The sequence below is a fragment of the Herbiconiux sp. J20-20 genome (assembly GCF_057365085.1).
In genome coordinates this window covers 2,192,040-2,247,541 of sequence record NZ_CP195122.1, presented here as the reverse complement: position 1 = coordinate 2,247,541, position 55,502 = coordinate 2,192,040, and the positions used below count along the sequence as shown (strand labels likewise).

Annotated in this window: 56 protein-coding genes and 1 tRNA gene (1 of these 57 only partly in view); 18 read left to right on the top strand and 39 right to left on the bottom strand. The window is 70.0% G+C overall.

All coding sequences use genetic code 11. From position 1 onward, the window contains the following. The 3 genes from ACR3ZA_RS10900 to fbaA form a co-directional block, all read left to right on the top strand. A protein-coding gene (locus ACR3ZA_RS10900) for a D-apionate lactonase family protein (RefSeq protein WP_473661976.1) crosses the window boundary here: on the top strand, positions 1–697 show its final stretch. It extends 1,076 nt beyond the left edge of the window; 697 of the gene's 1,773 nt are visible here — the last part of the coding sequence; the start codon falls outside the window, past its left edge; it ends in the stop codon at positions 695–697. After that, complete coding sequence (locus ACR3ZA_RS10895) at positions 697–1,131, top strand: RbsD/FucU domain-containing protein (protein ID WP_473661975.1); 435 nt, start codon at positions 697–699, stop codon at positions 1,129–1,131. The genes ACR3ZA_RS10900 and ACR3ZA_RS10895 overlap by 1 nt, the downstream gene beginning before the upstream one ends. A 121-nt stretch (positions 1,132–1,252) precedes the next feature. Further along, entirely contained in the window at positions 1,253–2,284 is a 1,032-nt protein-coding gene (fbaA, locus tag ACR3ZA_RS10890) for a class II fructose-bisphosphate aldolase (RefSeq protein ID WP_473661974.1), read from the top strand. Positions 2,285–2,333: 49 nt separating this feature from the next. Here the strand turns inward: fbaA and ACR3ZA_RS10885 are convergent, their stop codons facing one another. Further along, positions 2,334–2,912: a DUF6264 family protein gene (locus ACR3ZA_RS10885; protein WP_473661973.1), complete on the bottom strand. Its 579-nt coding sequence runs from the start codon at positions 2,910–2,912 to the stop codon at positions 2,334–2,336. Continuing rightward, positions 2,912–3,991, bottom strand: a complete 1,080-nt coding sequence (locus tag ACR3ZA_RS10880; RefSeq protein WP_473661972.1) for a 4-hydroxy-3-methylbut-2-enyl diphosphate reductase — start codon at positions 3,989–3,991, stop codon at positions 2,912–2,914. The genes ACR3ZA_RS10885 and ACR3ZA_RS10880 overlap by 1 nt, the downstream gene beginning before the upstream one ends. A gap of 81 nt (positions 3,992–4,072) precedes the next feature. Between ACR3ZA_RS10880 and xseA the strand changes: the two genes are divergently transcribed. The 5 genes from xseA (at position 4,073) to ACR3ZA_RS10855 (ending at position 8,258) form a co-directional block, all read left to right on the top strand. Beyond that, positions 4,073–5,311, top strand: a complete 1,239-nt coding sequence (gene xseA, locus ACR3ZA_RS10875) for an exodeoxyribonuclease VII large subunit (RefSeq protein ID WP_473661971.1) — start codon at positions 4,073–4,075, stop codon at positions 5,309–5,311. Continuing rightward, positions 5,277–5,549 (top strand): exodeoxyribonuclease VII small subunit, encoded by a 273-nt coding sequence (locus tag ACR3ZA_RS10870; RefSeq protein ID WP_473661970.1) that lies wholly within the window; start codon positions 5,277–5,279, stop codon positions 5,547–5,549. The genes xseA and ACR3ZA_RS10870 overlap by 35 nt, the downstream gene beginning before the upstream one ends. Next, positions 5,546–6,199: a DUF4245 family protein gene (locus tag ACR3ZA_RS10865; RefSeq protein WP_473661969.1), complete on the top strand. Its 654-nt coding sequence runs from the start codon at positions 5,546–5,548 to the stop codon at positions 6,197–6,199. Before ACR3ZA_RS10870 ends, ACR3ZA_RS10865 begins: the two co-directional genes overlap by 4 nt. Positions 6,200–6,237: 38 nt before the next feature. Next, on the top strand, positions 6,238–6,816 hold the full coding sequence (locus ACR3ZA_RS10860; RefSeq protein ID WP_473662317.1) for a carbonic anhydrase: 579 nt from the start codon (positions 6,238–6,240) through the stop codon (positions 6,814–6,816). Positions 6,817–6,899: 83 nt separating this feature from the next. Continuing rightward, a complete protein-coding gene (locus tag ACR3ZA_RS10855; RefSeq protein WP_473662316.1) occupies positions 6,900–8,258 on the top strand; it encodes a lyase family protein in 1,359 nt (452 codons plus the stop codon). Positions 8,259–8,281: 23 nt separating this feature from the next. Here ACR3ZA_RS10855 and ACR3ZA_RS10850 read toward each other — a convergent pair whose 3' ends face one another. Together ACR3ZA_RS10850 and ACR3ZA_RS10845 are read right to left on the bottom strand one after the other, a co-directional pair. Further along, positions 8,282–9,367, bottom strand: coding sequence for a hypothetical protein (locus tag ACR3ZA_RS10850; RefSeq protein ID WP_473661968.1), 1,086 nt, complete (start codon positions 9,365–9,367; stop codon positions 8,282–8,284). Next, positions 9,364–9,675 (bottom strand): helix-turn-helix transcriptional regulator, encoded by a 312-nt coding sequence (locus ACR3ZA_RS10845; protein ID WP_473661967.1) that lies wholly within the window; start codon positions 9,673–9,675, stop codon positions 9,364–9,366. The genes ACR3ZA_RS10850 and ACR3ZA_RS10845 overlap by 4 nt, the downstream gene beginning before the upstream one ends. Before the next feature lie 105 nt (positions 9,676–9,780). Here ACR3ZA_RS10845 and ACR3ZA_RS10840 point away from each other — a divergent pair, with 105 nt between their 5' ends. Further along, the gene (locus ACR3ZA_RS10840; RefSeq protein ID WP_473661966.1) at positions 9,781–10,530 is read left to right on the top strand and encodes an endonuclease/exonuclease/phosphatase family protein; all 750 of its coding nucleotides are present in this window, start codon (positions 9,781–9,783) and stop codon (positions 10,528–10,530) included. A gap of 13 nt (positions 10,531–10,543) precedes the next feature. On the opposite strand, the gene phoH2 is transcribed toward ACR3ZA_RS10840, so the two are convergent. The 3 genes from phoH2 to ACR3ZA_RS10825 form a co-directional block, all read right to left on the bottom strand. Continuing rightward, positions 10,544–11,893 carry an RNA 5'-3' helicase PhoH2 gene (gene phoH2 / locus ACR3ZA_RS10835; RefSeq protein WP_473661965.1) on the bottom strand — a complete coding sequence of 450 codons (1,350 nt, stop codon included), beginning with the start codon at positions 11,891–11,893 and terminating at the stop codon, positions 10,544–10,546. A 218-nt stretch (positions 11,894–12,111) separates the two neighbouring features. Next, complete coding sequence (locus ACR3ZA_RS10830) at positions 12,112–13,233, bottom strand: aminotransferase class V-fold PLP-dependent enzyme (RefSeq protein ID WP_473661964.1); 1,122 nt, start codon at positions 13,231–13,233, stop codon at positions 12,112–12,114. 24 nt (positions 13,234–13,257) lie between these two features. Next, positions 13,258–13,992 carry an isoprenyl transferase gene (locus ACR3ZA_RS10825; RefSeq protein ID WP_473662315.1) on the bottom strand — a complete coding sequence of 245 codons (735 nt, stop codon included), beginning with the start codon at positions 13,990–13,992 and terminating at the stop codon, positions 13,258–13,260. A 123-nt stretch (positions 13,993–14,115) separates the two neighbouring features. Between ACR3ZA_RS10825 and trhA the strand changes: the two genes are divergently transcribed. Continuing rightward, a complete protein-coding gene (trhA, locus tag ACR3ZA_RS10820; protein WP_473661963.1) occupies positions 14,116–14,883 on the top strand; it encodes a PAQR family membrane homeostasis protein TrhA in 768 nt (255 codons plus the stop codon). On the opposite strand, the gene ACR3ZA_RS10815 is transcribed toward trhA, so the two are convergent. Beyond that, entirely contained in the window at positions 14,855–15,067 is a 213-nt protein-coding gene (locus tag ACR3ZA_RS10815) for a hypothetical protein (protein ID WP_473661962.1), read from the bottom strand. The genes trhA and ACR3ZA_RS10815 overlap by 29 nt on opposite strands. Before the next feature lie 69 nt (positions 15,068–15,136). Here ACR3ZA_RS10815 and ACR3ZA_RS10810 point away from each other — a divergent pair, with 69 nt between their 5' ends. The 3 genes from ACR3ZA_RS10810 (at position 15,137) to ACR3ZA_RS10800 (ending at position 16,555) form a co-directional block, all read left to right on the top strand. Then, positions 15,137–15,532, top strand: coding sequence for a DUF4307 domain-containing protein (locus tag ACR3ZA_RS10810; RefSeq protein WP_473661961.1), 396 nt, complete (start codon positions 15,137–15,139; stop codon positions 15,530–15,532). Between the two features lie 96 nt (positions 15,533–15,628). Continuing rightward, positions 15,629–16,120 carry a transcription elongation factor GreA gene (gene greA, locus ACR3ZA_RS10805; RefSeq protein WP_473661960.1) on the top strand — a complete coding sequence of 164 codons (492 nt, stop codon included), beginning with the start codon at positions 15,629–15,631 and terminating at the stop codon, positions 16,118–16,120. A gap of 42 nt (positions 16,121–16,162) precedes the next feature. After that, positions 16,163–16,555: a VOC family protein gene (locus tag ACR3ZA_RS10800; RefSeq protein ID WP_473661959.1), complete on the top strand. Its 393-nt coding sequence runs from the start codon at positions 16,163–16,165 to the stop codon at positions 16,553–16,555. Between the two features lie 6 nt (positions 16,556–16,561). Here the strand turns inward: ACR3ZA_RS10800 and ilvA are convergent, their stop codons facing one another. Both ilvA and ACR3ZA_RS10790 read right to left on the bottom strand, forming a co-directional pair. Further along, positions 16,562–17,824 (bottom strand): threonine ammonia-lyase, encoded by a 1,263-nt coding sequence (gene ilvA / locus ACR3ZA_RS10795; RefSeq protein ID WP_473661958.1) that lies wholly within the window; start codon positions 17,822–17,824, stop codon positions 16,562–16,564. After that, positions 17,821–19,050: an AI-2E family transporter gene (locus ACR3ZA_RS10790; protein ID WP_473661957.1), complete on the bottom strand. Its 1,230-nt coding sequence runs from the start codon at positions 19,048–19,050 to the stop codon at positions 17,821–17,823. Before ACR3ZA_RS10790 ends, ilvA begins: the two co-directional genes overlap by 4 nt. An 83-nt stretch (positions 19,051–19,133) precedes the next feature. Between ACR3ZA_RS10790 and ACR3ZA_RS10785 the strand changes: the two genes are divergently transcribed. Together ACR3ZA_RS10785 and ACR3ZA_RS10780 are read left to right on the top strand one after the other, a co-directional pair. Next, positions 19,134–20,333, top strand: a complete 1,200-nt coding sequence (locus ACR3ZA_RS10785) for a DNA glycosylase AlkZ-like family protein (RefSeq protein WP_473661956.1) — start codon at positions 19,134–19,136, stop codon at positions 20,331–20,333. A gap of 49 nt (positions 20,334–20,382) precedes the next feature. Next, a complete protein-coding gene (locus tag ACR3ZA_RS10780; RefSeq protein ID WP_473661955.1) occupies positions 20,383–21,489 on the top strand; it encodes a hypothetical protein in 1,107 nt (368 codons plus the stop codon). A 12-nt stretch (positions 21,490–21,501) separates the two neighbouring features. Here the strand turns inward: ACR3ZA_RS10780 and ACR3ZA_RS10775 are convergent, their stop codons facing one another. From ACR3ZA_RS10775 to ACR3ZA_RS10710, 14 genes are all read right to left on the bottom strand, one after another. Beyond that, positions 21,502–22,386, bottom strand: a complete 885-nt coding sequence (locus ACR3ZA_RS10775) for a M48 family metalloprotease (RefSeq protein ID WP_473661954.1) — start codon at positions 22,384–22,386, stop codon at positions 21,502–21,504. Between the two features lie 36 nt (positions 22,387–22,422). After that, positions 22,423–22,989 (bottom strand): LemA family protein, encoded by a 567-nt coding sequence (locus ACR3ZA_RS10770; RefSeq protein WP_294180989.1) that lies wholly within the window; start codon positions 22,987–22,989, stop codon positions 22,423–22,425. 60 nt (positions 22,990–23,049) lie between these two features. After that, positions 23,050–23,123, bottom strand: a tRNA-Leu gene (locus ACR3ZA_RS10765). A gap of 313 nt (positions 23,124–23,436) precedes the next feature. Then, the gene (locus tag ACR3ZA_RS10760) at positions 23,437–24,765 is read right to left on the bottom strand and encodes an FAD-dependent oxidoreductase (protein ID WP_473661953.1); all 1,329 of its coding nucleotides are present in this window, start codon (positions 24,763–24,765) and stop codon (positions 23,437–23,439) included. Positions 24,766–24,800: 35 nt separating this feature from the next. Then, positions 24,801–26,048, bottom strand: a complete 1,248-nt coding sequence (locus ACR3ZA_RS10755) for a S8 family serine peptidase (RefSeq protein WP_473661952.1) — start codon at positions 26,046–26,048, stop codon at positions 24,801–24,803. 4 nt (positions 26,049–26,052) lie between these two features. Continuing rightward, positions 26,053–26,580, bottom strand: coding sequence for a DUF501 domain-containing protein (locus tag ACR3ZA_RS10750; RefSeq protein ID WP_473661951.1), 528 nt, complete (start codon positions 26,578–26,580; stop codon positions 26,053–26,055). Continuing rightward, the gene (locus tag ACR3ZA_RS10745) at positions 26,577–27,107 is read right to left on the bottom strand and encodes a septum formation initiator family protein (RefSeq protein ID WP_473661950.1); all 531 of its coding nucleotides are present in this window, start codon (positions 27,105–27,107) and stop codon (positions 26,577–26,579) included. Before ACR3ZA_RS10745 ends, ACR3ZA_RS10750 begins: the two co-directional genes overlap by 4 nt. A gap of 18 nt (positions 27,108–27,125) precedes the next feature. Then, positions 27,126–28,406: a phosphopyruvate hydratase gene (eno, locus tag ACR3ZA_RS10740; protein ID WP_473554468.1), complete on the bottom strand. Its 1,281-nt coding sequence runs from the start codon at positions 28,404–28,406 to the stop codon at positions 27,126–27,128. An 88-nt stretch (positions 28,407–28,494) separates the two neighbouring features. After that, on the bottom strand, positions 28,495–28,953 hold the full coding sequence (locus ACR3ZA_RS10735; protein ID WP_473661949.1) for a MarR family transcriptional regulator: 459 nt from the start codon (positions 28,951–28,953) through the stop codon (positions 28,495–28,497). A gap of 26 nt (positions 28,954–28,979) precedes the next feature. Next, positions 28,980–30,686, bottom strand: a complete 1,707-nt coding sequence (locus ACR3ZA_RS10730; protein ID WP_473661948.1) for an MFS transporter — start codon at positions 30,684–30,686, stop codon at positions 28,980–28,982. Positions 30,687–30,745: 59 nt separating this feature from the next. After that, positions 30,746–31,996, bottom strand: coding sequence for an ATP phosphoribosyltransferase regulatory subunit (locus tag ACR3ZA_RS10725; protein ID WP_473662314.1), 1,251 nt, complete (start codon positions 31,994–31,996; stop codon positions 30,746–30,748). Between the two features lie 34 nt (positions 31,997–32,030). After that, positions 32,031–32,687, bottom strand: coding sequence for a nucleoside triphosphate pyrophosphohydrolase (mazG, locus tag ACR3ZA_RS10720; protein ID WP_473554459.1), 657 nt, complete (start codon positions 32,685–32,687; stop codon positions 32,031–32,033). Beyond that, entirely contained in the window at positions 32,684–33,286 is a 603-nt protein-coding gene (locus ACR3ZA_RS10715; RefSeq protein WP_473661947.1) for a DapH/DapD/GlmU-related protein, read from the bottom strand. The genes mazG and ACR3ZA_RS10715 overlap by 4 nt, the downstream gene beginning before the upstream one ends. A gap of 41 nt (positions 33,287–33,327) precedes the next feature. Then, the gene (locus tag ACR3ZA_RS10710) at positions 33,328–34,779 is read right to left on the bottom strand and encodes an MFS transporter (RefSeq protein ID WP_473661946.1); all 1,452 of its coding nucleotides are present in this window, start codon (positions 34,777–34,779) and stop codon (positions 33,328–33,330) included. Between the two features lie 63 nt (positions 34,780–34,842). Between ACR3ZA_RS10710 and ACR3ZA_RS10705 the strand changes: the two genes are divergently transcribed. After that, positions 34,843–35,652 (top strand): CPBP family glutamic-type intramembrane protease, encoded by an 810-nt coding sequence (locus ACR3ZA_RS10705; protein WP_473661945.1) that lies wholly within the window; start codon positions 34,843–34,845, stop codon positions 35,650–35,652. Here the strand turns inward: ACR3ZA_RS10705 and mfd are convergent. From mfd to ACR3ZA_RS10665, 8 genes are all read right to left on the bottom strand, one after another. Next, the gene (mfd, locus tag ACR3ZA_RS10700; RefSeq protein WP_473661944.1) at positions 35,603–39,184 is read right to left on the bottom strand and encodes a transcription-repair coupling factor; all 3,582 of its coding nucleotides are present in this window, start codon (positions 39,182–39,184) and stop codon (positions 35,603–35,605) included. The two genes, ACR3ZA_RS10705 and mfd, sit on opposite strands and share 50 nt — an antisense overlap. Positions 39,185–39,194: 10 nt before the next feature. Further along, complete coding sequence (gene pth / locus ACR3ZA_RS10695; protein ID WP_473661943.1) at positions 39,195–39,767, bottom strand: aminoacyl-tRNA hydrolase; 573 nt, start codon at positions 39,765–39,767, stop codon at positions 39,195–39,197. 24 nt (positions 39,768–39,791) lie between these two features. Then, complete coding sequence (locus ACR3ZA_RS10690; protein WP_473661942.1) at positions 39,792–40,427, bottom strand: 50S ribosomal protein L25/general stress protein Ctc; 636 nt, start codon at positions 40,425–40,427, stop codon at positions 39,792–39,794. A 193-nt stretch (positions 40,428–40,620) separates the two neighbouring features. Further along, a complete protein-coding gene (locus ACR3ZA_RS10685; protein WP_473661941.1) occupies positions 40,621–41,664 on the bottom strand; it encodes an NAD(P)-dependent oxidoreductase in 1,044 nt (347 codons plus the stop codon). A 30-nt stretch (positions 41,665–41,694) separates the two neighbouring features. Continuing rightward, positions 41,695–43,242: an FGGY family carbohydrate kinase gene (locus ACR3ZA_RS10680; protein WP_473661940.1), complete on the bottom strand. Its 1,548-nt coding sequence runs from the start codon at positions 43,240–43,242 to the stop codon at positions 41,695–41,697. 12 nt (positions 43,243–43,254) lie between these two features. Then, positions 43,255–44,280, bottom strand: coding sequence for a zinc-binding dehydrogenase (locus ACR3ZA_RS10675; RefSeq protein ID WP_473661939.1), 1,026 nt, complete (start codon positions 44,278–44,280; stop codon positions 43,255–43,257). 54 nt (positions 44,281–44,334) lie between these two features. Next, a complete protein-coding gene (locus tag ACR3ZA_RS10670; RefSeq protein ID WP_473661938.1) occupies positions 44,335–45,102 on the bottom strand; it encodes an SDR family oxidoreductase in 768 nt (255 codons plus the stop codon). 87 nt (positions 45,103–45,189) lie between these two features. Continuing rightward, positions 45,190–46,581, bottom strand: a complete 1,392-nt coding sequence (locus tag ACR3ZA_RS10665; protein WP_473661937.1) for a GntT/GntP/DsdX family permease — start codon at positions 46,579–46,581, stop codon at positions 45,190–45,192. Positions 46,582–46,773: 192 nt separating this feature from the next. On the opposite strand from ACR3ZA_RS10665, the gene ACR3ZA_RS10660 reads away from it, so the two are divergent. Together ACR3ZA_RS10660 and gndA are read left to right on the top strand one after the other, a co-directional pair. Continuing rightward, positions 46,774–47,511 carry an FCD domain-containing protein gene (locus tag ACR3ZA_RS10660; protein ID WP_473661936.1) on the top strand — a complete coding sequence of 246 codons (738 nt, stop codon included), beginning with the start codon at positions 46,774–46,776 and terminating at the stop codon, positions 47,509–47,511. A 116-nt stretch (positions 47,512–47,627) separates the two neighbouring features. Then, positions 47,628–49,031: an NADP-dependent phosphogluconate dehydrogenase gene (gene gndA, locus ACR3ZA_RS10655; RefSeq protein WP_473662313.1), complete on the top strand. Its 1,404-nt coding sequence runs from the start codon at positions 47,628–47,630 to the stop codon at positions 49,029–49,031. A gap of 77 nt (positions 49,032–49,108) precedes the next feature. Here the strand turns inward: gndA and ACR3ZA_RS10650 are convergent, their stop codons facing one another. The 7 genes from ACR3ZA_RS10650 to ACR3ZA_RS10620 all read right to left on the bottom strand — a co-directional run bounded on the left by ACR3ZA_RS10650 (position 49,109) and on the right by ACR3ZA_RS10620 (position 55,450). After that, positions 49,109–49,432, bottom strand: a complete 324-nt coding sequence (locus ACR3ZA_RS10650) for an L-rhamnose mutarotase (RefSeq protein WP_473661935.1) — start codon at positions 49,430–49,432, stop codon at positions 49,109–49,111. Further along, a complete protein-coding gene (locus tag ACR3ZA_RS10645) occupies positions 49,429–50,187 on the bottom strand; it encodes an SDR family oxidoreductase (protein ID WP_473661934.1) in 759 nt (252 codons plus the stop codon). Before ACR3ZA_RS10645 ends, ACR3ZA_RS10650 begins: the two co-directional genes overlap by 4 nt. Next, positions 50,184–51,032: a fumarylacetoacetate hydrolase family protein gene (locus tag ACR3ZA_RS10640; protein ID WP_473661933.1), complete on the bottom strand. Its 849-nt coding sequence runs from the start codon at positions 51,030–51,032 to the stop codon at positions 50,184–50,186. Before ACR3ZA_RS10640 ends, ACR3ZA_RS10645 begins: the two co-directional genes overlap by 4 nt. Positions 51,033–51,051: 19 nt before the next feature. Then, positions 51,052–52,155 carry a Gfo/Idh/MocA family oxidoreductase gene (locus tag ACR3ZA_RS10635; RefSeq protein ID WP_473661932.1) on the bottom strand — a complete coding sequence of 368 codons (1,104 nt, stop codon included), beginning with the start codon at positions 52,153–52,155 and terminating at the stop codon, positions 51,052–51,054. 2 nt (positions 52,156–52,157) lie between these two features. Further along, a complete protein-coding gene (locus ACR3ZA_RS10630) occupies positions 52,158–53,096 on the bottom strand; it encodes an ABC transporter permease subunit (protein WP_473661931.1) in 939 nt (312 codons plus the stop codon). Then, the gene (locus tag ACR3ZA_RS10625; RefSeq protein WP_473661930.1) at positions 53,093–54,043 is read right to left on the bottom strand and encodes an ABC transporter permease subunit; all 951 of its coding nucleotides are present in this window, start codon (positions 54,041–54,043) and stop codon (positions 53,093–53,095) included. Before ACR3ZA_RS10625 ends, ACR3ZA_RS10630 begins: the two co-directional genes overlap by 4 nt. A gap of 87 nt (positions 54,044–54,130) precedes the next feature. Then, the gene (locus ACR3ZA_RS10620; RefSeq protein WP_473661929.1) at positions 54,131–55,450 is read right to left on the bottom strand and encodes an extracellular solute-binding protein; all 1,320 of its coding nucleotides are present in this window, start codon (positions 55,448–55,450) and stop codon (positions 54,131–54,133) included. Between the last annotated feature and the right edge of the window lie 52 nt (positions 55,451–55,502).

Below are 55,502 nucleotides of genomic sequence, written 5' to 3'. Positions count from 1 at the left end.
AGCCCGCACCCACTACACCGAGCTCAATCGCACTCGCGATCGACTGGCGCGCGATCTCCCGCTCGTGTTCAGCGTCACCCCGCAGATGCACGCGACGGGTCGGCACCAGCTGGTCGAATCGGTGGCCATGATGCAGCTGATCGCGCGCGATGCGGTCGAGCATGCGGGGGGCGCAGGCGGTCCCGGAGTCCACGTCGGGCCGATCACGCTCGCCCCGCGAGTCAACGCCGTGGCGAGCACTCCGCCCCCGGAGGAGCCGAGCGACGTCACGAGTGGCTACGGTCCCGAGCGCGTCGTCGGCGCCACGGATCCCCGGCAGGCGTCCCCCGCCATGGCGACCTGGCTGATCGCCGTGTTCGCCAGCATCGCACGCGTCGACGGCGTGCGCAGCATCTGCCTCGGCGAACGGGTCGGAGCGCGCGGTCTGGTCAGCTCGCGCGGGGTTCCGACGCCAGCCGCCGAGGCTGTCAGCGCACTTACCGAGCTCGCCGGACACCCCGCTCTCGAGGTCGTCTCCGCGCCGGCCGACTGCTTCCTCGTCGCCGCGCGAACGCCCACCGGCCTCGTCGCGCTCGCGGCGAACCTCTCCCCCCGGTCGCGACGCGTCTCGATCACCGTCGACTCGACGACGACGACTCTCGAACTGGAATCATGGGGCTGGGCCCGAACCCGACTCAGCTCAGGAGAGGAGCACTGATGCTCAAAGGAATCGATCCGCTGCTCGATGGAGAGCTGCTGCGCACGCTCGACCAGATGGGCCACGGCGACCAGCTTGTCGTCGTGGACTCCAACTACCCGGCGGCGGCGACCGGACGCCCAGTGCATCGACTCGGCAAGGTCGGGGTGGACGAGGCGATCGCCACGATTCTTCAGGTGTTCCCGCTGGACAGCTTCCTGACGCATCCGCTCGAACGCATGGAGGTCGACGGGAACCCCGCCACCACCACGCCCGCCCATGACCAGGTGCTCGCCACGGCTCGCTCCTCGCACCCGAACGACCTCGAGTGGGGCGTCATTCCGCGCCTCGACTTCTACCGTCGGGCACGCGACGCCTACGCCGTCGTGCACACCCTCGACCCGCGCCCCTGGGGCTGCATGATCCTGCACAAGGGCGTCATCTTCCCCGACTGAGTCGCCCCGCCCCGCCCGACGCCCGCGAGCGGAGCCCGGGTTCGCGCGCGCCCAGCCACGGTCAATAGACTCAGGGCGAGCCGGAACCCACCAACGCCGGCCCGCACGAGGAGAATCCACCATGCCCGTCGCAACGCCGGAACAGTACGCCGAGATGCTCGACACCGCCAAGGCGAAGGGCTTCGCCTTCCCCGCGATCAACGTGTCGTCGTCCTCGACCATCAACTCCGTCCTCCAGGGACTCACCGAAGCCGGATCCGACGGCATCATCCAGGTCACCACCGGTGGCGCCGACTACTTCGCCGGCCAGAGCGTGAAGGCCCGCGCCTCGGGCGCGCTCGCGTTCGCCGCGTTCGCGACCGAGGTCGCCAAGAACTACCCGATCACGGTCGCCCTGCACACCGACCACTGCCCGAAGGACGCGCTCGGCGGATTCGTCGAGCCGCTCATCGCGGCCTCCGAGGAGCAGGTGAAGGCGGGCGGCAACCCGATCTTCCAGAGCCACATGTGGGACGGATCCGCGGTGCCGCTCGACGAGAACCTCAAGATCGCGCAGGACCTCCTCCCCCGCATGAAGGCCATCAACTCGATCCTCGAGGTCGAGATCGGCGTCGTCGGCGGCGAAGAGGACGGCGTGCAGCACGAGGGCAGCAACGAGGCCCTCTACACGACGCTCGGCGACGTGACCGCCGCGGTCGAGGCGCTCGGCCTCGGCGAGCAGGGCCGCTACATCGCCGCTCTCACCTTCGGCAACGTGCACGGCGTGTACAAGCCGGGCGGCGTGAAGCTGCGCCCCGAGCTGCTCGGCGAGATCCAGGCCGGCATCGCCGCCAAGTACGGCACCGGCCCGAAGCCGCTCGACCTGGTCTTCCACGGCGGATCCGGCTCGACGGATGCGGAGATCGCCGAGGCGGTCGCCAACGGCGTCATCAAGATGAACATCGACACCGACACGCAGTACGCGTTCACCCGGTCGATCGCCGACACCATGTTCAAGAACTACGACGGCGTGCTCAAGGTCGACGGCGAGGTCGGCAACAAGAAGGTCTACGACCCGCGCGCCTGGGGCAAGCTCGCTGAGTCGGCCATGGCCGCGCGCGTCGTCGAGGCGACCCGCCAGCTCGGCTCGGTCGGCAACGCGATCACGCGCTAGACCTCAGCACGAACACCACAACGGGCGGCCTTCGGGTCGCCCGTTGTCGTTAAGCCCCGGCGGTCGTGAGCAGCGGGGCCAGACCCGGATCGATCAGCATGATTGCCGTGATCGCGACGACCACGGCCAGGATCGCGACGACTCCCGCGACGAGCGGAACCCAGAACGCTCGGCGGCGAGCGCGCAGCCGGGTGACCGAGACCCCCAGCGCGACGAGGAACAGCACGATCCAGACGCCGAGCAGAATGCGACCGCCGATCAGGGTCGGCTCACCCAGCTGCACGTCGCTGAGATCGACGCCGAGGTCGGAAGGCATCGCGGCGAAGGATGCGGCGAGCTCGCGGTCCAGGTTCCAGAACGCGGGAATCGCCGAGATGACATTCCAGAGTCCGACCATCAGCAGGGCGATCGTCACCGGCGGATCCCAGCGCAGCGGGGGGCGCGCGGGCTGCTCGTCGCTCGGCCAGCCGCTCGAGCGCTCGGCGGGCGAGGCAGGAGGGACGGGCGGCGGCGCGGGCTCGCTGCCCGGCACCGGACGCCCGGTGATCCGCGCGACCTCTTCCGGCGTCGCGTACTCGCCGTATTGCGGCGCGGGCCGCGAGTCGGGCGTGTCGGAAGTGTCGCTCATCAGGTGGTGCGCGCGCGACCGCCGAGGCCCCGCGCGTCCTTCTCGCCGCTCGGCGCGGTGCGCAGCTCCTTCGGCAGCGAGAACATGAGGTCCTCCTCGGCGGTGCGCACCTCCTCGACCGTGTCGAAGCCGGCTTCGGCGAGGTCTTCGAGCACCTCGGCCACGAGCACCTCGGGCACGCTGGCGCCGCTCGAGACGCCGACCGAGGCGACGCCCTCGAACCACTCGGGGCGCATCTCGTCGGCGTAGTCGATGCGGTAGGCGGCCTTCGCGCCGTGCTCGAGGGCGACCTCGACGAGTCGCACCGAGTTGGAGCTGTTGGCGCTGCCGACGATGATCACGAGGTCGGCGCCGGGCGCGACCTTCTTGATCGCGACCTGACGGTTCTGGGTGGCGTAGCAGATGTCGTCGCTCGGCGGATCCTGCAGATTCGGGAAGCGCACGCGGAGGCGGCGCACCGTCTCCATGGTCTCGTCGACACTCAGCGTGGTCTGCGAGATCCAGACCAGGTTGTCGGGGTCATCCACCTGGATGGTGTCCGCATCCTCGGGGGTGCCGACCAGGATCGTGCGCTCGGGGGCGTGACCCATCGTGCCCTCGACCTCTTCGTGACCGGCGTGGCCGATCAGCAGGATCTGCTTGTTCTGGCCGGCGAAGCGCGTCGCCTCGCGGTGCACCTTCGTGACGAGCGGGCAGGTGGCATCGATCGCCTGCAGTTCGCGATCGGCGGCCGCCTGAACGACCATCGGCGAGACGCCGTGGGCGCTGAAGACGAGGTGCGAGCCGGGCGGGACCTCGTCGACCTCGTCGACGAAGATCGCGCCGCGCTGCTCGAGCTCGCTCACCACATGCACGTTGTGCACGATCTGCTTGCGCACGTAGACGGGGGCGCCGTAGTGGTCCAGGGCCTTCTCCACCGCGATCACGGCGCGGTCGACCCCGGCGCAGTAGCCGCGGGGAGCTGCGAGCAGAACGCGCTTGGTGCCCTCGACGCTCAGGTTGGGCAGCGGTTCGCGGCGAACGCGTTCGCGGGGAGGCTCGAGGGTGACGCCGAGCGCGCCGTTCGTGATGGAGGACACGCCCCGATTCTACGGGGGCGAGTTGCCCCGCGCCTGGGGAGACCCCGGCCACGGTCCGCCGCGAGCGGTACCCTGACGGCAATGACCGATCCGACCGCTCCCGCCACCGCCGAAGCGCCCTGGCCCGTCGCGCGACTCTCGCACGAGCTCAAGGGCTACATCGACCGCCTCGGCACCGTGTGGGTCGAGGGCGAGATCACACAGTGGGGCGTCTCCGGCGGCAACGTCTATGGCAAGCTCAAAGACCTCGGCATGGACGCCACCGTCAGCTTCACGGTGTGGTCGTCGACGCGGGCCAAGCTCACCTCCGACTTCGCCCAGGGCGACCGCGTCATCGCGCTCGTCAAGCCGAACTTCTGGGTCAAGGGCGGCACCTTGACCATGCAGGTCTACGAGCTGCGCCACGTCGGGCTCGGCGATCTGCTGGAGCGCCTCGAGAAGCTGCGGCGCAAGCTCGCGGAGGAGGGCCTGTTCGCCGCGGACCGCAAGGTGCGCCTGCCGTTCCTGCCGCAGTGCATCGGCCTGGTCACCGGCAAGGATTCCGACGCCGAGAAGGACGTGCTGCGCAATGCCCAGCTGCGCTGGCCGGAGGTGCGCTTCCGGGTCGTGCACGCGGCCGTGCAGGGCGATCGGGCCGCCGGCGAGGTGTCGGCCGCGATCCGCACGCTGGATGCCGATCCCGACGTCGACGTGATCATCGTCGCGCGCGGCGGCGGCGACTTCCAGAACCTGCTGGTGTTCAGCGACGAGCAGCTGGTGCGCACCGCCGCGGAGTGCGTGACGCCGCTCGTGAGCGCGATCGGCCACGAGGCCGACCGCCCCCTGCTCGACGAGGTCGCCGACCTGCGCGCCTCGACGCCGACCGATGCCGCGAAGCGCGTCGTGCCCGATGTCGCCGAAGAGCTCGCGCGGGTGCAGCAGGCCCGCGCGCGCATCGCGATGCGGGTGACCGGGCTGATCACGCACGAGATCGATCGCATCGGCCAGCTGCGCTCCCGCCCGGTGCTCGCCGACCCGCGCACCCTCGTCGACTCGCGCGCCGAGGAGCTGACGCGCTGGGTCGCGCGCGGGGCGGAGCTGATGGACTACCGGATCGAGCGCGCCCAGCTGCGCACCGCCGAACTGGTCGGGCAGCTGCGCGCCCTGTCGCCGAAGCGAACGCTCGAGCGCGGCTACGCGATCGCGCAGCGCGCGGATGGTGCGATCCTGCGCACCGCCGAGCAGGCAACCGCGGGCGATCGTCTCGTGCTGACCCTGGCCGACGGCCGCGTCTCCACGACGGTCGATGAGGCGGCGGACGAGGGCGCCAGCCGCGATTAGAGTGGGAGTCGTGGCCGACACTTCTCTCCCGGACGTCGCCGCGCTGAGCTACGAGCAGGCGCGCGACGAACTCGTCCGTGTCGTGACCGAGTTGGAGCAGGGCTCCGCGACGCTCGAAGAGTCGCTCGCCCTGTGGGAACGCGGCGAAGCGCTCGCGCGCCGCTGCGAGGAGTGGCTGCTCGGCGCGAAGGCACGGCTCGACCAGGCCCGTGCCGCGGCCGAGGACACCGCCTCGTGAGCAAGTACCCCACCCACGACGAGCAGGGCCGGCCCATCGTCGCCGAGCTCGGTCGCGCCGAGACGCCGGAAGAGACGGCGGCGCGCAAGGCCGCCGCGACCGCGCGGCACCGCGGCAACCGCTCCGTCTTCAGCCTGATCTTCGCGCTGCTCGCCTCGTTCGGCATCGTCGCGTTCCTCGTGCTCGTGGTCGTGCGACCGGATGCCGGGCCGACCCAGCAGCCCGTCGACTACCTCGCGGCGGCCGCCGACGCGCAGCCCGCCGTGGAGGAGACGCTGGTCGCGCCCGTCATCCCCGCCGAGTGGTACGCCAACCGCGCCCGGCTCGCGACCGAGACCGCCGACGACGTCGTGCGCTGGGAGCTCGGATTCGTGACCGCGAAGACCCAGTACCTCGCGATCACGCAGGGCATCGACGCGAACCCGTCCTGGGTGGCGGAGCAGGTTCTCGATGCCGCCGCTGGCCCGACCGTGCGCCTCGGCGGCCTCGACTGGGTGAGCTACGACCGTCGCGACGTCGACGATCCGGGCAACGTGGAGTTCGCACTTGTGACCGAGATCGACGGCTCGACCGTGGTGATCAGCGGCACCGCCGACGACACCGAATTCGCAATGCTGGCGGAAGCCATCGGCAAGGAGGTCCTCTCGTGACGAATGAACGACGCACCCCGGCCCAGGTCTGGCGCGAGATGGCGCGCGGTAACGAGCGCTTCGTCGCCGGCACGCCCCTGCATCCGCGTCAGGATGCCGAGCACCGCAACGAGCTGGCCGGAGGCCAGGCACCGAACGCCGCGCTGTTCGGCTGCAGCGACTCGCGTCTCGCCGCCGAGATCATCTTCGACAAGGGCCTCGGCGACCTCTTCGTGGTGCGCAACGCGGGGCAGGTCGTCTCCGCCTCGGCGATCGCCTCGCTCGAATACGCCGTCGCCGTGCTCGGGGTGTCTCTCATCGTCGTGCTCGCGCACGACGCGTGCGGCGCCGTGCAGGCGGCGATCGACCTCGACAACCCCGAGATGGGTCCGATTCCGCCGCACATCGCCGGCCACATCGCGCCAATCCGGCGTGCGGTCCGCGCGATCGAGTCGCGCGACGCGGAGTCGGTCGGGCGCGAGCACCTCAACAACACGGTCGCCGGACTGGTGGCCGAGTCCGAGCTGATCTCCGACGCGATCGCCGCGGGTACGCTGGCCGTGGTCGGAGCGAACTACCGACTCGATGAGGGCCGCGTCGACGCGGCCTTCGTCGTGGGATCCATCGATCCCGCCTAGACGCCACCGCAGACCGAATCCGCGAGCCCGAAAGGCAGCACACCGCCGTGACCCACGAAGAGTTCCGCATCGAGCACGACACGATGGGCGAGGTGCGGGTTCCCGCGTCGGCCCTCTACCGCGCGCAGACGCAGCGCGCCGTCGAGAACTTCCCCATCTCGGGCTCGGGCCTGGAGCCCGCACAGATCGTCGCACTCGCGCGCATCAAGCGTGCCGCCGCGATCGTGAACCACCAGCTCGGCAACCTCGACGAGGGCATCTCGGGCGCGATCGTCGCGGCCGCCGACGAGATCATCGCCGGCCAGCACCACGAGCACTTCCCGGTCGACACCTACCAGACCGGCTCCGGCACCAGCTCGAACATGAACATGAACGAGGTGCTCGCCACGCTCGCGACCGCCAAGCTCGGCTCGCCCGTGCACCCCAACGACCACGTCAACATGTCGCAGTCCTCCAACGACGTGTTCCCCACCTCGGTGCACCTCGCCGTCACGGGCGCGCTGCTCGGTGAGCTCATCCCCGCGCTCGAGCACCTGGCGGTGGCACTGGAGGCGAAGGCGGAGCTGTGGAAGACGGCCGTGAAGCCGGGCCGCACCCACCTGATGGATGCCACCCCGGTCACCCTCGGCCAGGAGTTCGGCGGCTACGCCCGCCAGATCCGGCTCGGCATCGAGCGCGTGCAGTCGGCACTTCCGCGCGTCGCCGAGGTTCCGCTCGGCGGCACCGCCACGGGAACGGGCATCAACTCCCCCGCGGGCTTCTCGCAGAAGGTCATCGCCGAGCTCGCGAGCTCGAGCGGCCTGCCGATCACCGAAGCCCTCGACCACTTCGAGGCGCAGGGCGCCCGCGACGGTCTGGTGGAGGCCTCCGGCGCGCTGCGCGTCATCGCGGTCAGCCTCACCAAGATCTGCAACGACCTGCGCTGGATGGGCTCGGGCCCCAACACCGGTCTCGGTGAGCTGGCGATCCCCGACCTGCAGCCCGGCTCGTCGATCATGCCCGGCAAGGTCAACCCGGTCATCCCGGAGGCGGTGCTCATGGTCGCGGCGCGCGTCATCGGCAACGACGCGACGATCGCCTGGGCGGGAGCCTCCGGCAGCTTCGAGCTCAACGTCGCCATCCCCGTCATGGGCACGGCGCTGCTCGAGTCGAACCGCCTGCTCGCCAACTCGATGCGCGCCCTCGCCGACAAGACCATCGACGGACTCGAGGCGAACCTCGACCGCGCGGCCGCGCTGGCCGGCATGTCGCCGTCGATCGTGACCCCGCTCAACAAGTTCATCGGCTACGAGAACGCGGCCAAGATCGCCAAGCACGCGGTCAAGCAGGGCATCACGGTGCGCGAGGCGACGCTCGACCTCGGCTTCGTCGAGCGCGGCGAGCTCACCCTCGAGCAGCTCGACGCGGCGCTCGATGTGCTGAGCATGACCCAGCCCGGGTAATCACCCCCGCCTGCCCTTCGGCCTCACGTCGTCAACGCGGCGTTCGCTCCCGCCTGCCGCGGTGCCGTCGGAGCTGCCAGGAGCACGGCGCCCATGCCGACCAGAACGCCCAGAAGCATCAGCAGCCTCCCCGCGACCCCGGCATCGCCACCGTCGGTGGCGAACGTGTCGGCGATGCCCATCCCCATGGCGAATCCGGCGACCCACACCGAGAACGACGTCACCGAGATCGTGACCAGCGCCAGCAGCACGAGGCGACGCCTCGAGCGCCCGCGCCGCAGTGCGGGTGCGGGCACGACCGCGAACGCCACCACGGCGAGCGCCGCGAGCGCGGCCGACGCGCCCCACGCGATGAGAATCACGGGGCTCGGGGTCTCGTTCGCCGCGGCGAGCCCGGCGTAGATCTCGTCGAGCGTCAAACCCGGCAGTTTGGCGAGCGGGTTCCACACCAGCACGTGCAGCACCCCCAGGGCGACGATGAGCGCAACCGCGAGGACGGTTCCCGCTCCCACCCCCCAACGCGCCACCGCGGTGACCGCTGTGCCCCTCGCCGGCACCAGCGCGAACGCGAGAACGAGGGTGCCGACGAGAAGGATCGGAAACCCGAGCACCAGCAGGGCAAAGGCGGCGAACGCGGCAAGCCCCACCCCGACGGCCACCACCATGACCGCCACCGCCACCGCGAACGCGAGTATCGGGGGAAGCGGGAGCGCTGTCGCCGCGGCCACCACCAAGGTCAGCAGACCGACGGCGACCAGAGCAGCAACGATCGCCGTTGCGAGCAGGACGGCGGGCGAGGTGTCGCCACGAGTGTCGAAGGCACCGACGACGAACAGTCCGAGCGCGGGAATCGTCCCCAGCCCGAGGACGACGAGTCCCCAGTGCGCACGCCGCGCCGCGAGCGCGGGCCGCGTCATTCCGCTCACGGCGGGGTCGCTGCGTGACACGGTGAGGGCGAACGCCACGGCACCCCACACCACGTCGCTGCGCGCGATTCCCGCTTCGCTCGCACCAACGAGGTCCGCGAGCCACTCCTCGCGGTACCGTTCGCGGATCGCGGCGGGCAGCGTGGCGGCGACACCCCGCACGAGGCGCTCGGCCGCGCTCATGCGAGCGCTCCACGAACGCTCGGTCCCGTCGCGCGGCGCCGGTGTGACGCTACGGCGCTCTGCGCCGCCGCGGCGCCGTCCGCCGTGAAGGAATACAGGCGTCGTCGCGGGCCCGATCGTTCCGTCTCGGCCTCCCACTCCGAAGCGACCCAGCCCAGGCGCTCCAGACGTTCCAGAATTGGGTAGACCGTGCCGGCCGGCCGGCCGCTCTCGGCGACGATCCTGAGGCCCCAGGTCGCGGTCGACTCCCCCAGAAGCGCTGAAAGAACATCGATGGTGGCGGTCGTGACTCTGCTGAGGGGCTCCATCCCGTAACTCTACCTATATAGATTTAGCGGTCAATCTGGGGAATGGGATCTGAAAGACGGCTTCATGTTGCCGCGAGAAAGCGCGCGGGCGATTACCGTTAGCGAGTGAGGACTCTCAGTTACAACCTCGAAAAGCACAAGGCGAGCGGTGAGCTCGTCGAGCTTGCCGAGAAACTCGACCTCGACTTCCTGTGCCTGCAGGAGGCCGACACCCTCGCGCTGCCCGATGAGCTGGGACCGATGCATCTGGCGGATGCCACCCAGCGCAATCGGCTGGGGCTCGCGATCTACCACCGCAAGGATCGGTTCGAGGCCCAGACCTCCCAGGCCTTCGCGCTGAAGAAGTCGCTGCACGACCGTGTCGCCCGCCCCGCTGCCGAACGGCTGCTGGCCAGCCGCATGCTCGACACCGACTCCGGTCGTGAGTTCATTGTCGCGTCGTTCCATGCGGCCCCGCTCACCGCGCTCAACTCGCTGCGGCGCGCGCAGATCGCCGCCGCGCACGCGCAAATCGAGGAGCTCGGTCCGGAGCTGCCGCACCTGATGGTGGGCGACTACAACTACCCGCTGTTCAAGAACTCGCTGAGCAACCGCATCGCCAAGTCCGGCTACGACCTGTCGCTGAGCGACTCGCTCACCTACACCCGCTACAAGTTCTTCCGCGGGCACTTCGACTTCGCCACCTCCGCGCGGCTCTCGATCGACAGCGTCACGACTCTGCCGCAGGGCGCCTCGGACCACATGGCGATCCTGGTGACCGCGAAGCTGCCCGAAAGCAACGAGCAGCACGTCATCCGGGCAGCCCGGCCCCAGCCTCGGGGCCGAGGGAACAGCTGGTTCCGCTCGGCCCGCTGAGGCCGAAGACCGATCAGGCGACCGGGCTGCCCTCCAGCAGCTCGGTGACGAGCGCGGCGATCGCGCTGCGCTCACTGCGGGTGAGTGTGATGTGCGCGAACAGCGGGTGCCCCTTGAGCGTCTCGATCACGCTCGCGACGCCGTCGTGCCGCCCGACGCGGAGGTTGTCGCGCTGCGCAACATCGTGGGTGAGCACCACGCGCGAGTTCTGCCCGATCCGGCTGAGCACCGTGAGCAGCACGTTGCGCTCCAGCGACTGCGCCTCGTCGACGATCACGAAGGCGTCGTGCAGGGAGCGACCGCGGATGTGGGTGAGCGGCAGCACCTCGAGAATCCCGCGCTCGACCACCTCCTCGAGCACATTCTCCGACACCAGCGCGCCCAGGGTGTCGAACACCGCCTGACCCCACGGGTTCATCTTCTCGTCCTTGTCGCCGGGCAGGTAGCCGAGCTCCTGGCCGCCGACCGCGTACAGCGGACGGAACACCATGATCTTGCGGTGCTGCTGCTTCTCGAGCACCGCCTCGAGGCCCGCGCACAGGGCGAGGGCGCTCTTGCCGGTTCCGGCGCTGCCGCCGAGCGAGATGATGCCGACCTCCGGGTCGAGCAGCAGATCGATCGCGAGACGCTGCTCCGCGCTGCGGCCGTGCAGGCCGAACACGTCCTGGTCGCCCCGCACGACCTTGAGCTCGCGCTCGCCGGTGACGCGGCCGAGTGCCGAGCCGCGCTCCGAGGTGATCACGAGGCTGGTGTTGATCGGCATGTCGGCCACGAGCTTCGTGGTGAGCGTGTCGGCGTCGTACAGGTCGGCCATCTGCTCTCCCGAGACGGCGATCTCGGCCAGGCCCGTCCAGCCGGAGTCGACGGCGAGCTCGGCGCGGTACTCCTCGGCGGCGAGACCGATCGAGGCCGCCTTGACGCGCAGCGGCAGGTCTTTGGAGACCACCACCACGTGCAGCCCCTCCGCCGCCAGGTTCGAGGCGACGGCCAGGATGCGGGAGTCGTTGTCGTTCAACTGCAGCCCCGAGGGCAGCACGGACATGTTCGAGTGGTTGAGCTCGACGCGCACCGAGCCGCCGTTGTCGCCGACGGCGATCGGGAAGTCGAGGCGCTCGTGTTCGATGCGCAGTTCATCCAGCAGCCGCAGGGCCTGCCTCGCGAAGTAGCCGATCTCCGGATCGTGGCGTTTCGCCTCGAGTTCGGTGACGACGACGACCGGCAAGACGACGGCGTGCTCCGCGAAGCGGTAGATCGCCTTCGGGTCACTCAGCAGCACGGAGGTGTCGAGCACGTACGTGCGCTCCCCCTGCTTCTGCGACGCTGCGGTGAACTGCTGGTGCTGGGGGTTGTCGAGCGCTGGCACATCCACTCCATCCCCAAGCGCCCGTGGGCACCTGGATCCTGTGAGCGAAACGGCCACAAAACTCGCGGAACGAACTTATAGGTGGCCGTTCCGATCAGACGCCGTGTCTGATGCTCTGACGCTATGCCTGTTCGTGAGACGGTCGTGTTTCGACACGCGTGGGGAGTGTTACGAACGGGTGAACGCTCCGCCCACCCGTGGCGTCTCGAACGGGCGACTCAGCCCGGGATGGCGGTCGAGAACGACAGAAATGCCGAGCGCACCATCGCGAGCGTCTCGTCGTTCGTCGTCGCGTGCGCGCTCAGGCGCACCCGGCCGCCGCCGACCGCCGCGCTGACGCCGTGGTTGTGCAGCGCGGCCGCCAGCACCGTGAGGTGCTCGGGTTCGGGCTCCACCACGACGATGCCCGCGCGCTCGTGCTCGGCGCGCGGCGACACCACCGGGAGGGCGAACTCGTCGGCGAGGTCGATCAGCCGCGACACCTTCTCAGCGACCTTCGCGCCGATCGCCGCGACGCCGACCCGGTCGATCTCCTCCAGGGCGGCCGACAGACGCGCCTGGGCGAGCGGGTCGGGATCGCTCACCCCGAAGGCACGCGCGCCGCGCACCGGCGGTGTCACCTCGTTCGGCTCCTCCAGGGTGTTGCCGTTCGGGACATAGCCCGTCCAGACGGGGGTCAGCTGGTCCAGGGCCCGTTCGCTGAGCGTCATGAAGCCGGTGCCCCATCCCGCCCGCACCCAGGTGCGTCCGCTGCCGACCACGACATCGGCCACCTCGTAGGGCGCGTCCACGATCCCGAACCCCTGCATCGCGTCCACGATCAGCAGCCGGTCGCCGATGACCTGGCGGATGCCCTCCAGATCGACGAGGTAGCCGGTGCGGAAATCGACCAGGCTCAGCGCCACCGCGGTGATCGAGTCGTCGAGCTGCTCCCGCAGATTCCCCGGGGTGATGCGGCCATGATCCGTCTCGATCCAGCGCGGGGTGAGCACCCCGAGCGCATCGGCCGCACGCTGCGCGGCGAAGGTGAGGCCCGGGTAGTCGGCACGTGACAGCGCCACGCCCCCGGTGACGCCGAACATCGCATGCATGAGGCCCTGGCTGGTGTTCGGCTGATCGGAGACCTGCTCCGCCGGGACGCCGACGAGCGCAGCGACTGCGGCCCGCATGCGCCCATCGAGGGCGCGCAGCGCCTCGAAGGCGCCGAAGCGCGCATGCGAGAGCAGACCGAGATGCGCGGCGAGCTCCTCCTGCACGGCGGCGCCGATCGGGCCGAGGTTCGCGAAATCGAGGTAGCCCGGCTCGGTATCAAAGCGGGCGACGTAGTCGTCGATATTCATGGGGCCTCCTCGGGGAACCCTCCATCATTGCCCAAAACGCCGCTCGCGGGTGGCGAAGTTGCGGAGAGCGCGCAGGAAGTCGACCTCGCGCATGTCCGGCCCGAGGGCCTCGACGAAGTAGAACTCGCTGTGCGCGCTCTGCCACAGCAGGAAGTCCGAAAGGCGCTGCTCACCCGAGGTGCGGATGATCAGATCGGGGTCGGGCTGGCCCTGCGTGTAGAGGTGGTCGCCGATCAGCTCCGGCGTGAGCAGCTCGGCGAGGTCGTCGATGCTGCCGCCGTTCTTGCCGTGGGCGCGCACGATGCTGCGCATCGCGTCCGCGATCTCACGTCGGCCGCCGTAGCCGACCGCGAGATTCACATGGAGTCCGCCGTTGCCCGCCGTGCGGTCCTCGGCGGCGCGCAGCGTCGCGACGAGCGGCTCCGGCAGGCCCTCACTGGTGCCGACGTGCTGGATGCGCCAGTCGGCGGCGCGGGAGAGATCGTTGGCGAGATCGCCGATGATCTCGAAGAGCTGGTGCAGCTCGTCGTCCGGGCGCCCCGACAGGTTGTCGGTCGACAGCAGATAGATCGTCACCACGCGAATGCCGGCCTCGTCGCACCAGCTGAGGAACTCGCGCATCTTCTCGGCGCCGGCGCGGTGCCCGTGCGCCGCCGTCTCGAGCGCCCGCTCGCGCGCCCAACGACGGTTCCCGTCGATGATCATGCCGACGTGGTGCGGCGGCGCGGCGTCGTCGAGCTGGCGGCGCAGTCGCCGCATGTACAGGCCGTAGAGGAACCCCCGGCCGGTCTTGCTCTGCCGCACAGTCACGACACCACGTTAGTCCGCCCGGAGCGGCCCGGCATCCAGCTTCACCTTCGTGCGACGTCCTAGGATCGCGGCATGAGCCGCGCACCCCGAACCCCGAAACTCCCCGAGAACGCGCTCTCGGCCGCGACGAAGCCGCTCGGCGACGGCACCGATCTGCCGAACATTCCCCTGCTCGACGACGCCACCGACCTGCACCAGTCGGAGGCGAAGCCCACCTGGCGCGGCTGGATCCACGCGGGCACCTTCCCCCTCGCGATCGCGGCCGGCATCGTGCTGATCGTGCTCGCCGACGGCGCCGCGGCCAAGTGGAGCTCCGCCGTGTTCATGGCGAGCTCGCTGCTGCTGTTCGGCATCTCGGCGGTCTACCACCGGTTCAACTGGAGCCCCAAGGTCAAGGCCGTGTTCCGGCGACTCGACCACTCCAACATCTTCCTGCTGATCGCCGGCACCTATACGCCGCTCGCCATCAACGCTCTGCCCTACCCGAAGAGCGTCATCCTGCTCGCAATCATCTGGACGGGCGCGCTGCTCGGGATCGCCTTCCGCATCTTCTGGCTGAAGGCGCCGCGCATCCTCTACGTGGCGCTGTACATCGCGCTCGGCTGGGCGGCGATGCTCTACATCGTCGATCTGTTCAACGCGAATATCGCCATGATGGTGCTCGTCGTGGTGGGCGGGCTGTCCTACACGGTGGGTGCGGTGTTCTACGCGCTCAAGCGCCCCAACCCGGTGCCGGGCGTCTTCGGCTTCCACGAGATCTTCCACTCGTGCACGGTGATCGCGTTCCTGTGCCACTGGACCGCGATCCTGCTCATCGTGCTGAATCCGGTGACGAGCTAGCTTCCGCCGCGGCCTCCGCCTCGAGCCGCTCGCGGATCTCGGTGCGGTAGCGCAGGCGACGCATGCGACGAACCATGTCCAGCAGCAGCAGCACCACCGCGATGATGAAGAGGAACGTCACGACGAAGCCGATGACGCCGGGGGTGACCGCGTTCTCGTCCACCTCGGAGAGGGAAGCGGGCACGCTCGTCGCTGCAGAAAAAGTCCAGAACACGTCGTGCCTTTCCAAAACCGAATAGCCTGAGACCAGCTTATGACGACCGACCTGAATGCCCGATACGGCAGAACTCCGGCGCGTGCCCGCCAGCGCCGCATCATCGCGATCGGCGCCGCGATCGGCGCCGCCGTCGTGGTGGGCGCGTGGGTGATCTGGGCCGGACTGTTCTCGCCCGAGGCGACGCTCGAAAGCCGCGACATCGGCTTCGAACTGGTGGGCGATGACGAGGTCGTGCTGCGCTTCGAGGTCTCCGTCGCGCCCGGCTCCACGGTGCGCTGCGCGGTCGAGGCGCAGAACGAGCAGCACGCGATCGTCGGCTGGAAGGTGATCGACCTGGCCGTCTCAGACACCTACACGCGCGTCTTCGAAGAGCGCGTCATCACTTCGGAGCCGGCCGTGCTCGGCTTGATCTCCGAGTGCCGCCTGACCTAGTCTGAATCAACTCTCACGCAGCACCCGGACCGGCCTCTGGCCGGTCTCGTTTGTTGAGGGAGCGTCTTCGTCCATTCGCGCACCAGGAGAACCCGCATGAGCGACACCGCAGCAACCACGTGGCTGACGCAGGAGTCATTCGACCGACTCTCCGCCGAGCTCGAGCACCTCAGCGGCCCGGCCCGCGTCGAGATCGCCAAGAAGATCGAAGCGGCGCGCGAGGAGGGCGACCTCAAGGAGAACGGCGGCTACCACGCCGCCAAGGACGAGCAGGGCAAGATCGAGGCGCGCATCCGCCAGCTGACCCTGCTGCTGCGCACCGCGACGGTCGGCGAGCCGCCGGAGTCGACGGGCGTGGTCGAGACGGGAACCGTCGTCACCGCGAAGATCTTCGGCGAGGAGTCGAAGTTCCTGCTCGGCAACCGTGAGATCGCCGCCGACCAGGAGGACCTCGAGGTCTACCCGTCGTCGAGCCCGCTCGGTGCCGCGATCATGGGGCTGAAGGTCGGCGAGTCGACGAGCTACACCGCGCCGAACGGCAAGCAGATCAGCGTCGAGGTCGTCGCGGTCGAGACGTACCGCGGCTGAAAAACCCTCGCGGTCGCGCGAGAATCGTGCTTGGCTCAGCCCATGGCACGAATGTTCTTTCCGAACCTCGCGGTCAGCGACCTGAGCGCCGCGATCGCGTTCTACTCGGCGCTCGGCTTCGAGAACCACGCCGGGTTCACTGACGAGAGCGCGGCGGCGATGGTCGTGAGCGACGAGGTCGTCATCATGCTGCTCTCCCCCGCGTTCGCGGCCGAGAACGGCATGGCGGTGCCGTCCGGCACGCCGTCGACCTCCCACGCGCTGCAGCTGGAGTCGCGCGCGGAGGTGGATGCCTTCATCACCCGCGCCCTTTCCGCAGGCGCTGCGCCCCTCGGCGAGCCGCAGGAGCTCGGCTTTATGTACGCCCGCGGCATGACCGACCCCGACGGCCACATCTGGCACGTGCACTGGATGGACCCGGCGCAGCTGCCGTAGTCGGCCCTACGCGTCGACGCGGGGTTCGTAGCCGGCGGCGCGCAGATGATCGAGCACCAGATCGGCGTGCTCGGCACCGCGCGTCTCCATGTGGATCTCGATCTCGACCTCGCTGATCTGCAGCCCGTAGCCGTGGCGCGTGTGCAGCACCTCGACCACGTTCGCGTTCGCGTCGGCGATGATCTCGGCGATGCGCGCCAGCTGACCGGGACGATCCGGCAGCGGGATGTTGACCTTCAGGTATCGCGCCGAGGCGGCAAGACCGCGGCTGATGACGCGCTCCATCACCATCGGGTCGATGTTCGCCCCGCTCAGCACGATCACGGTCGGGCCCTCGACCTGGATCTTGCCGGAGAGCACCGCGGCGACCCCGACGGCACCCGCAGGCTCGACGACGAGCTTCGCCCGCTCCAGCAGCATGACGAGCGCCTTCGCGGTCTCGTCATCTTCGACCGTCACGACGCCGTCGACGGCGCGGCGGATGATCTCGAAGTTCAGCGCACCGGGCCGCGCGACGGCGATGCCGTCGGCGATCGTCGGCGCGGTCGCCACGGTGACGATCTCGCCCGCCGCCAGTGAGACCGGATAGGACGCCGCGTTGGCCGCCTGAACCCCCACGACGCGCACCCGGCGCCCGAGGCTCGGAGCGAGCTGAGCGAACGCGGAGGCGATCCCGGAGGCGAGTCCCCCGCCGCCGATCGGAACGATGACGTTGGCGACGTCGGGCAGCTGGTCGAGGATCTCGAGGGCGATCGTGCCCTGACCGGCGACCACATCCGGGTGATCGAACGGCGGAATCAGCACGGCACCGGTGCGCTCGGCGAACTCGGCCGCCGCATGCAGGGTCTCGTCGACGACGTGACCGTGCAGCACGACATCGGCGCCGTAGCCGCGGGTCGCCTGCAGCTTCGGCAGGGCGACGCCGATGGGCATGAAGATCGTGGCCTTGATGCCCAGCTCACGTGCGGCGAGCGCAACGCCCTGGGCGTGGTTGCCGGCCGAGGCCGCCACGACACCGCGCGCGCGCTCATCGTCGCTGAGGCGCGCGAGCCGGTTGTAGGCTCCGCGGATCTTGTACGAGCCCGTCTTCTGCAGGCTCTCCGCCTTGAACCAGGTGGGACTGCCGAGCAGACCCGAGAGATAGCTGGAGTGCTCGAGCGGCGTGACGCTCACCACGTGCGCGACGCGCTCGCGAGCCGCGCGGATGTCATCGAGGGTCGGTCCCGGCAGCGGCTGGGTGGTCAGGTCGGGCGCCAGTTGGTCGGTCATGAATCGGACTCCGTCGTCGGGCTCGGCGTCGTGACTGTCGCCGCTTTGGTGCGTCGCGCACGGGGCGGCGTCTCGGAAGGCGGGAACAGATCGCTCGCGCTGGGGTTCGGGTTGGTTCGCCATTCGCCGCGGGCGAGGTAGCCGATCATCACGTTCGCCACCGCGACCACCGGCACCGCGAACAGCGCGCCCGCGATCCCCGCGACGAAGCCGCCAGTCGACACGGCGAGCACCACCGGAAGCGGGTGCACCTTGACCGCGGTGCCGATCAGGAACGGCTGCAGCACATTGCCTTCGAGCTGCTGAACGCCGATCACGATGCCGAGCATGATGACGGCGGGGATCGGGCCCAGGTAGATGAGCGCGATGAACACCGCGAGCGCGCCCGAGAGCACCGCTCCGACGATCGGGATGAACGAGCCGAGGAAGACGGCGATCGCGATCGGGATGACCAGCGGGAAGCCGCCGAGGAACAGCCCGAGGATCCAGGCGCCGAGCCCGATGCCGACGGCGTCGATGGCGGCGACCAGGATCTGCACCTTGACGAAGGAGGTGAGCGTGATCCACCCGGCGCCGCCCGCACCCGAGACGGCGACGCGCGCCGGCCGGGGGAACAGCCGAACGATCCAGGCCCAGATCGCGCGACCGTCGATCAGGATGAAGAGCGTCGCGAACAGCGCGATGAGCGCCCCGGCGAGGATCTCGCCCAGATCGCCGCCGAGCCCCAGAGCGACGCTGACGATCGTGCCGATGTCGTCTTGAATCGTGGCGATGGCGTCGTCGACGAATCCGGTGATGTCCGCTTCCGACAGGCCGAGCGGAAGCTCGACGAGGAACTGCTCGAACTCGATGAACTTCGCGATCGTCTGCTCCTGCAGCGAGGGGAAGCCCGCGCGAACCTGCCAGACCACGATCGTGATCAGTCCCGCCACGACGGCGATGATCCCGACCTCGTTGACCGCCACCGCGAGCCACTTCGGCCAGCCGTGCTTCTGGAGGAAGTTCGAGAACGGCACCAGCAGCGCCGCCAGCAGCAGCGCCACCATGAGCGGAATGACGATCAGCCGGAGCTGGATGACGAGGAAGATGACGAGGGCGGCGAGCGCCGCCACGACGAGAATGCGCCACGACCAGGCGGCCGCGGTGCGCATGCCGGGACTCACCGCGTCATCTCCGACGCGGGGCGTGGCCGCGGGTTCGGGGCTGTTCGACGCTTTCGTGGGCACCGGCCCAGTCTAGGACGCGCGCTCGGCGCGAACGGAGCCGAAAGCACACCGACGGTGTCGGCCGCGCTCACTAGGGTCGAGGTGTGCCGGACTCCCTCTCCCTCGCCGCGGCTCGCCGCGTGGCCCTGGCCGCGCAGGGATTCGGAGCCCCGAAGCCGGCGACGGTCGGCACCCGCCAGCTGAACCTGCTGCTGGATCGCCTCGGCATCCTGCAGATCGACTCCGTCAACGTGCTCGAGCGCAGCCACTACCTGCCCGTCTTCGCGCGGCTCGGCGGCTACGACAAGGAGCTGCTCGACCGGCTGACGCTTCGGCCGAAGGCACGGTATCTCGAGTACTGGGCTCATGTGGCGACGTTCGTGCCGCGCGCCGACTGGTCACTGTGGCGCTGGCGGATGGACGACTGGCGCGCCCGGGCCGCCCGCAATCCGGACGGCTGGGCGAGCACCCACGGCGACATGCTGGCGTGGGTGCGGGCCGAGCTCGCCGCGAACGGCCCGATGGCCGCGAGCGAGATGGAGCACGACGCGAACGTTCGCCGGGGCCCGTGGTGGGGCTGGAGCGATGTGAAGGAGGCGCTCGAGCACCTGTTTCTCTTCGGGGACGTCGCCACGGCGGGTCGCCGCGGCTTCGAGCGCGTCTACGCGCTGCCCGAGCAGGTGCTGCCCGCCGACGTGCTCGAGACCGAGGTCTCCCGCGAGGACGCGCAGCGCGAGCTCGTCGCGCGCGCCGCACGCGCCCACGGCATCGGCACCGTCAAAGACCTCGGCGACTACTACCGGCTCTCCGTCGCCGACACGACGCGGGCGCTGCGCGAACTCGAGGACGCGGGCGTCGTGCGCCGGGTCTCGGTCGAGGGCTGGGCGCAGCCGGCGTTCCTGCACGCGGAGGCGCGCATCCCGCGCCGCATCGAGGCGACCGCGCTGCTCTCCCCCTTCGATCCCGTGGTCTGGGAACGCGATCGGGCGCTGCGGCTGTTCGACTTCCACTACCGGATCGAGATCTACACGCCGGCGCCGAAGCGCGTCTACGGGTACTACACGCTGCCGGTGCTGGTCGACGATCGCCTCGTCGGCCGCGTCGACCTGAAGAACGACCGGCAGGCCCGCGTGCTGCGCGTGCAGTCGGCCTGGCGGGAGCCGCACGCGCCCGCTGGCGTCGAGCAGCGGATCGCCACCGAGGTGCGCGCGATGGCCGCCTGGCAGGGTCTCGAGTCGATCACGGTGGCGGATCGCGGCGACCTCGCCCGCGATCTCGCTGGGGCGCTGGGCACCTCGGAATAATATGAGCAATACCCTGGACCGCACTCGTCTGTCGTGTTAGCTTCCCGCCATGAGGAAGCTTCCCGCCATCGCGCTGTCCGCCCTCACCATCGTCGCCCTCGCCAGCTGCGCACCGCCGGAACCGACTCCGACGGCGAGCCCGGCACTGCCGAGCGCGAGTCCTGAGCCGACCGCGGAGCCCGGCCTCACGGCACCCGAGGTCCGCTTCGGCGACGGCTGCGCCGACCTCGCGCCGAGCGCCGCCATCACGGCGGCTGTCGGCGCCGACGTGGTCGAGCGAGACCTGCTCGAGACGCAGTACGCCGCCATCCCGAGCATCCCGCGCGATGCGAGCATCGCGGCACTCGGCGGCATGGTGTGCGAGTGGTCGAACGGCGAATCCAACAGCTCCGTCGTCGGGGCCGACCCCGCCTACGTGGGAGTCGCGATCAAGATCCTCGCCGAGCCGGGCGACAATTGGACCCGCTACTCGCAGCTGTACGGCTCAGGGCCGGACACGACCGAGGTGGTGTCCTGCTACGACATCGTCTGCACCGCCGACCTGCTGATCGGCGATTACTGGGTGAACGTGGATGCGGTGCGCGCGAGCGCGACCAGCGGCACGACGATCCCGTCCGCGGTGACCGCGCTGCTCACCTCGGTGCGGGATTCCGTCGACGGGTTCGGAGCTCCCGCCCCGGCGACCGCGCAGCCTGGATGGAGCGCGATCGGACCCCGGTGCGAGAACATCATCCCGCAGAGCGCGGCCGCGGTCGCGTTCGGCGTCGCCGAAAGCGACTTCCTCGCGGACAGCTACGGCGGCGGGTGGAGCCAGTTCGCGTCGGCGCAGTCGCTCGCCGGCGACCTGGAGCGCTGCGACTGGCACACCACCGCGACCGCGCTCGGAGCGCTCTCCTGGCTCAATCAGGGCGAATGGCTCGCGCGCCAGCTGGTCGACGCGGACTTCGCCTCGCCGGAGGACCTCGGCTTCGCCGGAGCGAGCTGGGATGCGGCCGCTCTCATCTGTCCGGCCGACGAGGACTGCTACGCGCACGTCCTCGTCGAGGGCAACTGGGTCCAGGTGACGGTGTATGCGGTCACCGAGTACAGCGGAGACCCGTCGATCGACCGCGAGGCCGCGCTGCGCGCCCTGGTCGCCGCGATCAGCCTCACCTGATCGCCCGGGGAGCTAGAACTTCGTCGCGTTGTTGCGCAGGCGCGCGACCCGGTCCGGGATGGGCGGGTGCGTGGCGAACATCTTGGCGAAGAAGCCGGGCTTGTTCGGGTCGCTGATCCACAGGTGCGACATGCTCGTGTTGGTCTTCCGCACCGGGCGGCCGTACTCCTGCAGCTTGAGCAGGGCGCTCGCGAGCGCCTCCGGGTGGCGCGTGGTGAGCGCGCCCGTCGCATCCGCCAGGTACTCGCGCTGACGCGAGACCGCCGCCTGCACCGCCGCTGCCACCAGCGGGGCGAGGATCGCCGCGGCGAGCCCGACGACGATCAGGATGATGCCGCCGCCGTTGTTGTTGTTCCGGCCGCGGCCGCCGAAGAAGACCATGCGCAGCAGGATGTCGGCGATCAGGCCGATGGCGATGACGAGTCCGAAGACGATCAGTGAGACGCGGATGTCGTAGTTCTTGACGTGCCCCATCTCGTGCGCCATGACGCCCTCGAGCTCCGAGTCGGTCATGATGTCGAGCAGCCCCGTCGTGGCGGCGACGACGGCGTGCTCCGGGTCGCGGCCGGTGGCGAAGGCGTTCGGCGCCGGGTCGTTGATGATGTACACCTTCGGCATCGGCATGCCCTCGGTGATCGCCAGGTTCTCGACGATCCGGTACAGCCGCGGGTTGTCGCGCTTCTCGATCTGCTGGGCGCCCGCCATCGCGAGCGTCTCCCGCGTCGCCATGTAGTACTGGAAGATCGCGTAGACGATCGCGATCGACACCGCGATGATCGCGATCGACCAGTCCTCGGTCATCCAGGCCGCGATCGTCGCGAGCGCTCCGATGATCAGGATGAACATCAGGATGATGAAAACGGTGTTGCGCTTATTGCGCGCAATCGCGCTATACACGCGTCACTCCCGAAGAACTCAGTCGCACGAACGGGGTCAGAACTGGACGCGCGGCGGCTCGGCGATCGCCGAGGGCTCGTCGACCTCGAAGAAGTCGCGCTCGGTGAATCCGAGACCCCGCACGAAGAGCGTGTTGGGGAAGATCTTGATCTTGGTGTTGAGCTCGCGCACGCCGCCGTTGTAGAACCGGCGCGAGGCCTGGATCTTGTCCTCGGTGTCGACCAGCTCGCCCTGCAGCTGCAGGAAGTTCTGGTTGGCCTGCAGCTGCGGGTACGCCTCCGCCACCGCGAACAGGCTCTTCAGCGCCGACTGGAAGTGGTTCTCCGCAACGCCCGCCTCGGCCGGCGTGGAGGCGTTGACCGTCTCCGACCGCGCCTTCGTCACGTTCTCGAAGACCTGCTTCTCGTGCGCGGCGTAGCCCTTGACCGCCTCGATGAGGTTCGGGATCAGGTCGGCGCGGCGCTTGAGCTGCACCGTGATGTCGCTCCACGCCTCGTCGACGCGCACATTGAGGCGCACGAGGCCGTTGTAGGTCGACCAGAGGTAGATGCCCACGATGACCGCGAGCAGGACGATGACACCAACCACGAGGAGAAGTTCCATGGCTCAAATATAGGGGGCGATACTTGCGGTTTCCTATGGAATGACCGTGCGCGCGAACCGTGCTCCCGCTGGGACTCGAACCCAGACTCGGCCGATTTTAAGTCGGCTGCCTCTGCCGATTGGGCTACGGGAGCGCTCCGCTCACGTTACCGCGACGGCCCGCGCGGACCCGCCTCCTCGTCCTCTGCCGCGCCTCGGCCTCCCTCCGCCCCGCCGCCCCGTGACGAAATGCAGGAAGAACGAGGATGACTGCCCGCCACTCCGGGGCAGGGATGCGCGTCCGCGCCCGGATCTCCTGCATTTCGTCGATGGTGGGGAGGATGCGGGTGGGCCGGAGGGGCGGATGCGGAGGGGGGTGCGGAGGGGAGAGACGGACGATGCCCCGCCCGGAGACCGGGCGGGGCATCGTGGGGCCGGGCGCGGAGCGCCGGCCGGTGAGGTCGTCGACTACGCCTTGGGGCGCGAGGCGAAGGTCTCGAAGGCCTCGCGCGGCGTCTCGCGCGCGGGGATGCCGACGAGGTCGCGGCGCCACAGGAAGTTGATGATCCAGTTGCCGAAGACGCGGGCCTTGCGCTCCCACATCGGCATCGCGAAGCCGTGGTAGCCGCGGTGCATCAGCCAGGCGAAGAAGCCCTTGAACGCGAGGCCGCCCTTCTGGAACACGCCGATGTAGAGGCCGAGACCGGCGACGGCACCGAGATTCTTGTGGAAGTACTCGCGCGGGTTCTCGCCGCGGATATCGGCCACGAGGTTCTTGGCGAGCAGCTTGGCCTGGCGCACCGCGTGCTGCGCGTTGGGCACGCACGAGCCGTCGGGCAGGGGGCTGCCGCCGGAGATGTCCGGCACGGCGGCCGCGTCACCGCAGCCCCAGGCGTCGGCGACGATCTCGCCCTCGGCGTCCACGACGCGGAGGTCGGCCTTCACGGTCACTCGGCCGCGCGGCTCGAGCGGCAGGTCGGTGCCGCGCAGCATCGGGCTGGCCATGACGCCCGCGGTCCAGACGATGAGGTCGGACTCGAAGGTCTCGCCGGTCGAGAGCTCGATCTTGCCGTCGACGGCGCTCGCGAGCTGCGTGTCGAGGTGGATCTCGGCGTCGCGCTGCGCGAGGTTCTTGATGACCCACTGGCTGGTCTTGAGCGACACCTCGGGCATGATGCGGCCCATCGCCTCGATCAGGTGGAAGTGCACGTCATCGGTGCTCAGCTGCGGGTACTGGCCGATGAGCGAACTCGCGAAGCTGCGCAGCTCGCCGAAGACCTCGATGCCGGCGAAGCCGCCGCCGACCACCACGAAGGTGAGCAGTCGGTCGCGCTCGGGGCCGGCGGGCAGGTTGGCCGCCTTGGCGAAGTTGTCGGTGACGCGGTCGCGGATCGCGGTCGCCTCTTCGATCGTCTTGAGGCCGATCGCCTCGTCGGCGACACCCGGGATCGGGAAGGTGCGCGAGACGGCGCCCGCGGTCACGACGATCGTGTCGTAGCTCTCGGTCCACGGCTCGCCGACCTCGGGCGTGATCGTGGCCGTCTTGGCGGCGTGGTCGATGCCGGTGACCTTGGCGGTGATGATCCGCGTCTTCTTCAGGTGACGACGGTGGCCGACGATCGCGTGCCGCGGCTCGATCGACCCGGCCGCGACCTCGGGGAGGAACGGCTGGTAGGTCATGTAGGGAAGCGGGTCAACCATCGTGACCTCGGCCTCGCCACGGGCGAGGTACTTCTCGAGCTTCTTCGCGGTGTACAGGCCGGCGTAGCCGCCACCGACGATGAGAATCTTGCGCACTGGGGGGTCTCCTTGTTGGAAAAGTCGGTCCCAATCTAGTCGCTTGCGCGGGCCCGCCTGAAATGCAGGGCCATCCCCCACGTGAACCCGACGGCGATGTACACGAGGATGCCGGTCGCCAGCCACGGCAGCAGCGTCAGCTGCCACCACGCGGGCGACAGCGCAACGGGAACGGCCTGGTCGGCGACGGGTGCCGCGGGCGGCGCGGCAGCGCGGTCGCCCGGGAAGACGGTCGCCGTCTCGACGTGGCGGTGCAACCCGATCCATTCGCGCAGGTCACCGAGCGGATTCGCCTCCACCGCCGCGACGTCGGCGCTGACCGCGGCGGCCGCATCCACGATCCCGTAGCCGTAGCTCACGTCCGGCCCGGCGGGACCCGCGTCCCGCGCCGTGGCGAGCACCCGCTGGATCACGTTCGCGGCGTCGAGCTCGGGATGCGCCGCCCGCACCAGCGCGACGATTCCGGCGACGATCGGGGTCGCCCCGCTGGTGCCCTGCCACGACACGTAACCGCCCGTGGGAGTGACCCCGACGAGCGACTCGCTCGGCGCGGCGACGCCGAGCGTGATGCCCTGCGCACTCGCATCGATGCTCGCCACTCCCGCCCGGGTGACGCCGGCCACGGTGAGCACCCCCGGAATGGTGGCGGGGGCGCCGACCCGCTCGGTGCCGCTGCCGCGGTTTCCCGCGGCCACCACGATGACCACATCGTGGTCGGCGGCGTAGAGGAACGCGTCATCCCACGAGGCGGGCCAGTCGAGGGTGTTGCGGGTGAGTGACATGTTGATGACCGTCGCGCCCTTGTCGACCGCCCAGACGACGGCCTCGGCGATCTGGTCGTCGGACGCGCTGCCGAACGAGATCGAGATGGACAGCAGGTCGGCCTCGGGCGCCGCCCCGATCACGCCGCTCGACGCGCCCGTTCCGCGACCGGCGGCGAGCGAGGCGACGAGGGTGCCGTGCTCGGAGCTCTCGCCGACGGGGGTGCGCCCGTCGCTCGACCCGGAGCCCGAGAAGTCGGCCCCGCCGGTGACAGCCGCGTCGAGTTCGGCGACGCCGCGGGCGATTCCGGTGTCGATGACCGCGATCGTCTGGCCGGCGCCGCGGGTGGTCTGCCACGCGGTGCGGATGCCGAGGTCGTCAAGCCAGTACTGCGCGTCGCGCACCCCGTCGGCGGCGGCTCCTGCCGCCTGCGGGGCCGACGCATCGGCCAGTGCCGCGGAGGCCGAGCCGGGCGCGAGCGCGAGGAGAAGCCCCGCGAGCACGACCGCGGCGCGGCGCATGGGTCTACGCGGCCGCGAGAGCGCGACCCGGCTCGTCGCACTCGCAGCGCTCGGGGCTCCAGGTCGCCCGCGCGAGCGCCCGATCGCCGATCGGGTTGACGCCGGGCCCCGCCGCGAGGGAGTGCCCGGCGAGGGCGTGCAGGCACTTCACCCGGGTCGGCATGCCGCCCGCCGAGAACCCGGCGACCTCATCGACGACGAGGATGCTCTCGCGGTCGGCCAGGTAGGACTCGTGCGCAGCGGCGTAGGCGGCCGCGAGGTCAGCGTCGGCGTCGAGCTCGGCCGACAGCTCCGCCATGACGCCGGTCGCCTCGAGCGTCGAGATCGCGGCGGTCGCCGCGGGGTGCGTCAGGTAGTACAGCGTCGGGAACGGCGTCCCGTCGTCGAGCCGCGGCTGGGTGGCGACGACGGTGGGGTTGCCGCACACGCAGCGCGCCGCGATCCCGATGACACCGCGCGCCGGTCGCCCGAGCTGTGCGGTCACCGTGTCGACCTCGGCGGAGGTGGGTGCCTCGAATGGCGGACGGGTCATCCGTCGCTCCTCAATCGGGGACTGTCGAGTTGCCCCGACTCGTCCAATTCGCTGGGCGAGAGCTCGGTGAGCCCCGCCTCGTACACCGAGCCGAGCAGCGATCGCAGCCAGTCGACCCGGGTCGTCTGGATCTGGTCGCTGATCGGCAGGTCGTCACGGGATTCCAGGAGACCGTCGTCGCCGACGACGAGGTAGCTGCGGTCGCCCGGGAACACGTAGTACAGCCGGTCGCGCGCCTGCGCCTCGATGTACGCCGGGTCGTCCCAGCGCGCGATCTCGGCCTCCAGCTCATCGACGTCGGCCTGCGCCTCACGCACCGCCTCCTCGAGTCGGGCGATCTCCTGGCGCTGCTCCACGAAGTTCTTGAGGCTCGGCGCCAGCACGACGAGCGCGCCGACGATCAGCGCCAGGACGCCGAGGGCGAAACCCGACGGACGGAACTCGCGAAGCCATGCCGTCGAGCGCGACTCCTCGGGGAGCGCAACGGGAATGCGCTGGCCCCGAGGAGCACGCGTCGACCTGGTCATGACCCCAGGGTAGGCGGGCTACGCCTGGGCGCGCGGGAAGGCGCCGCGTCCGGCGAAGGTGGCAGCCTCGCCGAGCTCCTCCTCGATGCGCAGCAGCTGGTTGTACTTGGCGACACGGTCGGAGCGGGCCGGGGCGCCGGTCTTGATCTGGCCGGCGTCGGTCGCCACCGCGAGGTCGGCGATCGTGGTGTCCTCGGTCTCGCCCGAGCGGTGCGAGATGATCGCGGTGAAGCCGGCGCGCTGCGCCATGGTGACCGCATCCAGCGTCTCGGTCAGGGTGCCGATCTGGTTCACCTTCACGAGGATCGAGTTGGCGGCCTTCTTCGAGATGCCGTCGGCGAGGCGCGTCGGGTTGGTGACGAACAGGTCGTCGCCGACGATCTGAACCTTGTCGCCGAGCTCGGCGGTGAAGTCGACGTAGCCCTGCCAGTCGTCCTCCGCGAGCGGGTCCTCGATGGTGATGAGCGGGTAGTTCGCGACCAGGTCGGCGAAGTACGCGGTCATCTCGGCGGCGCTGCGCGCGGTGCCCTCGAACTGGTACGCGCCGTCGTGGAAGAACTCGGTCGAGGCGACGTCGAGGCCGACGGCGATGTCCTTGCCGGGGGTGAAGCCGGCCTTCTCGATGGCCTCCATGAGGAAGTCGAGCGCGGCGCGGTTGCTGGCGAGCTCGGGGGCGAAGCCGCCCTCGTCGCCGAGGCCGGTCGCGAGGCCCTTGGCCTTCAGCAGGCCCTTGAGGCCGTGGTAGGTCTCGACGCCCCAGCGCAGCGACTCGGAGAAGGTCTCGGCGCCGAGCGGCACGAGGAAGAACTCCTGGATGTCGACGTTGGTGTCGGCGTGCGAGCCGCCGTTGATGACGTTGAGCAGCGGCACCGGCAGGGTGTGGGCGTTCGGTCCGCCGAGGTAGCGGAACAGCGGCAGGTCGGAGGAGTCGGCGGCGGCCTTGGCGACGGCGAGCGAGACGCCGAGGATGGCGTTGGCGCCGAGCTTCGACTTGTTCTCGGTGCCGTCGGCGGCGATCAGCTCCGCGTCGACCAGGCGCTGGTCGGCGGCGTCGAATCCTTCGATGGCCGGGCCGAGCACGTCGAGCACGGCGTCGACGGCCTTCTGCACGCCCTTGCCGAGGTAGCGGTCCTTGTCGCCGTCGCGCAGCTCGTAAGCCTCGAACGCGCCGGTGGAGGCGCCGGAGGGGACGGCGGCACGCGAGACGGTGCCGTCTTCGAGGAGAACCTCGACCTCGACGGTCGGGTTGCCTCGGGAGTCGAGAATTTCACGGGCGCCGACGGCCTCGATTGCAGACACGGGGTTCTCCTTGCGTGGTGGATGGGGGTGCCAGCGATTTCGGGGGCTGGCCCGACTGGAATCCTAGCCGCCTCGCCGGAACGGCGGGTCAGGGCAGGGCGCGCTGGAACCGGGTGAGCATCTCGGCGAAGCGCGTGAGCTCGTCGATCTCCCAGTCGTCGAGGAGGCTCTCGTAGTTGCGGCGCACGTCGGCGCGGACGCGATCGAACTGCTCGAAGGCGCCGTGGGTCGCCACGAGCAGGGTCGCCCGACCGTCCCCGGGGTCGGGCGTCTGCTCGAGCAGTCCCGCCTCGCGGAGCTGGCTGACGCTGCGGCTGACGAACGCCTTGTCGAGGTCGAAGGCGGCCGCGAGGTCACCCGCACGCACCGGGCCGTGGTGGCGCACGTACCGCAGCAGGCCGAACGCGACGAGGGAGAGCGGCGGGTCGAACTGTCGGGCGAGTTCGCGGTTCCAGCCCTTGACGGTGCGGAACAGGTCGGAGACGGCGCCCTCGATCTCGCTCGTGGCGCGTTCGCGCGCCGCGTCGTCGGCTCCCCCGCTGGTCATGGCCACCATTGTGCCGTCTTCCCGGATCAGTCCCGCGCCGTGCCGCGGTCGTCGCCCTGCGGGCCGCGCTCGGCGTCGTCGAGCACGGGCGCGCCGCCGCCGACATCGGTCGCCACCTCGATGAGGAGCTCGGCGGGCGTGTCGGCAAGGATCTCGTCTCGGGTCGCGGCCTCGACGGCCGAGTCCTTCTCGGCGCGCTGCTGGATGCCGTTCTTCGTGCCGAGCGCGATGTTGGGAAGCAGCGCGACGAGCACGATCGTGAGCACGCCGAGCGGCACCGCGATGAGGAAGATCTCGCCGATCGCGAGCCCGTAGGCCTGCTCGATGACGAGGCGCACCGGCTCGGGCAGCGTGGTCAGGTCGGGAATCGACCCGGAGCCGACCGCGGAGGCGTCGTCGACCGAGATGCCGAGGGCGACGAGCCCCGACTCGACCTCGGTGCGCACGCGGGCGGCGAGCGCCGCGCCGAGCGCGGCCACACCGGCGGCGCCGCCGAGGGTGCGGAAGAACGCGACGCCGGCGCTGGCGGCGCCGATCTCGCTCACATCCACCGTGTTCTGCACCACCAGGACGAGGTTCTGCATGAGCATGCCGACCCCGAGGCCGAGCACCGCCATGTAGAGGAACATCAGACCGAACGGGGTGTCGTAGCGCAGCGTCGACATGAGCGCGAGCCCGACGGTGAGCAGCGTCGCGCCGGTCACCATCCAGCGCTTCCAGGCGCCGGTGCGGCTGATGACGGCACCGGCCACGGTGGAGGCGACGAGCATGCCCGCGACCTGCGGCAGCGTGAAGATGCCCGACTCGGTCGGCGTCATGCCGCGCGAGAGCTGCAGGTACTGGCTGAGGAACACGGAGGTGCCGAACATGCCGACGCCGACGGCGAGGCTCGCCATCGTGGTGAGCGTGAAGGTGCGGTTCTGGAACAGCGAGAGCGGAATGATCGGCTCCTCGACCTTGAGCTCGACGAGCACGGCGAGCGCGAGGAGCACAATCGCACCGCCGAGCATCAGCCAGGAGGTCAGCGAGTTCCACTCGAACTGGCTGCCGCCGAGCGTCACCCAGATCAGCAGCAGCGAGACGCCGCCCGCGATCAGCGCGGCACCGAGGAGGTCGATCTTGACCCGGCGCGAGTGCTTGGGCAGGTGGAGGGTGCGCTGGATGAGCACGATGGCGACGATCGCGATCGGAACGGCGACGTAGAAGTTCCAGCGCCAGCCGATCGTGTCGGTGATGACGCCGCCGAGCAGCGGGCCGCCGGCGATGCCGAGCGCCATGATGCCGCCGAGGATGCCCATGTAGCGTCCGCGCTCACGGGGGCTGACGATGTCGGAGAAGATCACCTGGACCAGGGCCATCAGGCCGCCGGCGCCGATGCCCTGCACGGCGCGGAAGGCGATCAGCGTTCCCGGGTCCTGCGCGAAGCCGGAGGCGACCGAGGCCACCACGAAGATCGCGAGCGCGAGCTGCACGAGCAGCTTGCGGTCGAGCATGTCGGCGAGCTTGCCCCAGATCGGCGTGCTCACGGTGGTGGCGAGCAGGGTCGCGGTGATGATCCAGGTGAAGGTCGCCTGGTCGCCGCCGAGGTCGGTGACGATGACCGGCAGCGAGGTGGAGACGACCGTGGTGGAGAGGATCGCGACCAGCATGCCGGCGAGAAGGCCGGAGATGGCCTCGAGGACCTCACGACGTGACATGGCGGCGGGCACGCTTTCGCGCGGGGATGAACTCACAAAGACTCCTGGCATTGGTTGACAACGGTCAACCATACGCCGGAGTTGACAAAAGTCAACTATCCCAGCGGGCGCAGCTCCAGCTCATCGATCGACGTCGCGGCCGACACGAAGGCGAAGTGGGTGAAACCGTCCGCCTCGAGCGCGTCGAGCAGCACCTTCACGTTCTTGGTCCGTTGGACCAGCCGCACGCGCCCCGCCTGCTCGAGCATCCCGCTCTTGAGCGACAGCAGCCGGTCGAGCGGAACATCGGCGTCGTGCACGAGCGCGATCGCATCCGCCTCGGCCTGATCGCTCAGGCTCACCAGGTCGACCAGGCGCTCAAAGCCGAGCGAGAAGCCGGTCGCCGGGACATCGCTGCCGAGGAACCGGCCGATCATCCCGTCGTAGCGACCTCCGCCACCGAGCGAGTAGGCGACGCTCGGGTGCGCCAGCTCGAAGATCGGGCCCGTGTAGTAGCCCATGCCGCGCACCAGGAACGGGTCGAACTCGAGCGCAGAGGCCTCCCCGCGCGCCGCCGCCACGGCCTCCCCCAGCTCCGCCAGCTGCGCGATCACGGAGGCGTCGGCGCCCTCCGGCAGCGCCGCGGCGATCGCGGGCGCACCGAACGGTCCCGCGTCGGGGTCGTGCGGGCGACGCAGGAACACCTCGAAGGCGTCGACCGCGTGACCGGCGACGTCGCGCCCGCGCAGCTCGGCGATGACACCGTCGGGCCCGAGCTTGTCGAGCTTGTCGATCGTGATCAGCACCGACTCGTGGGTGGCCTCGGGAAAGCCGAAGCTCGTGAGCATGCCGATCAGCAGGCGCCGGTCGTTGACGCGGATCGTGCCGCCCTCAAGTCCCAGCGCGTCCAGGGTGTCGAGAGTCGCCAGCAGCAGCTCGGCCTCGGCGCGGATCGTGGGCTCGCCGATGATGTCGATGTCGCACTGCACGAACTGGCGGTAGCGCCCCTTCTGCGGGCGCTCGGCCCGCCAGACCGGGGCGATCTGGATCGACCGGAAGACGCTCGGCAGCTCGGCACGGTGGGAGGCGTAGAAGCGCGCGAGCGGAACCGTGAGATCGAAGCGCAGGCCGAGGTCGACGAGGTCGAGCGTCGACTCGGCGACGTGGAGCTCCTCGACGGTGAGGCCGCGCTTGAGCACCCCGAAGGCGAGCTTCTCGTTGTCTCCGCCGAGCCCGGCGTTCAGGCGCGAGCTGTCTTCGACGACCGGGGTCTCGATCTCATCGAAGCCGTGGTGCCGGTACCGCTCACGGATGACGGCGAGCACGCGTTCGCGCTGCGCCTTGTCGGCGGGAAGGAAGTCCCGCATGCCGCGGGGAGGATTGACGGAGCTTGCCACCCGGTCATTCTTCCAGGTCGGGCGTGCCGCCGGTCTCCACCGAGCGCACGTCGTCACGCAGCGAGCGCAGGGCGCCGCGCAGGGCGCGCTCGGCGTCGAGCCCCTGCTCGCGGGCCGCGGCGACCATGGCGAGCAGCTGCTCGCCGAGCTCCTCCTCCGTCGCCGGAATCGGTGCGGCCGCGCGCTCGACTCCGACCTTGGCCGCCCGGCCGAGCACCTTGTCGGCGAGCGCCAGCGCGGGCATCGCCTCGGGAATGCCGTCGAGCACGCTCGTGCGGTGCGCCTTCTCGACCGCCTTGATCGCATCCCAGTTCGCCACGACCGCATCGGCCGAGTCGGCGACGACATCGCCGAAGACGTGCGGGTGGCGCGACACCATCTTCGCCGTCATGTGCTCGGCGACGTCCTCGAGCGTGAAGCTGCCGGCCTCGGCCTCGATGTCGGCGTGGAAGAGCACCTGGTAGAGCACGTCGCCGAGCTCCTCGATCAGCTCCTCGCGCGAGCCCGACTCGATGGCCTCGATCAGCTCGTAGCTCTCCTCGACGAGGTACTGCACGAGGCTCTCGTGGGTCTGCTCGCGGTCCCAGGCGCAGCCGCCCGGCGCACGCAGCCGTGCCGCCGTCGCGATCAGCTCGTCGAGCTTCGGGTTCGGCCCCGTCACGCCTCCACCTCGCGGTCGTCGGCATGCGCCGCGAGATGCCGGGCGTAGCGCTCGGTGAGCTGCACCATCAGGTCGGGGGTGTCGCGGTCGAGACCGAACACGTAGCCGGGGAAGTCGAGCGCCTGCTGCACCTCCCAGATCTCGTCGTGGCGATCCGGCGAGAGGATGCGCGGCGGAGAGCCGACCGCGATCCAGGCGATCGGCACTACCGACTCGGGTGGCAGCTCGGTGCGCAGGTGGACGACGCCGTTGATGCGGATCTCGCTGCGGTCGCCGATGACCGCCCCGTTGAAGACGCGGACCCCGGTCGCGATGAACACCTCGTCGCCGATCGTCGCCCCCGAGATCGACGCCTGCGGGCCGACCAGGCAGTGATCGCCGATCGTGAGCGGGTCGCTCGCGGCGGCGCGCAGCACGGCGTTCTCCATCACGATCACGTGCGCCCCGATGCGGATCGGTCCGCCCTCGGCCGAGATGACGGCGCCGTGCAGGATCTGGCAGTCCGGGCCGATCGTGACGTCGCCGCTGATGACGGCGCTCGGCGACACGACGGCGGTGGGATCGATGCGAGGGGCATGCCCCGCGTGCTCGTAGCGCATGCCTCGAACTTACTCCGCACGTGCGCGAGGCTCGCGGCGAATCAGCCGACCGTGGCGATCGGACCGGTCTCGGTCGGCTCCGGCTCGGCCGGGGCGACTCCGGCACGGTCGCGCGGCATCGCCCAGGTCAGCGCGGCGAGCGCCACGCCCATCACCGCGACCCCGACGAAGACCGCACCGGATGCCTCGAGCACCGTGGCCGGGTCCGTCTCGTCTCCCCCGCGGCTGGTCACCACCGCGTTGGCGATCGCGCCGAGCACCGCCGCGCCGACGGCCTGGCCGATGGTGCGGGCGAACAGGTTGGTCCCGGTGACCACGCCGCGCTCGTGCCACGGCGCGCTGGATTGCACCGCCACGAGGCTCGGCAGCGCGGTGAAGCCCATGCCGAGACCGACGAACAGACAGAACACGGCCACCACCCAGGGCGACGGCGGCCAGGCCACCACGGCGACCGCAAGACCGACGGTCGACACGAGCACGAGCACACCGCCTCCGATCGCCGTGCGACGGAACCCCCAGCGCAGGTAGGCGCGCCCCGCGAGCGAGGCCGCGATCGGCCAGCCGATCGTGAGGGTCGCCAGCGCCAGCCCGGCGACGATCGGTGCAACGCCGATGGTGCCCTCCAGATAGGTGGGGATGAAGGCGGTCAGTCCGATCGTGACCGCGCCGATCGCGAGCCCCATGATCGAGGTGGACCAGACGATGCGCCGACCGAGCAGCGGCAGCGAGAGCACCGGCTCGGCGGCTCGGCGCTCGATCGCGACGAAGGCGACGAGCAGCACGGAGCCGGTCAGCAGCACGGCGATGCTGATCGGCGAGTCCCACGCCCAGGCGTTGCCCCCTTCGAGCACGCCGAGCAGCAGCAGCACCAGCGCGAGCGTCAGCACCGTCGCACCCGCGTAGTCGACCCGGTGCCGCTGTGCCTCGCGCTTCTCGAGGTAGTTCTTGATCAGCAGCCAGCCGGCGACGAGGCACAGCGGGATGTTGATCCAGAAGATGCCGCGCCAGGCATCCAACTGGGCGAAGACGCCGCCGAGCGTCGGGCCGAGCACCGCGGCGACCGCCCACACGCTGGCGATGTAGCCCTGCACCTTGGCGCGCTCCTCCAGCGTGTAGATGTCGCCCACGATGGTGATCGTGATCGGGAGGATCGCGCCGGCGCCGAGGCCCTGAACGGCGCGAAACACGATCAGCGAGGTCATGTCCCAGGCCACCCCGCAGAGGACCGAGCCGACGAGGAAGAGGGCGATGCCGACGAGCACGACCGGCTTGCGACCGATGGTGTCGGCGAGCTTGGAGTAGACGGGGACGGTGACGGCCTGCGCGAGCAGATAGATCGAGAACAGCCACGGGAAGGAGCTGAAGCCGCCGATGTCGGCGACGATCGTCGGCACCGCCGTCGAGAGCACCGTGGTGTCGATCGCGACCACGGCCGTCGCCACCATGATGGCGAGCAGAATGGGCCCGCGCTCCGACCTCAGACCCACATTCATTGACACAATCTCTCCTCCTGGACCACGACGGCACCGCCTCGCTGGGTGGCGGAGAATGGGCCGATGGACTCCGCGCCGCTGATCGCCCTGTTCGCGCTGATCGTCGCGCTGCTGATCGGCCGCGCGGTCACCCGCGAGCGCAATGAGTTCGCGCGGTTCCGGCGCCTGCGCAGCACCGTCGCTCGGCAGAAGGTCTACCGTCGGTGGCTGATCGAGTCGCTCGTCGTCATGGGTGGACTCAGCGCGGTGACGCTGTTCGCAAGCTCAGCGTGGGTCGCGGCCGCGCTGCAGGAGGCGCAGGAGCTTCCCGGCATCGGCGAGCTGCGGGACTGGTTCGGCAGCGGGGTCGGCTCCGGGGTCGCGATCGGTCTCGCCGTCGGTGCGGCGCTGGGCCTCGTTCTTCCCGTGGTGCTGCTGCGCCGAACCCCGATCGAGGAGATCCCCGCCGTCGGCAACATCCGGGCGCTGCTCCCCCGCACACGCGGCGAGCTGCCCTACGGTCTCGGTCTCGCGCTGAGCGCCGGCATCTTCGAGGAGCTGCTCTTCCGGCTCGCACTGCCCGCCCTGCTGTTCGGCATCACCGACGATGCGCTGCTCGCGTTCGCCGTGAGCTCCGTCCTGTTCGGGCTGCTGCACCTCTACCAGGGCCCGAGCGGCATCGCCGCCGCGAGCGCGCTCGGCGTCGGCTTCGCGCTGCTCTACCTCGTCAGCGGCTCGATCGCGCTGCCGATCCTGGTGCATGCGCTGATCGACCTGCGCTCGCTGGTGCTGATCCCGGTCGTGCTCGGCTCGGCCTGGAAGCCGCGGCCGACGCCCGCCCCGGTCACCCCGCCGACGTCGCCGGAGCCTCCGCCTGCTCCGGCATCGGAATGATCGCCTCGATCAGCTGCGTCACCCAGGCGATCAGCTCGGCATCCGCCAGCTCCTTCGGCAGCGGCACGCTGAGCGCCTTGGCCTGCGCGAAGATGCGGGCCCCGGGGTAGAGGCGCTGGAGTCGCACGGTGCGCGAGTCGGGAAGCTCCACCGGCGCGAGCCGCAGGTTGCCGCCCATCGCCACGACGTCGCCGAGCAGCGCCTTCTGCGCCAGGCGACGCAGCCGCGAGACCGCCACCAGGTGGCGCACCGGCTCGGGCGGTTCGCCGTAGCGATCGGTGAGCTCCTCGACCACCGAGTCGAGGGCGTCGTCCGGCGAGGAGGGCGAGGTCGCCGTGGAGAGCTTCTGGTAGGCCTCGAGGCGGAGGCGCTCCGACTCGATGTACTCCTCGGGCACATGCGCGTCGACGGGAAGCTCCAGGCGCAGCTCCGTCTGGCCTTCGGCGACGTCGCCGCGGAACGCGCTCACCGCCTCGCCGATCATGCGCAGATAGAGATCGAAGCCGACCCCCGCGATATGACCGGACTGCTCGCCGCCGAGCAGGTTGCCGGCGCCGCGGATCTCAAGGTCCTTGAGCGCGATCTGCATGCCGCCGCCGAGCTCGTTGTTCGCCGCGATCGTCTCGAGGCGGTCCTGCGCGGTCTCGCCGAGCGGCTTGTCGGCGTCGTAGAGGAAGTAGGCGTAGGCGCGCTCGCGACCGCGACCCACGCGTCCGCGGATCTGGTGCAGCTGGCTGAGGCCGTACTTGTCGGCCCGGTCGATGATGAGCGTGTTCGCGTTCGCGATGTCGATGCCGGTCTCGATGATCGTCGTCGTCACCAGCACGTCGGCCCGGCGCTCCCAGAAGTCGACGATGACCTGCTCGAGCGCGCTCTCGCTCATCTGCCCATGGGCGACGGCGACGCGCGCCTCCGGCACCAGCTCGGCGATGTGCGAGGCGACGCTCTGGATGCTCGAGACCCGGTTGTGCACGTAGAACACCTGGCCTTCGCGCAGCAGCTCGCGCCGGATCGCGGCGGTCACCTGCTGGTCGTTGTAGGCCCCGACATAGCTGAGGATCGGGTGGCGATCCTCCGGCGGCGTCGCCAGCGTCGACATCTCGCGGATGCCGGTGACCGCCATCTCAAGCGTGCGCGGAATCGGCGTCGCGCTCATCGCCAGGATGTCGACGTTGGTCCGAAGCTTCTTCAGCGCGTCCTTGTGCTCCACCCCGAAGCGCTGCTCCTCGTCGATGATGACGAGCCCCAGATCCTTGAACTTCACCGACTCGCTGAGGATGCGGTGGGTGCCGATGACGACGTCGATCTCGCCGCGGGCGAGCCCGTCGATCGTCTCCTTCGACTCCTTCTCGGTCTGGAAGCGGCTGAGCGCGCGCAGGTGCACGGGGAACCCGGCGAAGCGCTCGGCGAAGGTCTCCATGTGCTGACGCACCAGCAGCGTCGTCGGCACCAGCATCGCGACCTGCTTGCCGTCCTGCACCGCCTTGAACGCGGCGCGCACGGCGATCTCGGTCTTGCCGTAGCCGACGTCGCCCGAGATGAGGCGATCCATCGGGATCGGCCGCTCCATGTCGGCCTTCACCTCATCGATGGTCTGCAGCTGGTCGGGGGTCTCGGCGAACGGGAACGCCTCCTCCAGCTCGCGTTGCCACGGGGTGTCCGGACCGAAGGCGTGCCCCTTCGACGCCATCCGCGCGCTGTAGAGCTTGACCAGCTCGACGGCGATGTCGCGCACCGCCTTGCGGGCGCGCCCCTTCGCGGCCGACCAGTCGGAGCCGCCCATCTTGCTGAGCGTCGGCGACTCGCCGCCGACGTAGCGGCTTAGCTGATCGAGCTGGTCGGTCGGCACGAACAGTCGGTCGCCCGGCATGCCGCGCTTCGAGGGCGCGTACTCGATCACCAGGTACTCGCGCATCACCTTCGCGGCCTTCGAGCCGAGCGGGCCGCGGGCCTGTCGCTCGCCGCTCGCGACCTCGCGCTGCACCAGCTCGACGAACCGGCCGATGCCGTGCGTGGCATGCACGACGACGTCGCCGGCCTTCAGCTGCAGCGGGTCGACGACGTTCTTGCGCCGGCTGGCGAGCTTCTTCACCTGGCGCGAGTCGACGCCGACCGAGCGGCCGAAGAACTCCGCCTCGCTCAGCAGCGCCAGGCGCAGCTCGGGCGACTCGAAGCCGGCCTCGACCGCGCCCTGCACCAGGTAGGCGACCCCGGCGTCGAGGGCGTCCGGCAGTTCGTCGACGGGGCGGGCGGCAAGGCCCTGCTCGCCGAGCACCTGGGCCGCGCGCTCCAGCAGCCCCGGCCCCTGCGCCGCGATCACGACCGACCAGCCGGCGCCGAGACGCTCGGCGACGTGGTCGACGGCGCCGCCGTACTTGCCCGCGAAGGTCGGGGCGGCATCCGCGTCGATGCGCACCAGGTCGTCGTCGGTGTCGGCCGCGCCGAGACCGAAGGGCGAGAACGTCCACCAGGTGCGCGGGCGCGCCGCCTCGCGCAGGTCGGCGACGGTGAGGAAGTCGCCCGCATCCAGGTCGATCGGGGCGGTCGCTCCCGCGGTGGCCGCGTTCCAGGCCGCCGACAGGAACTCGCGGTTCGTCTCGACGAGGCTCACAGCCCGGTTCGCGATGCGCTCGGGCGACATCAGGGCGACGGCCGCATCCGTCGGGAAGGCGGCGGTCAGCGGCTCGAGCCGCTCCAGCAGGGCGGGGGCGAGCGACTCCATGCCCTCCACCGGGATGCCTTCGGCGATCTTGGCGAGCATCTGCTGCAGCGTCGGGAACTCGGACTGCATCTCGCGGGCACGCTGGCGCACCGGTTCGGTCAACAGCATCTCGCGGCTCGGCGGCAGTTCGACGCCGGCGAGATCGCCGGGCAGCGAGCGCTGGTCGGCGACCGAGAAGGCGCGCAGCTGTTCGAGCTCGTCACCGAAGAAGTCGGCGCGCACCGGGTGCTCGGCGTCCGGCGGGAACACGTCGAGGATGCCGCCGCGCAGCGCGAACTCGCCGCGCCGGGTCACCAGGTCGACGCGGGTGTAGGCGAGCTCGACGAGCCGGGTGGCGATCTCGTCGAGCACGTAGCCGCGGCCGCGAGTGCGCAGCTCCAACGGAGCCACCTCCGCCAGCCCGGGCGCGATCGGCTGCAGCGCCGCGCGCACGCTCGCGACCACGATCAGGTGGGCGTCGCGCTCGGTGCTCCAGGTGCGCAGCCGCCGCAGCGTGCGGATGCGGGCGCCGACCGTCTCGGCGCTCGGACTCAGGCGCTCGTGCGGCAGCGTCTCCCAGGCGGGAAACCCGAGCACGTGCGCCTCGGGGAGATAGCTGGAGAGGGCGGCCTGCACGCTCTCGGATTCGCGACTGGTCGCCGTGATGACGAGCAGCGCGCTCGGTCCGTCGCGCTGTTCGAGCAGCTCGGCGAGCAGCGGAATCCGCACGCCCTCGACGACCGCGAAGTCGGTGTCGTGCCGGGCCTCTTCCAGAGCGGTTTCGACGCTGTGGGCGCGCGCGAGCGCCGGGAGAATCCGTTTCAGGCCCATTCGGAGCAGTCTACGCGCGCGGGGCGTGCCACTTCTGCTGCGCGTCGAGCAGCCCCCGGGTCACGACGTCCTCTGTCGCGTCGGCGGCGTCGCCGAGCAGATTCGGCAGCGCGCCCCGTTCGGTGGAGGAGAACGGCTTCAGCACGAAATCGGCGGCGTCCTGCCGGCCGGGCGGGCGCCCGATGCCGATGCGCACGCGCGCGTAGTCGGGGCCGACGGCGGCGCTGATGTCGCGCAGGCCGTTGTGGCCGCCGTGGCCGCCCCCCTGCTTCAGCCGGACCGTGTCGAACGGCAGGTCGAGCTCATCGTGCAGCACGACGAGACGGGAGGCGTCGAGCGAGTAGAACTTCAGCAGCGCCGCGACGGGCCCGCCGGAGAGGTTCATGAAGCTGGCCGGTTTGGCGAGGATGACCTTCGCGGCTCCCGGAGCAATCCTGCCTTCGGCGACGACCGCGCGCGCCTTGTGCAGCCGGAAGCTCGCGCCGATGCGCTCCGCGAGCACGTCGAGCGCCATCTGGCCGACGTTGTGGCGATGCGCGGCGTAGTCGGGCCCGGGGTTCCCGAGCCCGACTACGAGCCACACATCGGCGGAGATGATCTCTCCGAACTACTCGGCGTCGGCCGCGGCTTCGGCGTCGTCGCCCTCGGCGTCGCCCTCAGCGGCGTCCTCGCCCTCGGCCTCGTCGGTCTCACCGAGGTCGGCGACCGCCGGCACGGTGATGTTCACGACGAGCGTCTCGGGGTCGCTGACCAGGGCCGCGCCGGCCGGCAGGGTGAGGTCGGAGGCGTGGATCTGCGATCCGGCCTCGAGACCCTCGACCGAGACCGTGATGCTCTCGGGGATGTGGGTCGCCTCGACCTCGAGCGACAGCGTGTTGGCGTCGAGCGCGACGATCGTGCCGACGGCGGGCTCGCCCTCGACGTGCACGTAGACGTCGACGGTGACCTTCTCGCCCTTGCGGACGACGATGAGGTCGATGTGCTCGATGATCTGGCGCACCGGGTCCTTCTGCACATCCTTGACGAGCGCGAGCGCGGGCGTGCCGGCGATGTCGAGCGTGAGCAGCGCGTTCGACTTGCGCAGGATCAGCGCGGTCTCGTGGCCCGGCAGCGTGAGGTGCTGCGGCTCGGTGCCGTGGCCGTAGAGCACGGCGGGGATCTTGTGCCCGGCACGGATGCGGCGGGCCGCTCCCTTGCCGAACTCGGTGCGAACCTCGGCAACGAGGTTGTTGTCGTCAGACATTGTTCTCTCCTGAATGGGCCCAGGGCCCGTGTGTTGGTCAACTCGAACGCAGACTGCGTGAGGACGACACGGGATCAACTCCCGGGGCCAGCCCACCGCGTCGATTACGGATGCGTGCGCATCCCTCGCCGAAGTACCTGCACACTCTACCTCACGCGCGATCTGGCGGAAGCTGGGAGCTGCGGGGTGCGACTCAGTAGAACTCGCGCGTGTTGACGCGGTTGATGAGCGGCTCGCCGTCGAGGAAGCGGCGCGCGTTCTCGACGAACAGCTCCGCGATCAGGCGCGGCTCGTCGGTGCTGATCGCGGCGGTGTGCGGCGCGATGATCGCGTTCGGCAGCTCCCACAGCGGGCTGTCGGCGGGCAGCGGTTCGACGTAGGTCACGTCGAGCACCGCGAGACCGACCCGACCGTCGGTGAGCGCCTCGACGAGCGCCGGCTCGTCAACGGTCGTTCCGCGCCCCACGTTCACGATCGTGATGCCGGGCTTGGCGGCGGCGAGCACCTCGCGGCTCAGCATCTTCTCGGTCTCGGCCGTGCCGGGCAGCGCCAGCACGATCGCGTCGACCTCGCCCGCGACGCGCGCGAGCTCCTCCACCGGGAAGATCTCGCTGACGCCGGGCGCCTCGACCTGGCGGCGATGCACCCCGACCACGCGGAAGCCGAGCTGCGCGAGCTTCTCGGCGGTGTGGCGGCCGATCGAGCCGAGGCCGACGACGGCGACGGTCGAGTCGGCGGCGCGGCCGAGCGCTCGACGCGGCGCCCACTCATGACGGCGCTGGGTGGCCTGCAGCCAGGGCAGCTGCTTCGCCCCGGCGAGCACGCCGAAGATCGCGAACTCGGCGAGCGGGACCGCATGCACCCCGGCCGAGGTGGAGAACGCGATGCGCTCCAGCGCCTCCGCGGAGAGGTTCGCGGCCTTCACCTGCTGGCCGCCGCCCGCGGGGATCGTGTGCACCCAGCGGAGCTTCGGGTTCGCGGCCACGGTGCGCGCGAGCGCCTTGCCGGAGTGGTCGGGCACCCCGTAGAGCGCATCCGCCGTGTCGACGAGCTGCTCGAAGCGCGCCTGGTCTTCCGGGGTCCGCTTCGACCAGGTCATCCAGTCGACGCTCGGCTCGGCGAGCAGTTCGGGCGCGTGCACGAGGTCGATGCGCGGCTCGCGCTCGACGATCATCGCGGCGTCGGCGGGGAACAGAGGAGTCGCGACCACGACGCGAAGGCGAGCTGAGGTGTCCATGTGCTCCCAGGGTACCGATCCGGCGCGCGCCTAGTCCTCGTCGAGGAGGTCGAGCGGCAGGTTCGGGGCGAGGCGACGCAGACTCTGGAACGTCGGAACCAGGTGCGTGTAGAGCTCGGCGAACACCGGCAGCAGCTGGCTGTAGACGGCGAGCGCGCGCGGCTCCGGCCGAACAGAGTCCTCGACGGGGATCAGCTCGTCGACGATGTCGATCGAGTCGATCAGCCCGAGAGCCTCCATGCCGAGCAGCGCCGCGCCGAAGCTCGAGCCCTCCTGGCCCTCGGCGAAGTCGACCGTCATTCCGAGCGCCGCGGCCAGGACGCCCCGCCAGAGGTCATTGCGGGTCACGCCGCCGGTGGCTCGCACGTGCGTCACGTCGAGGCCCGCGGCGCGCATCGACTGCAGCACGAGCGCGAGCTGCAGGCAGACGCCTTCGACCGAGGCGCGCAGCAGGTGCTCGCGCCGATGCCCGCGGGTGAGCCCCAGGTAGGCCCCGGTGGGCAACGCGCTCCAGTGCGGGGCCCGCTCCGACAGCAGATAGGGAAGCATGATGAGCCCGCCGGAGCCGGGCTGGGCGCGAGCGGCGAGCTCGAGCAGCTCCGCCTCGCTGCCCTCGCCGAGTTCGGGGGCGAAGATGCCGCGAGCCCAGCCGAGCGTCGCTCCCCCGTTGTTGATGGCGCCGCCGACGACCCAGCGGTCCTCGGTGAGGGCGTAGCAGAACACGCCGCCCTGCGGGTCGACCGCGGGCCGGTCGACGCCGACGCGCAGCGCGCCGCTCGTGCCGATCGAGCACGCGGCGACGCCCGGGCGCACCGCCCCGACGCCGAGGTTCGCGAGCGGCCCGTCCCCGGCGCCGACCACCACCTCGAGCGTCTCGGGAAGCCCCATCGCCTCGGCCGCCTCGGCCGTGAGTCCGGGCAGCACGTCCCGCGTGCGGACCAGCTCGGGAAGCTGCTCGGGCGACACCCCGGCCAGTGCCAGCGCCTCCGCATCCCAGGCGAGCTGGTGGATGTCCATCAGCCCGGTTCCCGAGGCGAGCGAGTGGTCGATCACCAGCGCGCCGCACATGTGCACGAGCACCCAGTCCTTGATGCCCACCCAGAACGCCACCGACTCGTGCAGCTTCGGCTCCATCTCACGGAACCAGATCAGCTTCGTGAGCGGCGACATCGGATGGATGGGGGTGCCGGTTCGGCGATGCAGCGCGAGACCGCTCACCCCGCCCCGCAGCCGCTCGGCCTGCGGCGCGGCGCGCGTGTCGCCCCAGGTGATGACCGGGGTCATCGGCTCATAGAGCGGGCCGAGGCCCATCAGGCTGTGCATCGCCGACGAGAACGAGATGCCGCGCACACGGTCGGCGCCCACCTCACGGGCGACGTCCGCCACCGCACGGTAGGCGGCGGCGAGGATCTGCTCGGGATCCTGCACGGCATAGCCGGGGTGCGGGGTCTGCAGCTCGTAGCCGTGCGAGGCCTGGGCCAGCTGGCTGCCGTCCGGGGTGAAGGCGACCGCCTTCGTGCTCGTGGTGCCGAGGTCGAGGCCGATCACGACATCGCGCACGGCGGCTGCGCCGGTCATCTCCGAATCCTCTCAGGCGGCGGGGTCGTCGAGCCAGGTCGAGACGAGCACCTTGCCGCTCGCGCTCGAATCGCGCGCGATGTCGAAGGCCTCCGCCGCCGACTCCGCCGGAATCACCTGGGTGACCACCGAGGCCACGGCGGGCTCGGCCGCCAGGATGCGGATCGCCTCGTCGATCTCGTCGACGAAGCGGAAGACGCCGTGGATGGTGAGCTCTTTCGAGATCGCCGGGGCGAGGTTGATCGGGCGCCCCTCGTCGGGAACCATGCCGATCTGCACGACGATGCCGCGGCGGCGCGCCGAGCGGAATGCCTGCGAGATGGCGGGCGCGGCACCGGAGCACTCCAGCACCACGTCGAAGGCGTTCTCGGGGATGTCTTCGGTGCCGATCTGGATCGTCCGGTCGGCCCCCACGGCCCGCCCGCGGGCCAGAGGCTCGGGCAGCAGGTCGGTGATGGTGACCTCGGCGGCGCCGCGGCTCTTGGCGGCGGCCACCGCGAGCAGGCCGATCGGGCCGGCGCCGGAGACGAGCACGCGCTTGCCGGTCACGTCGCCGGCGCGCGTCACGCCGTGCAGCGAGACGGCGAGCGGTTCGGCGAGCGCGGCGGCCTCGAGCGACAGCTCCTCGGGCAGAACCCGCACCATGCGAGCGTCGACGATCAGGTATTCGCTCATGCCGCCCTGCGTGTGCGGCGTCGTGGAGGCGCTGCCCAGGTACGAGCCGCCCGGCCAGAGGTTCGGCGCATCCTCGATGCCCGGCTCGCTCTGCCCGAAGCGCGCCGGGTGCACGGTCACCGGGGTGCCGGGAGTGAAGGTGCCGCTGGGGTCGAGATCGACGCGACCGGAGAGCTCGTGCCCGGGGGCCAGCGGCTCCTTCACGACGAAGGCGCCGTTCGCGCCCTCGAAGTAGTAGTGCAGGTCGGAGCCGCAGATGCCGACGAAGTGGACGCGGATGCGCACCTGGCCCTCGCCGGGCTCGGGCAGCGGAACCTCGCGTTCGACGAGGTCGAGCTTGCCGTCGATGTAGAGCGCCTTCACGGCATCCTCCTGGAGTTGTGGTGCGGGAGCGCCGCTCGGCGCCCGGGGTTCGGGTCAGACGACCGAGGTCATTCCGCCGTCGACGAAGATGTTCTGCCCGCTGACGAAGTCGCTCGCCGGCGAGGCGAGGTAGATCAGGGTGCCGGCGAGCTCTTCGACCTGGCCCCAGCGACGAGCGGGCGTGCGGTTCTCGAGCCAGGCGGTGAACTCCGGGTCCTCGACGAGCGCCTTGTTCATGTCGGTGGCGAAGTAGCCGGGAGAGAGCGTGTTGACCTGGATGTTGTGGCGGGCCAGATCGGCGGCCATGCCCCGACTGAGCTGGGCGACTCCGGCCTTGGTGGCGCCGTAGGGGGCGATCGTCTGCCGCGCGAGCTGCGACTGCACCGACGCGATGTTGATGATCTTGCCGGAGCCGCGCTCGACCATGCCGGGCGCGACGAAGCGCGAGACGTAGAAGACGCCGGAGAGGTTGCCCGCGACGAGGGCATCCCAGTCGGCGACCGGGAACTCGGCGAACGGGGCGCGGCGCTGGAGGCCGGCGTTGTTGACGAGGATGTCGGGCACGCCGACGCGCTCGACGAGCTCGGCGATGCCGGCCTCGACCGCGGTCGCGTCGGTGACGTCGAACAGCACCAGCTCGGGGCGCGCGCCGTGGCTGCGCTCGATGGCGTCGGCGGTCTCCTGCAGGGCGCTCGCGTCGCGGCCGTGGATGACCAGGCGCGCTCCGGCGTCCGCGAGGGCGAGCGCGAGGCCGCGCCCGAGTCCGCGCGAGGATCCGGTGACGAGGGCGAGCTTGCCGCCGAGGTCGAACGAGGTGGTCATGGTGTTTCTCCGAGTTGCCGAGTGAGGGTGCGGCGGGAGCGTGCGTGTGGTGATCGCACGCTCCCGCCGCGACAGGGTGGGTGTGGGCTAGACCATCGAGCCCACGGCGAAGACCAGCAGCGCGGCCACGAATCCGGCGAGGGATTCGATGGTCTGCTGCACCGTCCAGGTCTTCAGGGTGGTCTTGACGTCCATGCCCATCAGTCGACCGACCAGCCAGAAGCCGGAGTCGTTGACGTGACCGGCGAAGACCGATCCCGCCGCGGTCGCGATGACGACGGCCGCGAGCTGCAGCGGGTTGAAGCCCGCCGCGATGACGGCCGGGGCGAACAGGCCCGCCGCGGTGACGAGCGCGACGGTGGCCGAGCCCTGGGCGACGCGCAGCACGACAGCGGCGACGTAGACCGCGACGATGAGCGGCAGACCGATGTCGCTGAGCACCTCGGCGAGGGCGGTGCCGATCCCGGAGGTGCGCAGCACGCCGCCGAACATGCCACCGGCGCCGGTGATGAGCACGACCGAGCAGATCGGGCCGAGCGCCGTGTCCAGGATGCGCTCGAGCGCCGTGCCGTTCACGCCCCGGCGGCGGCCGAGCACGAAGGCGGCGACGAACACCGAGATGAGCAGCGCGATGGAGCTGGTGCCGATGAGCGTCATGGCCTGGTACCACCAGGTGGTCTCGTCGACGACGCCGACCGAGCGCAGCGAGTTCAGTCCGGTGTTCATCAGGATGAGCACGAGCGGGAGGGCGAGCAGCGCGATGACCGTGCCGGCCTTCGGCGGGTTGGTGGGCTCGACGTCGTCCTCGGGGCCGCCGAACAGCGACAGCACGGGAAGCGGAATGCGCTTGTTGATGAACTTGGCCCACAGGTAGCCGGAGAGGTACCAGAGCGGGAACGCGATGATCAGTCCGACGATGAGCACGATGCCGAGGTCGGCGCCGTAGTACTCCGTGGCGGTGATGGGGCCCGGGTGCGGGGGCAGGAAGATGTGCATCACCGAGAAGCCGGCGGCCGCCGTGATGCCGTAGAGCAGCATGTTCTTGCCGCCGAGGCGTCGCGCCACCGCGAACACGATCGGGAGCATGACGATCAGGCCCGCGTCGAAGAAGATCGGGAAGCCCATGACGAGCGAGGCGATGCCGAGGGCGAAGGGGGCGCGCTTCTCACCGAAGACGTCGACCATCTTGTCGGCGAGGATGCGGGCGCCGCCGCTGGCCTCGACCAGTCGCCCGAGCATCGCACCGAGTCCGACCAGCAGGGCGACGGAACCCAGTGTCGAGCCGAACCCGGAGATCAGGACGTTGGCGACCTGGCCGATCGGGATTCCGGCGACGATCGCCGTCGCCAGCGAGACGAGGACGAGGGTCAAGAACGCGTGGACCCGGAACACGATGACGAGCACCAGGATCAGGGCGATCGCGCCGGCAGCGATGCCGAGCAAGGGACCAACCTCGAGGGTCTGTGTCCAATCTTCCATTGAGACTTCTCCGTTGAATTGATGGAATCGGCGGGCGAGGCTGCGCGCCGGGGGTGCTGCTCGGTCCGTCGACGCCGTCGCTGGCGCGTCGTCCCCGAACAGTGGGAGCCACTGTGACACAATGATCATACTTTTACAACTAGATGATCATATTTTTTGTATCGACGTCACCGACGACGGAAGAATGAGTGCATGGCGAAGACAGCACAGGGGCGAGGTTCGCACAGCGACGTGCTCGAGAGCCTCGGCCGGGGCATCGCCACCGGCGAGCTCTCCGAGGGCCGCGTGCTCACGCTCGCCGAGCTTGAGGCCGAGCACGGCGCCAGCCGCACCGTGATCCGCGAGGCCGTGCGCGTGCTCGAATCGCGCGGCATGCTCACCTCCCGTCGCCGCGTCGGCATCACCGTGCTCCCCCACGACGACTGGGATGCGTTCGACGCCTCCGTGATCCGCTGGAACCTCGCCGGGCCGCGCCGGCAGGAGCAGCTCGCGATGCTCACCGAGCTGCGCGGCGCCATCGAGCCGACCGCGGCGCGGCTCGCCGCGGTGCGCGCGAGCTTCGACGACAAGGCTCGACTGCGCCGGCTCGGAGACGAGCTGGACACCCTCGGCCGCCGCGGCCTCGGCGCCAGCCCCGAATACCTCGAGGTCGACGTCGCCTTCCACCGGCTGCTCCTGGAGGCCTCCGGCAATGTGATGCTGGCGCAGCTCGCCATCCCCGTCGAAGAGGTGCTGCGCGGTCGAGCCGCTCTCGGGCTCACGCCGTCGATCCCCGCCGAAGGCACCCTCGAGAACCACGTCGCCACTGCCGCCGCGATCTCGGCGGGCGATGCGCACGCCGCCGAAGCGGGCGCGCGAACCTATGTCTCGCTCGTCGCGCTCGAGGTGAGCTCACCCGTTCGCGGGGAGCGCCCACGCGAGGCGGGCTAGGCTGAAGCGGCTGTCCGCAGCCCCGACCTCCCGAGACACATCGGGCCCAGAATCACAAAAGGAGTGACGTGCCAGAGCAGTCGAAGGCCAACATCGGCGTCATCGGATTGGCGGTGATGGGCTCGAACTTGGCCCGCAACCTCGCCAGTCGCGAAGGAAACACCGTCGCGGTGTTCAACCGGTCGTATGAGAAGACCGAGACGCTCATCACCGAGCACCCCGAAGCCGGCTTCGTTCCGGCGAAGACCTACGCCGACTTCGCCGAGTCGCTCAGCACCCCGCGCACCGCCATCATCATGGTGCAGGCCGGCCGTGCCACCGACGCCGTCATCGACGAGCTGGTCAAGGTGTTCGAACCGGGCGACATCATCGTCGACGGCGGCAACGCGCTGTTCACCGACACCATCCGCCGTGAGAAGGCCGTCCGCGCCACGGGCATCAACTTCGTCGGCGCCGGCATCTCCGGCGGCGAGGAGGGCGCCCTGCTCGGCCCCTCGATCATGCCCGGCGGCTCCGCCGAGGCCTGGGTCACCCTCGGCCCGATCCTCAAGTCGATCGCCGCGGTTGCCGAAGGCGAGCCCTGCGTCACCCACGTCGGCACCGACGGCGCCGGTCACTTCGTCAAGATGATCCACAACGGCATCGAGTACGCCGACATGCAGCTCATCGCCGAGGCCTACGACCTGATCCGTCGCGGCACCGGCAAGAGCCCGTCCGAGATCGCCGACATCTTCGCCGAGTGGAACCGCGGCGAGCTCGAGAGCTACCTCATCGAGATCACCGCCGAGGTGCTGCGCCAGGTGGACGCCGAGACCGGCGCCCCGCTCGTCGACGTCATCCTCGATCAGGCCGGCGCCAAGGGCACCGGCGCCTGGACCGTGCAGTCGGCGCTCGACCTGGGCATCCCCGTGTCGGGGATCGCCGAGGCCGTCTTCGCCCGCTCGCTCTCCTCCAAGCCCGCGCAGCGCGCCGCCGCCTCCGACCTCCCCGGCCCCGCCGAGGAGTGGACGGTGACGGATGCCGACGCCTTCGTCGAGGACGTGCGCCGCGCGCTCTATGCCTCGAAGATCGTCGCCTACTCGCAGGGCTTCGACGAGATCATCGCCGGTGCCGAGGAGTACGGCTGGGACATCCAGAAGGGCGAGATCGCCAAGATCTGGCGCGGCGGCTGCATCATCCGCGCCCAGTTCCTCAACCGCATCACCGAGGCCTACGCCGAGAACCCGGGCCTTGTCGCGCTGCTCACCGCGCCGTACTTCCGTGAGGCGCTCACCGGCGCACAGGAGGCCTGGCGTCGCGTCGTCGTGGCGGCCGCGCAGGCGGGCATCCCGTCGCCGGCGTTCTCGTCGTCGCTGTCGTACTACGACGGCCTGCGCGCCGACCGCCTGCCGGCGGCGCTCGTGCAGGGTCAGCGCGACTTCTTCGGCGCGCACACCTACAAGCGCGTCGACAAGGACGGCACCTTCCACACGCTGTGGTCGGGCGACCGCAGCGAGATCAGCGCCACCGACGCGCACTAGTCGGTCTCGAAACGCCGAACGGGCGGTGCTGCCACCACACAGCGCCGCCCGTTCGCGTTTCTTCCCCTCCGCACCGATCAGTCGGTGTGGAAGACCTCAGGAAGCTCCTTCCACCACTCGCCCTCGGCGCGGTCGTCGAGCGGACGCTGCAGCGGCTCCTGCACCGCCCACCAGCGCTGCGTCTCCGGGTCCGCGGCGATCGCGGCCATGTCGGCCTCGTAGTCGTCACCGGTGTACTCGAAGTACGAGAACAGCAGGTCGCCGTGGCGGTAGATCGAGTAGTTGTGGATGTTGCTGAGCGCCAGGCGCTCCAGCACGCCCGGCCACACGGCGGCGTGATACCGCTCGTACTCGGCGCGGTTCTCGGGCGGCAGGCCGATGACCTGGGCGACGCGCTTCACGATTGCTGCCTCACTCTCAAGTGCGTGACGCCGCCGTCGACCTCGAGGGCGGTGCCGGTCGTCGAGCCCGACAGCGGGCTCGCCAGGTACAGGATCGCTCCGGCGACCTCCTCCGGGGTCACCATCCGACCGGTCGCCTGGCGGGCGTCGAGCGCCGCGCGCTCCTTCACCGGGTCATCGAACTGGGTCAGGAAGTTCTCGACGAACGGCGTCGCGACCGTGCCCGGGCTGACCGCGTTGACGCGGACGCCCTCCCGCACGTGGTCGGTCGCCATCGCGTAGGTGAGCGAGAGCACCGCACCCTTGGAGGCGTTGTACAGCGCCCGCTGCGGCAGGCCGTTGAGCGCGCCGATCGAGCAGAGGTTGACGATCGCGGCGTGCTGCGAGGCGCGCAGATGCGGCAGCGCGGCGGCGCTCACCCGGGCCATGCCGGTCACGTTGATGTCGAGCACGCGCGCCCAGTCCTCGTCGGCGAGCTCCTCGACGGTCCCGATCGCCGAGATGCCGGCGTTGTTCACGACGATGTCGATGCCCCCGAACTTCTCGACGACCGCCGCGATCGCCGCGTTGACCGAGTCCCGGTCGGCGACGTTCGCGACGAAGCCGGTGAGCCGGTCATCGGTCAGCGTCTCGGGCTTCAGATCGAGCACGGCGACGTGCGCGCCTTTATCGGCAAAGGCGAGCGCGGTCGCCAGGCCGATGCCGGAGGCACCGCCGGTGACCACGGCCACAAGGCCGTCGAATTCGCTGGTCATGCCTGCACCATCTCCTGTCGGGCGCGGCCGAGGCCGTCGATCTCGAGTTCGACCACGTCGCCCGCGCGCAGGTACGGGTTGCCGTCGATGCCGAGCGCGACGCCGGCCGGGGTGCCGGTGTTCACGACGTCGCCCGGGTGCAGCACCATGAACTGCGAGAGGTACCAGATGATGTGGCGGATGCCGAAGATCATGTTCGCCGTGGTGCCGTTCTGACGCTCCACCCCGTTGACCCAGAGCCGAAGGCCGAGGGCCTGCGGGTCGGCGATCTCATCGGCGGGCACGAGGGCGGGGCCGAAGGGGTTGAACGTCTCGCAGCTCTTGCCCTTGTCCCACTGGCCGCCGCGCTCGAGCTGGAACTCTCGCTCCGAGACGTCGTGTGAGACCGCGTAGCCGGCGATCACCGCGTCGGCGTCCTCCGGCGAGTCGAGGTAGCGCGCGGTCTGGCCGATCACCACGCCGAGCTCGACCTCCCAGTCGGTCTTGACCGAGGCGCGCGGAATGAGCACGGTGTCGAACGGGCCGATCATGGTCGACGGGTCCTTCATGAAGATCACCGGCTCGGCGGGGATCGCGGCCCCGGTCTCCTCCGCGTGGTCGCGGTAGTTCAGGCCGATGCAGACGATCTTGCCGGGACGCGCGATCGGTGCTCCGACGCGCAGGCCGTCCGCGTCGAGCTGCGGAAGCTCGCCCCTCTCGAGCGCGGCCCGCGCCGCGGCCACGCCGTCGCGTGCGAAGAAGGCGCCGTCGATGTCGGTCGTGATCGACCGCAGGTCGTAGCTGGCGCCGTCGCGCTGAACGACGGGGATCTCAGAGCCGAGGGGGCCGAGTCGGGCGAAATTCACGTTGATCTACTCCTGGTTGTCATTCGAATGGATTGAGACCGAGCGCGACGCCTTCGTCGTCTTGGGATTCATAGGCGGCTTCGACGACCGCCATGGTGTGCAGGACGTCATCGACCGCCGTCGGCAGAGTCGGCACCGAGCCCTCGACGAAGCGCTGCAAGGAGCTCATCGATCCGATGAACGCGTCGGGGAACCAGGACCCCTCGAAGGGAACCGGCTGCCACCCCCGCTCCGGTTCGGCGACCAGCGCCAGTTCGAGCTTATCGAGCCCACCCGTCGGGTAGTTCAGCATCAGGCCCATCTGCGCGCGGATCGCGCCGAGGGTGCCCTCCCACTTGATGAAGCTCTCCTCGTAGTCGGCGCCGAAGCCGTGATCGTGGTTCGTGCTCACCGTGACGCGCAGAGGCCGGTCGCGGTAGCGCATGAGCACCGTCGACCGCGTGTTCGACACCTGGTCCTTCATCGGATGCCGCACCGTCACCGCACTCACCGAGTCCGGATCACCGAGGAACGAGCGCACCAGGTCCATGTAGTGCACGCTGTGCATGTTGAGCTCGAGTCGTTCCATGCCGAGCACGTTCGGGAAGATCTCCCACGGGGTCTCGGTCGCGACGCGGATCTCCAGGTCGTACAGCTCGCCGATCACGCCCTCCGCGATGAGTCGGCGTGCCTCGGCCACGTACGGCGCGAACCGCAGCTGCGTGTTCACGGCCGCGATCAAGCCCTTGCGGTGACACACGTCGCGCACGATCCGCCCCTCGGCGAGCGAGTGGCCGAGGGGCTTCTGGATCAGCACCGCGGCACCGTCCGGCAGCGCCTCCAGGGTGTCGACGTACTGCTCGGGCATCAGCGCGATGTCGTACACCGCGTCCGCGGGTGCCGCGGCGACCGCCTCTTCGACGGTGCCGAAGACATGCTCGATCCCGTACTCGTCGGCCAGCGCCTGGGCACGCGCCACGGTGCGGTTGACGAGACCCCACACGGGAAACCCCGCCTTGCGGTAGGCCGGCAGATGCGCGTCGCGGACGATGCCCCCGGTCCCGAGGATCACGATCGGACGCGGCGCGTTCGGCAGAGCGAGGGTGTACGCCTCCGCCGGGTGCCGCTCTGGGAAGTCGACCATCGCTAGCCCTTCACCGCTCCGACCGTCTGCCCCCGGATCAGGAAGCGCTGGGCCCCCAGGAACACGATCAGCAGCGGCAGCATGGAGATGACCGTGGCAAGCGCCAGCTGCGGCAGGTACAGCTTGACGTCGAGCCCGGCCGCGACGGTCGCGTTGAACAGCGGGCTCGCGCCGATGAGCTCCTGGATTCCGATCGAGATCGTCTTGTTGTCCTGGCTCGACGTCAGCAATGCGAGCGGGAGGAAGAAGTTCGTCCAGTTCGCCACGAACGAGAAGAAGGCCACGAGCGCCACGACCTGCTTCGAGATCGGCAGCCCCACCTGGAAGAAGATCGCGATCTCACCGAGTCCGTCGATGCGCGCGGCCTCGACGAGTTCCGGCGGCATGGTCGTCATGAAGTGGATATAGCTGAGGTACACCCCGAACGGGAAGAAGCCCATGATGATCGCCACCGGCCAGAGCTGGCCGACCGCGCCGATCGCGTTGACCTCGAGGAACAGCGGGATGACGAGCACGGTGTTCGGCATCACCATCGCCAGCAGCGTGGCGAACAGCCACGCGCGGCGGGCTCGGAATCGGAGTCGCGCGAGCGCGTAGCCCGCGGGCAGCGCTGCGGTCAGGGCGAGAACGCCGCCGACGACCGAGACGATCAGCGAGTTGAGGATCCACCGCGGAAACAGGCCGCCGTCGCCGGGGCCGAAGCCGTTGATCTGGCTCCAGCTGTAGACGACGTTGTCCCACGAGAGCCCGAGGAGCCCGAGGAAGCCGTCGGACCCTGCCGCGACGTTCTCCTGGCTGCGGAAGGCCATCGCGATGAAGCCGAGGATCGGCAGCAGGAACGCTGCGGCGACGAGCACCATGACGGTGACGCGCGCAATGCGGCCGACGCTCCATCGGCGCGAGCCGACGACGCGGTGCAGTTCAGCGGACGAGACGCTCATCGCGCACTCTCCTTTTCTTCACCGAAGAGTCCACTTCGGAAGACGATGATGATTCCGATCGCGAGCGTGATGATCAGCAGGATGATCGACATCGCCGCGGCCGCCGGGAAGTTGCGGTTGGTGAAGGCGAACGCATAGCCGAGTTGAGTGGGCGCCCACGTGTCGTCGATCGACCCGGAGGAGATCTGCCGGAGGAGGTAGGGCTCGAGGAAGAGCTGGAACCCGTAGGCGAGGTTCATGAGCGCCGCGTATCCGATCCACGGCCTGATCAGCGGCAGCTTGACCCGCCACGCCAGCTGCCAGGCGTTCGCGCCGTCGAGCTGCGCGGCTTCGAAGATCTCATCGGGGATCCCGTTGAGCCCGCCGTTGACGATCACGATCCAGGTGCCGACGCCTTGGAAGAAAAGCATTGCGGTGAGGATCGCGGGGAGGTTCCCGGTCGTCACCACCTGCTTCAGGGTGTTGAGCTCAAGCCCTTGCCACAGCGGCGCGAGCGGCGACTGCGTGGGGTGCAGCAGGTACACCCAGAGCACGAAGTTGGCGATTCCGCTGAGCGCGCCCGGGATGTAGTAGATGAAGCGCATCGCCCCGCCGAAGCGACCGGGGCTGGCGTGCACGAGCAGCGCGAGCCCGACGATGCCCAGGAGCATGAGCGGCAGCCAGACGGCCATCACCGTGAAGATGTTCACGAAGGTGTCGGCGAAGCGGTAGTCGGTGAACGCCGTGACGAAGGAGTCGAACCCGCCGAAACCCGACGAGGGGTCCACCAGAGTGGGGGCCCGCTGCATCGAGATCCAGAACGCGTATCCGATCGGGATCGCCGCGGCGACCAGGAACAGCAGGATGTAGGGCGAGAGCAGAATCCAGGCGCTGCGCGCTTCGACGCGGTGCGGCGCCCGCCGTTTGACGGGTCGAGCGGGCTTCGACAGCAGTGTCGCTGAGCTCATGGGGATACCTCGTGGTGGAGTCGAAAGTGAGACGGTGGAAGAAAGGGGGCGCCTGCCGCGCCGACAGGCGCCCCCTCGCGTCGGACGCTACTCGGCGATGACCGTGTAGCCGACCGAATTCGCGCGGTTGACGAGCTCGGTTCCGAAGGCGCCGATCGCGTCCTCGACCGATCCCCCGCCGATCAGCGTCGGGCTCACCGTCTCGGTCCACACCGAACCCGTGTCGTACAGCATGTACGAGTACGGAGCGACCGCACCGGCGGCGGCCTTGAAGGCCTCCTGCACGGCCGGCACATCGGCGAAGTAGGCGTCTTCCGCGAGCTTCTCGAGCCAGGCGTCCTGGATCGGGCCATAGCCCGGAAGACCGGTCGAGAGCTCAACCTGCCAACGCGGGTCGGTGGCGACGAAGGTCGCGAACGTCAGCGCGTTCTCGAGCTGCTTGCCGGTGATGTGCGACGAGACGCCCCACAGTCCACCGCCCTCGTTGCCCGCGGACGGAGCCGACTCGCCTTCCCAGGTGAGCGGCGCAACGGCGCTCATCTGGTTCGCGGGGATCTGCCACGTGTCGCGGAACAGGTAGTTGCCCCACCACACCGCACCGGGGCTCATGACGAGGTTCACGCCGGACTCGGCCGCGTCACCATCGAAGATTCCCTGGGTCGTGAGCGCCCCGCCGTCGTACATCGTCGAGAGCAGCTCGGTCGCCCGAACACAGTTCGGGTCGTCGAGGTTGATGTGCGCCTCCGACTCCGACACGCGGTCGTTGGTCGGGCAGTCCGCGGCCTGCATGTAGCGGTTGATCGCGTAGGCGTCACCGAGGAAGCCGCTGATCTTGCCGGGGTGCTCCGCGGCGATCTGCACGGCGAGCTCGCCGTACTCTTCCCACGTGGTCGGCAGCGTGTAGCCGTTCTCGTCGAAGAACGCCTTGTTGTACCAGAACACGTCCGGCGCCGCGTCGTTGCGGAGGCAGCGGATCTGACCATCGAAGTCGCAGAACGACAGGACGGCCGGGTCGTAGCCCTCGATGACCTCGGGCAGGAGGTCGGTCAGGTCGGCGGCGTAGTTGCTCGTCGAGTTGGTCGCCCAGGCGATGTCGTCGTTGGACGGGAAGAAGATCGCGTCCGGCCAGCCCGATCCGGCCGAGTCGAAGTTGGCGAACGCCTGCTTGACGGTCTGGCCGCCGACGGTGCCGTCGATCTGCACGACGTCGATCTCGATGTCGGGGTAGGCCGCGACGAAGGCTTCAGCAGCCGGCACGCGGGGCGGGTCGACCCAGACGGTGATCTTTCCGCCGGAATCGGTCTGGGCAACGGTGGACTCGCCACTCGTCGTGCAGCCGGACAGGGCGAGCGCGGCAATGGCGACAGTCGCCACTCCGGTGCTCACCGAGAGGAACCTCTTGGTCATCTTTGACACTCCTTGGGTGAGGTGGCGCTGACAGCACGCCATCGTGATTCTG

Bases quoted from the DNA above. Each gene is read 5' to 3' on its own strand.
- ACR3ZA_RS10825 (WP_473662315.1), bottom strand. From the start codon at position 13,992: ATGCGGCGACTGCGCCGCCAGCTCGACGACGCCGCGCCGCCGCACCAC.
- ACR3ZA_RS10830 (WP_473661964.1), bottom strand. From the start codon at position 13,233: ATGAATATCGACGACTACGTCGCCCGCTTTGATACCGAGCCGGGCTAC.
- ACR3ZA_RS10850 (WP_473661968.1), bottom strand. From the start codon at position 9,367: ATGAGCGCGGCCGAGCGCCTCGTGCGGGGTGTCGCCGCCACGCTGCCC.
- ACR3ZA_RS10845 (WP_473661967.1), bottom strand. From the start codon at position 9,675: ATGGAGCCCCTCAGCAGAGTCACGACCGCCACCATCGATGTTCTTTCA.
- ACR3ZA_RS10625 (WP_473661930.1), bottom strand. From the start codon at position 54,043: ATGAGCTCAGCGACACTGCTGTCGAAGCCCGCTCGACCCGTCAAACGG.
- ACR3ZA_RS10710 (WP_473661946.1), bottom strand. From the start codon at position 34,779: ATGAATGTGGGTCTGAGGTCGGAGCGCGGGCCCATTCTGCTCGCCATC.
- gndA (WP_473662313.1), top strand. From the start codon at position 47,628: ATGGGCTCGAACTTGGCCCGCAACCTCGCCAGTCGCGAAGGAAACACC.
- ACR3ZA_RS10665 (WP_473661937.1), bottom strand. From the start codon at position 46,581: ATGGAAGATTGGACACAGACCCTCGAGGTTGGTCCCTTGCTCGGCATC.
- fbaA (WP_473661974.1), top strand. From the start codon at position 1,253: ATGCCCGTCGCAACGCCGGAACAGTACGCCGAGATGCTCGACACCGCC.
- ACR3ZA_RS10885 (WP_473661973.1), bottom strand. From the start codon at position 2,912: ATGAGCGACACTTCCGACACGCCCGACTCGCGGCCCGCGCCGCAATAC.
- ACR3ZA_RS10690 (WP_473661942.1), bottom strand. From the start codon at position 40,427: ATGTCTGACGACAACAACCTCGTTGCCGAGGTTCGCACCGAGTTCGGC.
- ACR3ZA_RS10745 (WP_473661950.1), bottom strand. From the start codon at position 27,107: ATGACCAGGTCGACGCGTGCTCCTCGGGGCCAGCGCATTCCCGTTGCG.
- ACR3ZA_RS10620 (WP_473661929.1), bottom strand. From the start codon at position 55,450: ATGACCAAGAGGTTCCTCTCGGTGAGCACCGGAGTGGCGACTGTCGCC.
- ACR3ZA_RS10755 (WP_473661952.1), bottom strand. From the start codon at position 26,048: ATGCGCCGCGCCGCGGTCGTGCTCGCGGGGCTTCTCCTCGCGCTCGCG.
- ACR3ZA_RS10770 (WP_294180989.1), bottom strand. From the start codon at position 22,989: ATGGAACTTCTCCTCGTGGTTGGTGTCATCGTCCTGCTCGCGGTCATC.
- ACR3ZA_RS10670 (WP_473661938.1), bottom strand. From the start codon at position 45,102: ATGACCACCTCGTTCGACCTCGGCGGCAAGCTCGCCCTCGTCACCGGA.
- xseA (WP_473661971.1), top strand. From the start codon at position 4,073: ATGACCGATCCGACCGCTCCCGCCACCGCCGAAGCGCCCTGGCCCGTC.
- ACR3ZA_RS10705 (WP_473661945.1), top strand. From the start codon at position 34,843: ATGGACTCCGCGCCGCTGATCGCCCTGTTCGCGCTGATCGTCGCGCTG.
- ACR3ZA_RS10750 (WP_473661951.1), bottom strand. From the start codon at position 26,580: ATGACCCGTCCGCCATTCGAGGCACCCACCTCCGCCGAGGTCGACACG.
- ACR3ZA_RS10635 (WP_473661932.1), bottom strand. From the start codon at position 52,155: ATGGTCGACTTCCCAGAGCGGCACCCGGCGGAGGCGTACACCCTCGCT.
- ACR3ZA_RS10685 (WP_473661941.1), bottom strand. From the start codon at position 41,664: ATGGACACCTCAGCTCGCCTTCGCGTCGTGGTCGCGACTCCTCTGTTC.
- mfd (WP_473661944.1), bottom strand. From the start codon at position 39,184: ATGGGCCTGAAACGGATTCTCCCGGCGCTCGCGCGCGCCCACAGCGTC.
- ACR3ZA_RS10855 (WP_473662316.1), top strand. From the start codon at position 6,900: ATGGGCGAGGTGCGGGTTCCCGCGTCGGCCCTCTACCGCGCGCAGACG.
- trhA (WP_473661963.1), top strand. From the start codon at position 14,116: ATGAGCCGCGCACCCCGAACCCCGAAACTCCCCGAGAACGCGCTCTCG.
- ilvA (WP_473661958.1), bottom strand. From the start codon at position 17,824: ATGACCGACCAACTGGCGCCCGACCTGACCACCCAGCCGCTGCCGGGA.
- ACR3ZA_RS10645 (WP_473661934.1), bottom strand. From the start codon at position 50,187: ATGACCAGCGAATTCGACGGCCTTGTGGCCGTGGTCACCGGCGGTGCC.
- ACR3ZA_RS10660 (WP_473661936.1), top strand. From the start codon at position 46,774: ATGGCGAAGACAGCACAGGGGCGAGGTTCGCACAGCGACGTGCTCGAG.
- greA (WP_473661960.1), top strand. From the start codon at position 15,629: ATGAGCGACACCGCAGCAACCACGTGGCTGACGCAGGAGTCATTCGAC.
- ACR3ZA_RS10860 (WP_473662317.1), top strand. From the start codon at position 6,238: ATGGCGCGCGGTAACGAGCGCTTCGTCGCCGGCACGCCCCTGCATCCG.
- ACR3ZA_RS10715 (WP_473661947.1), bottom strand. From the start codon at position 33,286: ATGCGCTACGAGCACGCGGGGCATGCCCCTCGCATCGATCCCACCGCC.
- ACR3ZA_RS10895 (WP_473661975.1), top strand. From the start codon at position 697: ATGCTCAAAGGAATCGATCCGCTGCTCGATGGAGAGCTGCTGCGCACG.
- ACR3ZA_RS10870 (WP_473661970.1), top strand. From the start codon at position 5,277: ATGAGGCGGCGGACGAGGGCGCCAGCCGCGATTAGAGTGGGAGTCGTG.
- ACR3ZA_RS10800 (WP_473661959.1), top strand. From the start codon at position 16,163: ATGGCACGAATGTTCTTTCCGAACCTCGCGGTCAGCGACCTGAGCGCC.
- ACR3ZA_RS10780 (WP_473661955.1), top strand. From the start codon at position 20,383: ATGAGGAAGCTTCCCGCCATCGCGCTGTCCGCCCTCACCATCGTCGCC.
- ACR3ZA_RS10725 (WP_473662314.1), bottom strand. From the start codon at position 31,996: ATGCGGGACTTCCTTCCCGCCGACAAGGCGCAGCGCGAACGCGTGCTC.
- ACR3ZA_RS10735 (WP_473661949.1), bottom strand. From the start codon at position 28,953: ATGACCAGCGGGGGAGCCGACGACGCGGCGCGCGAACGCGCCACGAGC.
- ACR3ZA_RS10630 (WP_473661931.1), bottom strand. From the start codon at position 53,096: ATGAGCGTCTCGTCCGCTGAACTGCACCGCGTCGTCGGCTCGCGCCGA.
- ACR3ZA_RS10810 (WP_473661961.1), top strand. From the start codon at position 15,137: ATGACGACCGACCTGAATGCCCGATACGGCAGAACTCCGGCGCGTGCC.
- ACR3ZA_RS10680 (WP_473661940.1), bottom strand. From the start codon at position 43,242: ATGACCGGCGCAGCCGCCGTGCGCGATGTCGTGATCGGCCTCGACCTC.